The 57,223-nt window shown below is 65.7% G+C and carries 53 protein-coding genes and 1 riboswitch (1 of these 54 cut by a window edge); of the genes, 31 read left to right on the forward strand and 22 right to left on the reverse strand.

Going from position 1 to position 57,223, the window contains the following annotated elements:
* The coding region (locus GM672_RS09370; protein ID WP_155470266.1) for a PEP-CTERM sorting domain-containing protein at positions 1–1,777 on the forward strand (1,777 nt) is incomplete at its 5' end.
* 91 nt (positions 1,778–1,868) lie between these two features.
* The gene (locus GM672_RS09375; RefSeq protein ID WP_155470267.1) at positions 1,869–2,198 is read left to right on the forward strand and encodes a cupin domain-containing protein; all 330 of its coding nucleotides are present in this window, start codon (positions 1,869–1,871) and stop codon (positions 2,196–2,198) included.
* 62 nt (positions 2,199–2,260) lie between these two features.
* Here GM672_RS09375 and GM672_RS09380 read toward each other — a convergent pair whose 3' ends face one another.
* The 5 genes from GM672_RS09380 to GM672_RS09400 all read right to left on the reverse strand — a co-directional run bounded on the left by GM672_RS09380 (position 2,261) and on the right by GM672_RS09400 (position 5,182).
* A complete protein-coding gene (locus tag GM672_RS09380) occupies positions 2,261–3,313 on the reverse strand; it encodes an NAD(P)H-dependent glycerol-3-phosphate dehydrogenase (protein ID WP_155470268.1) in 1,053 nt (350 codons plus the stop codon).
* Position 3,314: 1 nt separating this feature from the next.
* Complete coding sequence (locus tag GM672_RS09385) at positions 3,315–3,728, reverse strand: SH3 domain-containing protein (protein WP_308807493.1); 414 nt, start codon at positions 3,726–3,728, stop codon at positions 3,315–3,317.
* A gap of 125 nt (positions 3,729–3,853) precedes the next feature.
* The gene (gene secB / locus GM672_RS09390; RefSeq protein ID WP_155470270.1) at positions 3,854–4,345 is read right to left on the reverse strand and encodes a protein-export chaperone SecB; all 492 of its coding nucleotides are present in this window, start codon (positions 4,343–4,345) and stop codon (positions 3,854–3,856) included.
* 156 nt (positions 4,346–4,501) lie between these two features.
* Positions 4,502–4,762, reverse strand: coding sequence for a glutaredoxin 3 (gene grxC / locus GM672_RS09395; RefSeq protein ID WP_155470271.1), 261 nt, complete (start codon positions 4,760–4,762; stop codon positions 4,502–4,504).
* An 18-nt stretch (positions 4,763–4,780) separates the two neighbouring features.
* A complete protein-coding gene (locus GM672_RS09400; RefSeq protein WP_170299998.1) occupies positions 4,781–5,182 on the reverse strand; it encodes a rhodanese-like domain-containing protein in 402 nt (133 codons plus the stop codon).
* 136 nt (positions 5,183–5,318) lie between these two features.
* Here GM672_RS09400 and gpmA point away from each other — a divergent pair, with 136 nt between their 5' ends.
* From gpmA to GM672_RS09480, 16 genes are all read left to right on the forward strand, one after another.
* Complete coding sequence (gpmA, locus tag GM672_RS09405; protein ID WP_155470272.1) at positions 5,319–6,065, forward strand: 2,3-diphosphoglycerate-dependent phosphoglycerate mutase; 747 nt, start codon at positions 5,319–5,321, stop codon at positions 6,063–6,065.
* 7 nt (positions 6,066–6,072) lie between these two features.
* The gene (locus GM672_RS09410; protein ID WP_155470273.1) at positions 6,073–7,593 is read left to right on the forward strand and encodes a murein hydrolase activator EnvC family protein; all 1,521 of its coding nucleotides are present in this window, start codon (positions 6,073–6,075) and stop codon (positions 7,591–7,593) included.
* Positions 7,594–7,641: 48 nt separating this feature from the next.
* Positions 7,642–9,129 (forward strand): S41 family peptidase, encoded by a 1,488-nt coding sequence (locus GM672_RS09415; RefSeq protein ID WP_155470274.1) that lies wholly within the window; start codon positions 7,642–7,644, stop codon positions 9,127–9,129.
* 23 nt (positions 9,130–9,152) lie between these two features.
* Positions 9,153–9,905: a HesA/MoeB/ThiF family protein gene (locus GM672_RS09420; RefSeq protein WP_155470323.1), complete on the forward strand. Its 753-nt coding sequence runs from the start codon at positions 9,153–9,155 to the stop codon at positions 9,903–9,905.
* A 97-nt stretch (positions 9,906–10,002) separates the two neighbouring features.
* The gene (gene gspG, locus GM672_RS09425; RefSeq protein WP_155470275.1) at positions 10,003–10,446 is read left to right on the forward strand and encodes a type II secretion system major pseudopilin GspG; all 444 of its coding nucleotides are present in this window, start codon (positions 10,003–10,005) and stop codon (positions 10,444–10,446) included.
* Between the two features lie 5 nt (positions 10,447–10,451).
* Entirely contained in the window at positions 10,452–10,919 is a 468-nt protein-coding gene (gene gspH, locus GM672_RS09430; RefSeq protein WP_155470276.1) for a type II secretion system minor pseudopilin GspH, read from the forward strand.
* A 2-nt stretch (positions 10,920–10,921) separates the two neighbouring features.
* On the forward strand, positions 10,922–11,335 hold the full coding sequence (gene gspI, locus GM672_RS09435) for a type II secretion system minor pseudopilin GspI (RefSeq protein ID WP_155470277.1): 414 nt from the start codon (positions 10,922–10,924) through the stop codon (positions 11,333–11,335).
* A complete protein-coding gene (locus GM672_RS09440) occupies positions 11,332–11,985 on the forward strand; it encodes a type II secretion system protein GspJ (protein WP_155470278.1) in 654 nt (217 codons plus the stop codon). Before gspI ends, GM672_RS09440 begins: the two co-directional genes overlap by 4 nt.
* The gene (gene gspK, locus GM672_RS09445) at positions 11,982–13,055 is read left to right on the forward strand and encodes a type II secretion system minor pseudopilin GspK (RefSeq protein WP_170299999.1); all 1,074 of its coding nucleotides are present in this window, start codon (positions 11,982–11,984) and stop codon (positions 13,053–13,055) included. The genes GM672_RS09440 and gspK overlap by 4 nt, the downstream gene beginning before the upstream one ends.
* Positions 13,056–13,074: 19 nt before the next feature.
* A complete protein-coding gene (gene gspL / locus GM672_RS09450; RefSeq protein WP_155470279.1) occupies positions 13,075–14,307 on the forward strand; it encodes a type II secretion system protein GspL in 1,233 nt (410 codons plus the stop codon).
* Positions 14,304–14,822 carry a type II secretion system protein M gene (locus GM672_RS09455; protein ID WP_155470280.1) on the forward strand — a complete coding sequence of 173 codons (519 nt, stop codon included), beginning with the start codon at positions 14,304–14,306 and terminating at the stop codon, positions 14,820–14,822. The genes gspL and GM672_RS09455 overlap by 4 nt, the downstream gene beginning before the upstream one ends.
* Complete coding sequence (gene gspN / locus GM672_RS09460) at positions 14,819–15,592, forward strand: type II secretion system protein N (RefSeq protein WP_155470281.1); 774 nt, start codon at positions 14,819–14,821, stop codon at positions 15,590–15,592. Before GM672_RS09455 ends, gspN begins: the two co-directional genes overlap by 4 nt.
* Positions 15,592–17,778 carry a type II secretion system secretin GspD gene (gene gspD / locus GM672_RS09465; RefSeq protein WP_155470282.1) on the forward strand — a complete coding sequence of 729 codons (2,187 nt, stop codon included), beginning with the start codon at positions 15,592–15,594 and terminating at the stop codon, positions 17,776–17,778. The genes gspN and gspD overlap by 1 nt, the downstream gene beginning before the upstream one ends.
* On the forward strand, positions 17,779–19,197 hold the full coding sequence (gene gspE / locus GM672_RS09470; protein WP_155470283.1) for a type II secretion system ATPase GspE: 1,419 nt from the start codon (positions 17,779–17,781) through the stop codon (positions 19,195–19,197).
* Positions 19,198–19,213: 16 nt separating this feature from the next.
* Positions 19,214–20,434 (forward strand): type II secretion system inner membrane protein GspF, encoded by a 1,221-nt coding sequence (gspF, locus tag GM672_RS09475; RefSeq protein WP_155470284.1) that lies wholly within the window; start codon positions 19,214–19,216, stop codon positions 20,432–20,434.
* 22 nt (positions 20,435–20,456) lie between these two features.
* Positions 20,457–21,074, forward strand: a complete 618-nt coding sequence (locus GM672_RS09480; RefSeq protein WP_155470285.1) for a type II secretion system protein N — start codon at positions 20,457–20,459, stop codon at positions 21,072–21,074.
* A gap of 78 nt (positions 21,075–21,152) precedes the next feature.
* On the opposite strand, the gene GM672_RS09485 is transcribed toward GM672_RS09480, so the two are convergent.
* The 9 genes from GM672_RS09485 to GM672_RS09525 all read right to left on the reverse strand — a co-directional run bounded on the left by GM672_RS09485 (position 21,153) and on the right by GM672_RS09525 (position 29,274).
* Positions 21,153–21,341, reverse strand: a complete 189-nt coding sequence (locus GM672_RS09485) for a hypothetical protein (protein WP_155470286.1) — start codon at positions 21,339–21,341, stop codon at positions 21,153–21,155.
* 11 nt (positions 21,342–21,352) lie between these two features.
* A complete protein-coding gene (hslU, locus tag GM672_RS09490) occupies positions 21,353–22,687 on the reverse strand; it encodes an ATP-dependent protease ATPase subunit HslU (RefSeq protein WP_155470325.1) in 1,335 nt (444 codons plus the stop codon).
* A 13-nt stretch (positions 22,688–22,700) separates the two neighbouring features.
* Positions 22,701–23,237 carry an ATP-dependent protease subunit HslV gene (gene hslV / locus GM672_RS09495; protein ID WP_155470287.1) on the reverse strand — a complete coding sequence of 179 codons (537 nt, stop codon included), beginning with the start codon at positions 23,235–23,237 and terminating at the stop codon, positions 22,701–22,703.
* Between the two features lie 85 nt (positions 23,238–23,322).
* A complete protein-coding gene (locus GM672_RS09500; RefSeq protein WP_155470288.1) occupies positions 23,323–24,639 on the reverse strand; it encodes an STAS domain-containing protein in 1,317 nt (438 codons plus the stop codon).
* A 98-nt stretch (positions 24,640–24,737) separates the two neighbouring features.
* A complete protein-coding gene (gene dksA, locus GM672_RS09505; RefSeq protein WP_155470289.1) occupies positions 24,738–25,187 on the reverse strand; it encodes an RNA polymerase-binding protein DksA in 450 nt (149 codons plus the stop codon).
* 95 nt (positions 25,188–25,282) lie between these two features.
* Positions 25,283–26,335, reverse strand: coding sequence for a CobW family GTP-binding protein (locus GM672_RS09510; RefSeq protein WP_155470290.1), 1,053 nt, complete (start codon positions 26,333–26,335; stop codon positions 25,283–25,285).
* Positions 26,336–26,498: 163 nt separating this feature from the next.
* The gene (locus GM672_RS09515; RefSeq protein WP_155470291.1) at positions 26,499–27,452 is read right to left on the reverse strand and encodes a tyrosine recombinase XerC; all 954 of its coding nucleotides are present in this window, start codon (positions 27,450–27,452) and stop codon (positions 26,499–26,501) included.
* 1 nt (position 27,453) lies between these two features.
* Entirely contained in the window at positions 27,454–28,122 is a 669-nt protein-coding gene (locus tag GM672_RS09520) for a DUF484 family protein (protein ID WP_155470292.1), read from the reverse strand.
* Positions 28,123–28,218: 96 nt separating this feature from the next.
* On the reverse strand, positions 28,219–29,274 hold the full coding sequence (locus GM672_RS09525) for a porin (RefSeq protein WP_155470293.1): 1,056 nt from the start codon (positions 29,272–29,274) through the stop codon (positions 28,219–28,221).
* Positions 29,275–29,792: 518 nt separating this feature from the next.
* On the opposite strand from GM672_RS09525, the gene GM672_RS09530 reads away from it, so the two are divergent.
* The gene (locus GM672_RS09530) at positions 29,793–31,100 is read left to right on the forward strand and encodes a tetratricopeptide repeat protein (RefSeq protein WP_155470294.1); all 1,308 of its coding nucleotides are present in this window, start codon (positions 29,793–29,795) and stop codon (positions 31,098–31,100) included.
* 39 nt (positions 31,101–31,139) lie between these two features.
* Here GM672_RS09530 and dapF read toward each other — a convergent pair whose 3' ends face one another.
* Genes dapF through GM672_RS09545 form a run of 3 tightly spaced genes read right to left on the reverse strand, consistent with a single transcriptional unit; the run spans position 31,140 to position 33,747 of the window.
* Positions 31,140–32,003 carry a diaminopimelate epimerase gene (gene dapF, locus GM672_RS09535; protein WP_155470295.1) on the reverse strand — a complete coding sequence of 288 codons (864 nt, stop codon included), beginning with the start codon at positions 32,001–32,003 and terminating at the stop codon, positions 31,140–31,142.
* Positions 32,000–32,896, reverse strand: a complete 897-nt coding sequence (locus GM672_RS09540) for an LpxL/LpxP family acyltransferase (protein ID WP_155470296.1) — start codon at positions 32,894–32,896, stop codon at positions 32,000–32,002. Before GM672_RS09540 ends, dapF begins: the two co-directional genes overlap by 4 nt.
* Complete coding sequence (locus tag GM672_RS09545) at positions 32,893–33,747, reverse strand: lysophospholipid acyltransferase family protein (protein ID WP_155470297.1); 855 nt, start codon at positions 33,745–33,747, stop codon at positions 32,893–32,895. Before GM672_RS09545 ends, GM672_RS09540 begins: the two co-directional genes overlap by 4 nt.
* A gap of 190 nt (positions 33,748–33,937) precedes the next feature.
* On the opposite strand from GM672_RS09545, the gene metK reads away from it, so the two are divergent.
* Complete coding sequence (metK, locus tag GM672_RS09550) at positions 33,938–35,107, forward strand: methionine adenosyltransferase (protein WP_155470298.1); 1,170 nt, start codon at positions 33,938–33,940, stop codon at positions 35,105–35,107.
* A 53-nt stretch (positions 35,108–35,160) separates the two neighbouring features.
* Here metK and GM672_RS09555 read toward each other — a convergent pair whose 3' ends face one another.
* The gene (locus GM672_RS09555) at positions 35,161–35,571 is read right to left on the reverse strand and encodes a hypothetical protein (RefSeq protein WP_155470299.1); all 411 of its coding nucleotides are present in this window, start codon (positions 35,569–35,571) and stop codon (positions 35,161–35,163) included.
* A gap of 161 nt (positions 35,572–35,732) precedes the next feature.
* Positions 35,733–35,827, forward strand: a riboswitch (S-adenosyl-L-homocysteine riboswitch).
* Between the two features lie 25 nt (positions 35,828–35,852).
* On the opposite strand from GM672_RS09555, the gene ahcY reads away from it, so the two are divergent.
* From ahcY to metF, 3 genes are read left to right on the forward strand one after another with little or no spacing between them, the layout of a single operon-like run.
* Positions 35,853–37,268 (forward strand): adenosylhomocysteinase, encoded by a 1,416-nt coding sequence (gene ahcY / locus GM672_RS09560; RefSeq protein ID WP_155470300.1) that lies wholly within the window; start codon positions 35,853–35,855, stop codon positions 37,266–37,268.
* Positions 37,269–37,325: 57 nt separating this feature from the next.
* Positions 37,326–37,676: a phage holin family protein gene (locus GM672_RS09565; protein WP_155470301.1), complete on the forward strand. Its 351-nt coding sequence runs from the start codon at positions 37,326–37,328 to the stop codon at positions 37,674–37,676.
* Positions 37,669–38,499 (forward strand): methylenetetrahydrofolate reductase [NAD(P)H], encoded by an 831-nt coding sequence (metF, locus tag GM672_RS09570; RefSeq protein WP_155470302.1) that lies wholly within the window; start codon positions 37,669–37,671, stop codon positions 38,497–38,499. Before GM672_RS09565 ends, metF begins: the two co-directional genes overlap by 8 nt.
* 78 nt (positions 38,500–38,577) lie before the next feature.
* Here metF and GM672_RS09575 read toward each other — a convergent pair whose 3' ends face one another.
* Positions 38,578–39,183 carry a 5-formyltetrahydrofolate cyclo-ligase gene (locus GM672_RS09575; RefSeq protein WP_155470303.1) on the reverse strand — a complete coding sequence of 202 codons (606 nt, stop codon included), beginning with the start codon at positions 39,181–39,183 and terminating at the stop codon, positions 38,578–38,580.
* 60 nt (positions 39,184–39,243) lie between these two features.
* On the opposite strand from GM672_RS09575, the gene GM672_RS09580 reads away from it, so the two are divergent.
* From GM672_RS09580 to GM672_RS09595, 4 genes are read left to right on the forward strand one after another with little or no spacing between them, the layout of a single operon-like run.
* Entirely contained in the window at positions 39,244–41,223 is a 1,980-nt protein-coding gene (locus tag GM672_RS09580; protein ID WP_229417650.1) for a lytic transglycosylase domain-containing protein, read from the forward strand.
* A gap of 34 nt (positions 41,224–41,257) precedes the next feature.
* The gene (locus GM672_RS09585; protein WP_155470305.1) at positions 41,258–41,980 is read left to right on the forward strand and encodes a glutathione S-transferase family protein; all 723 of its coding nucleotides are present in this window, start codon (positions 41,258–41,260) and stop codon (positions 41,978–41,980) included.
* A 21-nt stretch (positions 41,981–42,001) separates the two neighbouring features.
* Positions 42,002–43,288 (forward strand): multifunctional CCA addition/repair protein, encoded by a 1,287-nt coding sequence (locus tag GM672_RS09590; RefSeq protein ID WP_155470306.1) that lies wholly within the window; start codon positions 42,002–42,004, stop codon positions 43,286–43,288.
* Positions 43,285–43,962 carry a GNAT family N-acetyltransferase gene (locus GM672_RS09595; RefSeq protein WP_155470307.1) on the forward strand — a complete coding sequence of 226 codons (678 nt, stop codon included), beginning with the start codon at positions 43,285–43,287 and terminating at the stop codon, positions 43,960–43,962. The genes GM672_RS09590 and GM672_RS09595 overlap by 4 nt, the downstream gene beginning before the upstream one ends.
* A 94-nt stretch (positions 43,963–44,056) precedes the next feature.
* Here GM672_RS09595 and GM672_RS09600 read toward each other — a convergent pair whose 3' ends face one another.
* Positions 44,057–44,578 (reverse strand): Lrp/AsnC family transcriptional regulator, encoded by a 522-nt coding sequence (locus GM672_RS09600; protein WP_107144178.1) that lies wholly within the window; start codon positions 44,576–44,578, stop codon positions 44,057–44,059.
* 126 nt (positions 44,579–44,704) lie between these two features.
* Between GM672_RS09600 and hppD the strand changes: the two genes are divergently transcribed.
* The 4 genes from hppD (at position 44,705) to GM672_RS09620 (ending at position 54,240) form a co-directional block, all read left to right on the forward strand.
* Positions 44,705–45,835 carry a 4-hydroxyphenylpyruvate dioxygenase gene (gene hppD / locus GM672_RS09605; RefSeq protein ID WP_155470308.1) on the forward strand — a complete coding sequence of 377 codons (1,131 nt, stop codon included), beginning with the start codon at positions 44,705–44,707 and terminating at the stop codon, positions 45,833–45,835.
* Between the two features lie 104 nt (positions 45,836–45,939).
* Complete coding sequence (locus tag GM672_RS09610) at positions 45,940–49,539, forward strand: indolepyruvate ferredoxin oxidoreductase family protein (protein ID WP_155470309.1); 3,600 nt, start codon at positions 45,940–45,942, stop codon at positions 49,537–49,539.
* A gap of 154 nt (positions 49,540–49,693) precedes the next feature.
* Positions 49,694–52,378 (forward strand): TonB-dependent receptor plug domain-containing protein, encoded by a 2,685-nt coding sequence (locus GM672_RS09615; protein WP_155470326.1) that lies wholly within the window; start codon positions 49,694–49,696, stop codon positions 52,376–52,378.
* A gap of 104 nt (positions 52,379–52,482) precedes the next feature.
* Positions 52,483–54,240, forward strand: a complete 1,758-nt coding sequence (locus tag GM672_RS09620) for a M14 family metallopeptidase (RefSeq protein WP_155470310.1) — start codon at positions 52,483–52,485, stop codon at positions 54,238–54,240.
* Positions 54,241–54,304: 64 nt separating this feature from the next.
* On the opposite strand, the gene GM672_RS09625 is transcribed toward GM672_RS09620, so the two are convergent.
* Together GM672_RS09625 and GM672_RS09630 are read right to left on the reverse strand one after the other, a co-directional pair.
* On the reverse strand, positions 54,305–57,049 hold the full coding sequence (locus GM672_RS09625) for a cation-transporting P-type ATPase (protein WP_155470327.1): 2,745 nt from the start codon (positions 57,047–57,049) through the stop codon (positions 54,305–54,307).
* Positions 57,050–57,068: 19 nt separating this feature from the next.
* Positions 57,069–57,223, reverse strand: partial view of a universal stress protein gene (locus tag GM672_RS09630; protein WP_155470311.1) — the end only. The gene runs 784 nt beyond the window's last position; only the last 155 of its 939 coding nucleotides appear in the window; its start codon lies off the right edge, out of view — the gene reads right to left on this strand; it ends in the stop codon at positions 57,069–57,071.

Below are 57,223 nucleotides of genomic sequence, written 5' to 3' on the forward strand. Positions count from 1 at the left end.
GGCCGGCACGGGCACGGCGGCGGCGGGCGCGCTGGGCAAGGCCACGGTCGATGTCACGGCAGCGCAGAACCTGAACGCCACGGCGCAGGCTTCCGGCGGCAATGGCGGCAGCCACCTGTCCGGCAACGGCGCCAAGGGGGGGCAGGGCCAGGCCATCGCCACGGGCACGGGACAGGACTACGTGACCGTCACCGCGACGGGGTCCGGTGGCGGCGGCGGCAGCGGCAGCGGCAGCGGATACCAGGGCGGCGCCGGCGGCGCCGGCACTGCGCTGGCCCGGGGTGTCGGCGGCAGCGAGTCGGTCTCGGTGTCGGCCAACGCCACTGGCGGCACGGGCGGCTATGGGCAGCAAGGCGCCGCCGGCGGCATCGGCGGGCTGGCGGTGCTGGTCGATGCCGTCAGCGGCAGCACCAGCGGCACGCTGTCGTTGACGCAGCAGGCCTTCGGCGGCATCGGCGGCGGCAGTGAAGATGGGGCCGCCGCCACGGGCGGTACCGGCAGCTCGCGCCTGAGCCTGACGGATGGGCAAGCATCCAGCCTGTCCGCCACGGTGGTCGGGCATGGCGGCTCCGGTGGCCAGGGCACCGGTGGCAGCTCGGCCGGTTGGGGCGGCGCCGGCGATGCGGTGCTGAACTTGCGCTCGACGGTGGCGTCCGCGCCCGTGACCGGCAGTACCCATGCCCAGGGCGGCGCCGGCGGCGACAGCGCGGCCGGCGGACACGGCAATGGCGGCGATGCCCGCGCAACGGGCACGGTCGAGGCACTGGGCAGTGCCTACGGCACCGCGTACGCACGCGGCGGCGCCGGCTACCTGGGCCTGGCCGAGGGAGGCCGCGCCGATGCGGTGAGCCGGGCCACGTCCGCCGGCGCCGCCCAGGCCAATGGCGACGCCTATGGCGGCAGCGGCTCGCAACTGGGCGCCGCCTCGGCGCTGGCCGAGGCGCGGGCCGGCAGCGGCAGCAGTCATGCCACCGCCAATGCCGTCGGCCTGCAGGCCGACGCCGTGGCACGGTCCTGGGCCCAGGGGGCTTCCAGCAATTACGCCTACGCCACGGCCACGGGCGACTCCGGTGCGGCGGCCTCGTTCAGCACCTCCACCGGTCCCGCCGACGTGTCGGTGGAAACCCGGGCCGGCGCGCCTACCGGCAGCACGGCCCGTACGGTGACGTCGGCCAATGTGGCAGGCAACAGCTATGGGCTGGCCGGCCCCGGATCAGGCTACCAGGCGCTGTCGTATGCGACCGGCGCGCCCACGGCGGCCACGGTCGACCAGGCCTTGTCCGGCGCGCCAGCGGTGGCTGCCGCGTTCGGCGCCGGGCAGGTGATCGGCATCGGTACCATGGCCAGCGAGTACGGGGCCGATGCCGTCGAGGGCACGGGGTATTCCTATATCTCGGCGGCCAATTTCGTCTTCACGACGGCAGCGAGCGGCAATCTGACGCTCGGGCTGCTCGGCTCGCTGTCCGAAGGGGCAGGCTTCACGGAGCTGGAACTGATCGTGCGCAGCCATGGCGCCGAAGTGTTCTCGGAAACCTTTACCAGCGTGACCGACGCCCAGCTGTTCTTCGACAACCGGGCCCTGGATTTGGGGCTGCTGGCAGCGGGCAGCCAGGACCTGCTGATCTCGGCCGGTTTCACGATGGCCGCGCCGGGCGGTTTCGGCTTCCAGTACGCCATCGGTGTTGCCGCCGTACCGGAGCCGGGTACGTGGCTGCTGCTGCTGGCGGGCCTGACGGTGGTGCTGGTGCGCTGGCAGGGTCGCAAGGCCGTACCCTGAGCGCGCCCGCTTGCGGCGCGGTGCAGCGGCGCGTCATCCCTGGCGCCGTGCTGCTACCATTGCTTATCAATCCACCAACAGGGAGCGTCAGATGGCTTTACAACACGCCACGTCCGGGCAAGTGGTCGCGCTGCGGCCGGCCAATGAAGATGTGTCGCAGTTTTCGTCGATTGCGATTGCCAAGACGGAGGAGCTGGAACTGATCCGGCTCGTGCTGCCGGCTGGCAAGAGCATGCCGGAGCATTCCGTACGGGGGCAGGTTACCCTGGTGTGCCTGTCCGGCGCGATTGCCGTCGAGGCCCACGGCCACACGGCGCTGCTGCGCGATGGCGACATGCTGTACCTGGAAGGTGGCGCGGCCCATTCGCTGCGGGCCGAGCACGATTCGATCGCCCTGCTGACGATCGTGCTGAAGGACTGAAGCAGCAGCGCGGCGCGGCCTGTTTTGCCGCCGATTTTGCCGCGGACCTGGCCGGTGTTTCCTTATTTTGCCGCCATCGCCGACATCGATTCGTCGCGCGGATCGCGCGCCAGTATGCGCGCCACCATGGCCTGCGGCTGGGCGCCGTCGAACAGCACGGCCGCCACGGCATTGCTGATCGGCATCTCGACCCCCAGGCGTGCGGCCAGTTCACGCACGGCCTTGGCGCACGGCACGCCTTCGGCCACATGGCCCAGCTCACCCACGATGGTATCGAGCGCCTTGCCTTGCGCCAAGCCGAGCCCGACACGGCGGTTGCGCGACAGATCGCCCGTGCACGTGAGGATCAGGTCGCCCATGCCCGTCAGGCCCATGAAGGTTTCGACATTGCCGCCCAGGGTCGTGCCCAGGCGTGTCACTTCGGCCAGGCCGCGCGTGATCAGCGCGGCGCGGGCGTTCAGGCCCAGGCCCAGGCCGTCGGCTACGCCGGTGGCAATGGCCATCACGTTCTTTACCGCGCCGCCCACTTCCACGCCCACCACGTCGTCGCTGGAATACACGCGCATATTGCCGCCGTGGACAGTGGACACGACGCAGTCGCGCAGGCTGGCCGACGTGGATGCGATCGTCAGCGCGCACGGCAGGCCGCGCGCCACTTCCTGGGCGAACGACGGGCCGGACAGGGCGCCGCACGCAATCGAGGTGCCCAGCACTTCCTGGAAGATCTGGTGCGGCAGCAGGCCCGTATCGTACTCGAAGCCTTTGCACAGCCAGACCAGGTTGGGAATGGGCCGGCCCTTCAGGCTTTCCAGCAGGGGGCGCAGGCCGGCGACGGGGCAGGCGGCGATCAAGAGGCCCGCTTCGCCTTCGCCGTCGGCATAGGTGTGCTCGACGGCACCATCGAAGCCGGTGCAGACCTGCAGGCCGTCGGGGAAGGGGTAGCCGGGCAGGTAATGGGTGTTCTCGCGCGCGGCAGCCATCTCGTCCATCGCGGCCGTATTGCGGCCCCACAGCAGCACGTCATGGCGGGCCGCCACGGCGATGGCAACGGCCGTGCCCCAGGCGCCGGCGCCCAGCACGCCGATGCGGCGGCGGGTGGTGGTCGTTTCGGCCATGTCAGATACCCCAGATATCGGTGGAACGCACGTAGCCCGTCAGGCCATCGCGGTGACGCACCCGGGTCCAGCCGTTCGCGCCCGGTTCGAGCAGTTCCAGCAGCACGCCCTTGTCGGCCGTGAACACGACGGTGGCGGTGTCTTCCTCGCTGCTGCGTACTTTGACGTTATTGCTGCGCGCGACGACGTTACGCTTGGCCGACAGGCCCCGCAGCGGGGTCCAGGCCGTTTCGCCGCTGGCGTCGCGCACCTTGACCCAGTCGCCATAGGCCAGCACGATTTCCAGCGGGGCGCCGCGGGGCACGATGAACAGCTTGGTGCCCTTGGTCGAGGGCGCGTCATACAGCACGGCGGGCGCCGTGCCGACCGTCTTGAAATCCGCCGCGTGGCCGGCGACAGCGGCCAGCGACAACACGGCTCCGATTATCAAACGGGTAACAGTCATTGCAAAAAACTTTCTCTCAAAATGATCAAAGGCCACGAGGGCCTTTGATTGCGGGACCTGTGCCGATGGCACGGTCCCCGACGCGTCCGGTAAGATTACTGGACGGTATTGGTGCCTTCGGCTGGCGTCGAACCGCCGGCGGCAGCTTGCTGCTCGGCGATGGCCTGCAGGCGCTGCTGGTAGAACACTTCGAAGTTGATCTCGGCCAGGTGCACGGGCGGGAAGCCGGCGCGGGTGATCAGGTCGGCGATGTTGGCGCGCAGGTAGGGGTAGACGATGTTCGGGCAACCGATGCCCAGCAGTGGATCGAGCTGGTCGTTCGGGATGTTGCGCGCTTCAAAGATACCGGCTTGCTTGCCTTCGACCAGGAAAGCGACCTTGTCCTTGACCTTGGCGGTCACGGTGATCGTCACGGTCGATTCGAAGATGCCGTCAGCCAGCGGCGCGGCGCCCACGTCCAGGGCCACTTCGATGGTCGGTGCTTCCTGCTCCAGGAAGATCGCCGGGGAGTTCGGCTGTTCCAGCGACATGTCTTTCAGGTAGACGCGTTGGATTTGGAATACGGGTTGCAGGTTTTCGTCGGACATGGAACGCTTTCAATGAATTTTGGACAAATTATTATCGGGTGCTTGGCCAAGGCTGGACTCCAGCCCAAATCAAACGCGAGGCAATTGTAGCAAAAGAAATATGATTGCGACCCTTTTTGTTCCCCACGCCTGCCTGGGCCGAAGCGGCCGCCTTCGTCAGCCCTTCAGCAAGGGGTCCAGGCCGCCGGCCTGGTCCAGCGCGTACAGGTCATCGAAACCACCGACGTGGGTTTCGCCCACGTAAATCTGCGGCACGGTTCGGCGGCCCGTCTTCTGCATCATCAGCTGGCGCTGGGTGGGATCGAGGTCGACGCGGATCTTGTCGATATTCTTGATGCCCTTGCTTTCCAGCAGGCGTTCGGCGCGAATGCAGTACGGGCAGACGGCGGTGGTGTACATCGTGACGTTGGCGCTCATGGCGATTCCTTCCTTGCGTTATTTGGTGGTCGGCAGCCCTTGGGTCTGCCACGCGTCGATGCCACCGTCGAGGACGACGACATCCGTGAAGCCAGCCTGTTCCAGAATTTTCGCGGCGCCAAAGGCACGGGTCCCCTTTTGGCAGACGACCACGGCCGTCCTGCTCTTGAATTTTTCCAGCTCGCCGGTGCGGCCCTTCAGGTCCTTCAGCGGCATGTTGCGGGCGTCGCGCAGGTGACCGGCGGCGAACGCATCGGCGTCACGAATATCTACAATGGTGGCCTTGCCGCGATTTATCAACTGGGTCACTTGCAGAGGTGACGCTTTTTTACCGCGCTGGACCAGGACCGGCCACAGCAGTGCACCACCGGACAACACGGCGATGCCGACAAGAAAGATATGGTCAAGAATGAATTTCACTGTGCTTCCAATGGTTGAACTGAATCCGCGCATTATAAAATAGATGCTGATTCGTGGCCCCGGCGCTGTTTTGGCACAGTTTTGGCCTTGTGCGCCGCCCTGCATTCCCGCTCCTTAACCCTACTTCGATAGCTCTATGTACAAAATCGTATTCATGCGTCACGGCGAGTCCACCTGGAATCTCGAAAATCGTTTCACCGGCTGGACCGATGTGGACCTGACGGAAAAAGGCGTCAAGGAAGCCAAGAGCGCCGGCGCGGTGCTGAAACAGGAGGGCTATACCTTCGACCTGGCCTACACGTCCGTGCTGAAGCGGGCCATCCGCACCCTGTGGCTGACCCTGGATGAGATGGACCTGATGTACCTGCCGATCAAGCACGACTGGCGCCTGAACGAACGCCACTACGGCGCGCTGCAGGGCCTGGACAAGGGCGAAACGGCCGCCAAGTACGGCGACGCCCAGGTACTGGTCTGGCGCCGCAGCTACGACACGCCGCCGCCGGCGCTGGAAGAAGGCGACGACCGCACCTCGTTCAACGACCCCCGTTATGCCGGCCTGCCGAAGGCGCAGATTCCCCTGACCGAATGCCTGAAGGACACCGTGGCCCGCGTGATGCCGGCCTGGGACGAGGAAATCGCCCCCGCCATCAAGGCCGGCAAGAAAATCCTCATCTCGGCCCACGGCAACAGCCTGCGGGCCCTGATCAAGATGCTGGACGGCATCAGCGACGAGGAAATCGTCGGCCTGAACATCCCGAACGGCCAGCCGCTCGTGTATGAACTGGACGCCGACCTGAAGCCGATCCGCCACTACTACCTGGGCGATGCCGACGCGATCGCCGCTGCCCAGGCCGCGGTCGCCAACCAGGGCAAGGCCAAGTAAGCACTCGATGGCAGTAGACACCACTCGCCGCGGCGCCCGGCTCGCCGCGGCGTTCGCGGCCCTGGCGCTGGCGCTTTGCGTCGGCGCCCAGGCCAAGCCCACCGAACGCAGCAAGCAGAAGGCCAGCGCCGAAGCCCAGCGCGCGGCCCTGCAGCAGAAACTCAATGCCCTGAAGCGCGATATCGGCCAGACCGAAAGCGCCAAGGAAGACGCGGCCGACACGCTGGCCGAGTCGGAAGACGCCATCTCGAAGGCCAACCGGCAATTGCGCGAACTGGCCGAGGAACAGGCCCAGACCAACGACAAGATCGGCCAGCTGTCCGGCCAGCGCGAACGGCTGGCCGCCACCATCGCCACCCAGAAGGCGCAGCTGGCCAAGCTGCTGCGCGAGCAATACGTGGCCGGCAATGAAGACCGCATCAAGCTCCTGCTGTCGGGCGACAACCCGAACCGCATCAACCGCGACCTGCAACTGATGTCGTATGTGTCGCAGGCCCAGGCGCGCCTGATCGAATCGCTGCGCGGCAACCTGGCGGCCGTCGAGGCCAACCAGGCCGAAGCCCAGAACGCGCGCGACGAACTGGAAGAAATCGCCGAGGAAGAGCGCCAGCAGAAGCTGGTGCTGGAACGGGAAAAGGCCAAGCACGCCGCCCTGGTGGCGAACCTGTCGAAAAAACTGGAAGACCAGCGCAAGGAAGTGGGCAAGGTCGAACGCGACGAACAACGCATGGGCGCCCTGGTCGACCGCCTGAACAAACTGATCGAAGAGCAGGCCCGGGCCGCCGCCGCCGAGGCGCGCCGCAAGGAACTGCTGGCTGCCGCGCGCGCCAAGGCCAAGGCCGAAGCGGAGGCACTGGCCAAGGCGAAGGCCGCCAAGGCCGAGCAGGAAAGGCTGGCCCAGGCCCGTGCCAGGGCCGAACGGGAGCGGCTGGCGCGCGAGAACCGCGCCAAGCCGGGGACCGGACCGAAGGAGGCGCAGAAGCCCGAACCGCAGCTGGCGCAGAAGCCCGAGCCGAAGCCCGAGGTCAAGCCGCCGCCGCAAATCGCCCAGCGCGAGCCGGTCAAGCCGGAGCCGCGCGACGAAGGCGCCGCCAAGCCGGCCGACGTGGCGCTGGCTCCGGCCGCGCCCGATGGCGCGTTCGCCAGCCTGAAAGGGCAGATGCGCGCGCCCGTATCGGGCCGCATCGGCGCCAAGTTCGGCAGCAAGCGCGGCGATGGCCCCAGCTGGAAGGGTGTCTTCATCCTGGCCGGCGAAGGCACCGAGGTGCATGCCGTGGCGGGCGGGCGGGTGGTGTTCGCCGACTGGCTGCGCGGCTTCGGCAACCTGATCATCGTCGACCACGGCGGGCAGTACATGAGCATCTACGGCAACAACCAGTCGCTGCTCAGGCGCGCCGGCGAAATCGTCAAGGGTGGCGACGTCATTGCCGCGGCCGGAAACAGCGGCGGCAACGAACAATCGGGTTTATACTTTGAGTTGCGCCACAAGGGCCGGGCCTTCGATCCGGCCGGATGGGTGAAGTTCTAGGAACCTCGGGAACAGCGGGTTCCCGCCGTTCCCTTAAGCGGGAAGAAAATGGGCATTACAGTCAAGAGTATGGGCCTGGTGGGCCTGGGCATGGTGGCCGGCGTGGCCGCCTCCTTCCAGTTTTCGGCCCTGGCGCAGCGCGCCGACGGGCCGCTGCCGCTGGAAGAACTGCGCCAGCTGTCCGATGTATTTGGCCTGATCAAGACCGATTACGTTGAAAGCGTGGACGACAAGAAGCTGGTGCAGGATGCCATCGCCGGCATGGTGTCGTCGCTCGACCCGCATTCCGTCTACCTGGACAAGAAGGCCTTCCGCGAGATGCGCGAGTCCGTGCAGGGCAAGTTCGTCGGCATCGGCATCGAAGTCTCGATGGAGGACGGCTACGTCAAGGTGGTCTCGCCCATCGAGGATTCGCCCGCCTACAAGGCCGGCATCAAGGCCGGCGACCTGATTACCCGCCTCGATGGCGTGCCCCTGAAGGGCCTGTCGCTGGACGATTCGATCAAGAAGATGCGCGGCGAGCCGCGCACGAAGGTGGTGCTGACCCTGTCGCGCAAGGGCGAGGACAAGCCCATCATCGTGCCCATCGTGCGCGAGGAAATCCGCGTGCAGAGCGTCAAGGCCAAGCTGGTCGAGCCGGGCTACGTGTGGCTGCGCATCGCCCAGTTCCAGGAACCGACGGTGGACGACATGGTCAAGAAGCTGACGGCCCTGTATGCCCAGAACCCCGCCATCAAGGGCATCGTGCTGGACCTGCGCAACGACCCGGGCGGCCTGGTGCCAGGCGCCATCGGCGTGTCGGCGGCCTTCCTGCCGAAGGATTCCGTGGTGGTCTCCACCAACGGCCAGCTGGCCGACTCGAAGCAGACCTTCTACGCCCAGCCGGCGTTCTACGCCAGCCGCAACGGCGGCGATCCGCTGGCCAGGCTGCCGGCCGCCGTCAAGACGGTGCCGATGGTGGTGCTGGTCAATGCCGGTTCCGCCTCCGCGTCCGAAATCGTCGCCGGCGCCCTGCAGGACTACAAGCGCGCCATCGTCATGGGCAGCCAGACCTTCGGCAAAGGCTCGGTGCAGACCCTGCGCCAGCTGACGCCGGACACGGCCGTGAAGCTGACCACGGCGCGCTACTACACGCCGAAAGGCCGCGAAATCCAGGCCAAGGGCATCGTGCCGGACGTGGCGGTGGACGAAACGGCCGAAGGCGATGGCCTGAACAGCCTGCGCCTGCGCGAGGCGGACCTGGTCAAGCACCTGGCCAACGGCGACGAGAAGGATGCCAGGCCGGTGCGCCACGACGAGCTGGAAGAAGAGCAGCGCATCCTGGCGCTGGCGAAGAAGCAGAAGCCCGTCGAATTCGGCAGCAAGGACGACTTCCAGCTGGCCCAGGCCCTGAACCACTTCAAGGGCGTGCCCGTGAAGATGGCGCGGGTCGACACGCTTGATGAAAAGCGTGCCGAAGACATCCTGGTCAAGCCTGAAACGAAGAGCGACATCAAGCCCGAGGACAAGAAGGCGCCCGTGTCGAAAGTCAAATGACGGATGGCGCCGTGACCTCGGAGCTGAACGACGAGCGCCTGCTGCGCTACTCGCGCCATATCCTGCTCGATGAAATCGGCATCGAAGGCCAGCAGAAGGTGCTGGCCGCGCGCGTGCTCGTCATCGGTGCGGGCGGCCTGGGTTCGCCCGCCGCGCTGTACCTGGCGGCCGCCGGCGTCGGCCGCCTGACGCTGGTCGATCACGACACCGTCGACCTGACCAACCTGCAGCGCCAGATCGCCCATACGGTGGCGCGGGTGGGGCAGCGCAAGGTCGAATCGGCGCGCACGGCCATTGCCGCCATCAATCCCGACGTGGAAGTGGTCGCGCTGGCCGAACGGGCCGACGCGGCGCGCCTGGCCGAACTGGTGGCCCAGGCCGACGTGGTGCTCGACTGCACGGACAACTTCGCCACGCGCCACGCCGTCAACCGCGCCTGCGTCGCCCACAAGGTGCCGCTGGTGTCGGGCGCTGTGATCCGCTTCGACGGCCAGGTCAGCGTGTTCGACCCGCGCGCGGGCGAGCCCTGTTATTCCTGCCTGTTCCCCGAGGACCAGGCCTTCGAGGACGTGGCCTGTTCCACCATGGGCGTGTTCGCGCCGCTGGTAGGCATTGTCGGCGCCACCCAGGCAGCCGAGGCGCTCAAGCTGGTGATGGGCATCGGTACTTCGCTGGCCGGGCGGCTGCTGCTGCTCGATGGCCTGCGCATGGAGTGGACCAGCATCCGCATCGGCCGCAACGACGCCTGCCCCGTTTGCACCGGTAACAATTCATGACAGGGCGCGGCGCAAATTCACCGTGCTGTTATATTTCCGGCTTATACTGCTGCACTCGCTTTTTGCCCCATAACCTTCCGTCCAACAGTCCCGAACTATGCAAAACGTCTCATACCGGATGCGCCGCGCGCGCGGCTTCACGCTGATCGAAATCATGGTCGTGGTGGTCATCATGGGCGTGCTGGCGGCACTGGTCGTGCCCAAGCTGCTGTCGCGCACCGGCGAGTCGAAAGTGGCCGCCGCCCGCGTCGACATCGCCACCATCATGCAGTCGTTGAAGCTCTACAAGCTCGATAACACGCGCTACCCCACCACGGAACAGGGCCTGCAGGCCTTGCTGACGCGGCCCACGTCCGGCCCCGCCGCGACGGGCTGGAAAGAGGGCGGCTACCTGGAAAAGATGCCGAAGGACCCCTGGGGCGCGCCCTACCAGTTCCTCTCGCCCGGCGTGAAGGGTGAAGTCGACGTATTCTCGCTGGGCGCGGACGGCCAGCCCGGCGGCACCGGCGAGGATGCCGACATCGGTTCCTGGGAAAACTGACCCGGTTGCCGGCCATGCGCCAGCGCGGCTTTACCCTGATCGAGCTGCTGGTGGTGCTGGTCATCATCGGCCTGACCCTCGGCCTCGTGACGATGAACGCGGCGCCCAGCGGACGCCAGGCCATGCAGCAGGAAGCGCAGCGCATCGCGCTGCTGCTGCAGCTGGCGCGCGATGAAGCCATCGTGCGCAACCGGCCCGTCGCCTTCGAGGCCAGCACCGAGAGCTACCGCTTCCTGGTCCGCAATGGCCGCGTATGGGAAGCCTTGCCGGAAGACGACATGCTGCGCGAACGCGAATTCAAGCGCAGCCCCGTGACCCTGCTGCTCGATCCCCCCACGAATATCCCCGGCGCCAACCTGCGCATCGTGTTCGGCCGCGAACCGGTCGACAAGCCCTTCGTGCTGACCCTGGCCAGCGGCGACGTCAGCGCGGCCATCCGCGCCGACGGCATCGGCCACTTCACGGTGGAATAGCGATGCGCCTGTCCACGCCGAACCGTCGCGCCGCGCGCGGTTTTACCTTGCACGAAGCCGCACGCGGCTTCACCTTGCTGGAAGTGCTGGTGGCCCTCGTCATCGTCGGCACGGCGCTGGGCGCCTCGCTGCGCGCCATCGGCAGCCTGACGCAGAACAGCGACGGCCTGAAAAGCACGATGATGGCGACCTGGTCGGCCGAGAACCGTCTCGTGCAGATCCGCCTGGCGAAGATCTTCCCCGCCGTCGGCAAGACCTCGTTCGCCTGCCCCCAGGGCGAGATGGAGCTGATCTGCGAGGAGAACGTCGTCATCTCGCCCAACCCGCGCCTGCGCCGCGTCGAGGTCAGCGTGTTCGAGGCAAGCCGTCCGGAGCGGCGCATCATCAAGCTGGTGCAACTGGTGCTGCGCGAATGAGGCGCCGGCAACCCGGGCAATTTGGGCAAAGCCGGCACCTCGGACGCGGTGCCGGCTTTACCCTGGTCGAGCTGCTGGTGGCCATCACGGTGCTGGCCATCGTCGCCGTGCTGGGGTGGCGCGGCCTGGACAGCATCGTCCGCTCGCGTGCCGCGCTGACGCAGCAGATGGAGCACACGCGCGGCATCCAGCTGGCCTTCGCGCAGATGCAGAGCGACCTGGAACAGCTGGCCGGCCTCGACGTGCTGGGCACGCGCCAGTTCCTCGTGGCCGACAACGCCCGCCTGATCTTCGTGCGCCTGGTCTTCCCCGAGAACGCCGCCACGCAGCTGCAGGTGGTCAGCTACCGCGTGCGCGAAGGCGTGCTGTCGCGGCGCGAATCGGTCAACACGCGCGACCTGACCCAGCTCGACGCGCTGTGGCAGGTGGCCATGGGCGATACCGATACCGAGGAGGGCGTGCCGCTGGTGTCCGGCGTGACGGGCATGGACGTGCGCCTGTGGACCAACGGCGCCTGGGCCGCGCCGAACAACGCCGTCCAGCCGACGGCGCAGACGCCGCAACTGGCGCCCACCGGCCTGGAAATGTCGCTACAACTGCAGGGCCAGCCCAATCCGCTGGTGAAGATCCTGCTGCTGGGGGCCGTGTGAGACCGCCCCGCTTTCGCTTCCACTTCGACGGACGCCAGCGCGGTGTGGCTGTCGTCACGGCCCTGCTGCTGACGACCCTGGCCGTGACGATCGTGGCCAGCCTGTTCTGGCAGCAGCAGGTGCAGGTACGCTCGATGGAGAACCAGCGCCTGCACCTGCAGACGCGCTGGATCCTGCGCGGCGCGCTGGACTGGGCCCGGCTGATCCTGCAGCAGGATGGCCGCGACAACCAGCAGATCACGCGGGCCGACGGCGTCTGGGCCACGCCGCTGGCCGATACGCGGCTGGACGATTACCTGGAACGGGAGCGCCAGAACAATGAAACCTATGACGCCACCATCTCCGGCCAGATTTTCGATGCCCAGGCACGCTACAATCTGGGCAACCTGGCCGATGCCGGCGGCACGGTGGACCCGAAGCAGCTAGAAGTATTCAAGCGCCTGCTGACGTTGCTGCAACTGGACACGGCACCGGCGCAGCGCGTGGCCGATTTGATGGCGCAGGCGCGCAAGGCCAAGGGCAATGTGCCAGGGCAAACCGGCCAGCAGGGGCAAACCGGCCAAGGGCAAGCCGGCCTGCAAGGGCAAGGACAGCAGGGGCAGGGCAGCCAGCAGGGATCTGTTTCGGGCGGGACGGCCCGGCAGGGAACCACATCGTCGGGCAGGGTCGAGCTCGAGCCGCTGCGGGTGGAGGATTTGCTGGCAGTGGCCGGGGTGACCCAGCAGAGCATCGAGCGGCTGCGTGATTTCGTCATCGTGCTGCCCCCCGGCGTGCAGGTCAACGCGAACACGGCCAGCGCCGAAGTGCTGGCATCGCTGGCGCCGAACGTCTCGCTGGCCGACGCGCAGACCTTGATCGCGCAGCGCAAGCGGACGCCCTGGGGACAGGGAAACTCGCTGGCGTACCCGGCCAGCCAGCCTACCGTGGCGACCGTGTACCACAGCGACTACTTCCTGGTACAGAGCCAGGTGCGGCTGGAGCGGGCCGCGCTGGTGACGTGGTCGCTGATCAGGCGCGAAGGGGGCAACACCAATTTTGTCGCAAAGCCGTTATGGATACGGGAACTCTAGTGAAAGAAAGCGAACAGTCTTGACCACTCTTTACATAAGCTATCCGGCACGCGCGGCCAGCGTCGACGGCGCCGCGCAAGGCTGCGGCTACGCGCTGGTGGGCGACGGCGGCAATGTCATGCAGCAGGGCGCGGGCGCCCTGGCGCGGATGGCCGATCTGGTGGCGTCCGCGCGCAAGGTCGTGCTGCTGCTGTCGGCGGCCGACGTGACCTTGCTGCGCGTGGCCGTGCCGCCCCTGTCGGGCGCGCGGCTGAAGGCGGCCTTGCCGAACCTGGTGGAAGAGCAGGTGCTGGGCGACCCGTCCGAGTGCGTCATGGCCATCGGTCCGGTCCAGGCGGGCACGCCCGAGCGTACCGTGGCCGTCGTCCAGCGCGCGTGGCTGGAAGTGCTGGTGCGGGCCCTGGTGGCGCAAGGCGCCCGTTCCGTGTCCGTGCTGCCCGGCCAACTGTGCCTGCCGCTCGCCCCCGGCGGCGTGTCGGCCGCGCTGGTGCACGACGAAGCGGGGCTGGAACTGACCTTGCGCGCCGGCCAGTACGAAGGCATGGGCCTGAGCCTGCCGGCGCAGGCCGACAGCGCGCTGCACACCTTGCGCGCGCTGGCCGGTGAGGCGCCTGTCACTCTGTACCTGCCGCCCGCGCAGCGCGCGCAGTACGAGCCGCTGGTGGCGGACCTGCCCGGCATCGTACTGGAAGAAGACAACTGGGTGCACCGCGTCGCCGCTGCCCGCGCCGTGCAGCTGGACCTGGCTGCCGGCCTGGGTGCCGCCAGCGGTGCCCAGGCGCGCGAATGGCGCCGTTGGCGCTGGCCGCTGCGCATCGCCCTGCTGGCGGTGCTGGTCAATATCGCGGGCCTCAATATCGAGTGGCTGCGCATGAAGCGCGAAGCGGACGCCGTGCGCCAGTCGATGGTGCAGATCTTCCGCGCCGCCTACCCGAACGAGAAGGTGATCCTCGACCCGGCCGCGCAGATGCGCCGCAATATCGCTGCCGCCAAGGTGGCCGGCGGCGACCAGGCCGGCGACGAATTCACCGCGCTGGCCGCGGCGCTGGGCGAAGCCCTGCAAACGCTGCCGCGCCGCGACGTGGTGGCAGGCCTGGCATACCGCGATGGCGTGCTGACCGTGAAGCTCAAGGCCGGTGGCGTCGAGGCGGCTGGGCTGGCCCAGGTGCAGGCGCAACTGGCGCCGCGCAAGCTGACCTTGAAGGAAACCGGCGCCGGCACCTGGGAACTGCGCGCGGGAGGCGCCTCATGAGCAAATTGAACGATATCTTCAAGGACGGCCGCGCCACCGCGGCGGCCTTCTGGGGCGAGCGCACCGAGCAGGAAAGGCGCTTCCTCGCCGTGGGCGGCATCGTCGTCGCGCTGGGCCTCGTATACGGCCTGCTGGTCGATCCGGCCCTGACGGGACGTGACAAGCTGCGCAAGGAGCTGCCGGTGCTGCGCCAGGAAGCGGCCGAGCTGCAGGCACTGGCCAGCCAGGTCGCGCAACTGTCGGCGCAGCCGCCGGCCCCCAGCGCACCGCTGTCGCGCGACGCCCTCAATGCGGCCCTGACCGCCCAGGGCCTGGTGCCGCAGAATCTCGTCATGACGGGCGAATACATCAAGGTCGAATTCAAGGGGGTGCCGTTTGCGGCGCTGGTGACGTGGCTCGACGCCGCCCGGCGCGAGAACCGCGTCGTCGTGCAGGACGGCACCATCAGCGGGCAGGATACGGCCGGCATGGTGGACGCGGCGCTGACCCTGCGCCAGGCGGCGGGCAGCCGATGAGGCGCGCATTCGCCTGGCTGCTCGCCATCGTCGTCACAGCCGTGCTGACGGTACTGGTATTTTTCCCGGCGGCCTGGGTGGCCGCGCTGGTGGAACGGCAGACGGCTGGCCGCATCACCCTGGGCGACCCGCAAGGCACGCTGTGGCGCGGTTCGGCCTTCGTCGGTGGCGCCGCGGGACGCAACGATGCCGTCACGCCGCTGCTGCCGGGGCGCTTCACGTGGAAGCTGTCGCCGCTGTCGCTGCTGGGCAGCGTACGGATGGAATTGTCCAATCCGCAGGCGCTGACGCAGCCCGTGCAGTTCACGGGTTCCTGGCGCCAGTGGCAACTGAGCCCCGCCGCGCTGATGCTGCCGGCCGACGGCCTGTCCGGCCTGGGCGCGCCCTTGAATACCCTGGGCCTGGCAGGCCGCCTGCAACTGTCGTGGACGTCGCTGCAGCTGGCGCTGGTCGAGCGCAATGTCGCCATCGAAGGCGTGACGACCCTGCAGATGCAGGATGTGTCGTCGCGCCTGACGCCGATCCGCCCGCTGGGCAGCTACCAGCTGGCGCTGGACTGGCGCGGCCAGCAGGCCGGCGTCAATTTGAGCACGACGAAAGGGCCCCTGCTGTTGTCCGGCACGGGCCAGCTGCAAGGGGGCCGCCTGCAATTTTCCGGGCAGGCCGAAGCGGCAACGGGATACCAGGATACGCTGGGCAATCTGCTCAACCTGCTGGGCCAGCGCCGCATGGTCGGCGGTAAAAACATCATCGCTTTAGAGTTCAGATAATGAAAAAACAGTTTGCAAGCAAGACCCACCTTCCGGCGCACAAGCGCTTCAGTGCTGCCGCGCTGCTGTGCTGCATGCTGTCCTCCGCCGTGGCCCCGGCCTGGTCCGCGCCCCGCACGGAAGGCGACGTGGCGGCGCTGAACTTCGTCGGCGCCGATATCGAAGCGGTCATCAAGGCGGTCGGCCACTACACCAACATCACCTTCCTGATCGACCCGCGCGTGAAGGGCACGATCACCCTCGTGTCGGAGCAGTCGATCAGCAAGTCGCAGGCTTTTGCGCTGTTGACGTCGGCCCTGCGGCTGCAGGGCTATGCCATCGTCAGCGGCGACGGCTTCGCCAAGGTGGTGCCGGAAGCGGAAGCGAAGCTGCAGGCCACGCCCACCGTGATCGGCAAGCAGGTCGCGCCGAAGGGCGACCAGGTCGCCACGCAGGTATTCCACCTGGCGCACGAATCGGCCGCCAACCTGGTGACGGTGCTGCGCCCGCTGATCTCGACCAACAACACCATCAACGCCAACCCGGGCAACAACACGCTCGTCATCACGGACTATGCGGACAACCTGAAGCGGCTGGCCAAGATCGTCGCCGCGCTCGACGCGCCGGCCGCCACCGACATGGACGTGATCCCCGTGCGCCACGCCATTGCCAGCGACCTGGCGTCGATGATCAACAAGCTGATGGAGCCGGGCAGCGGCGGCGACGGCGGCGGCAAGGTCAGCGTGCTGGCCGATCCCCGCACCAACGCGCTGGTACTGCGCGCGCCATCGCTGGCGCGCGCCAACCTGGCCAAGTCGCTGATCGCCAAGCTGGACCAGCCGACCAAGGAGCTGGGCAATGTCCACGTGGTCTACCTGAAGAACGCCGAGGCCACCAAGCTGGCCGAGACCTTGCGCGCCGTGATGTCCGGCGAGGCGCCGCCCAGCCAGGGTGCCAACAGCGGCAATGCGCTGGGCAACAACCAGGCAACGATGCAGACGGGTGCCAACAACACCATCGGCCAGAGCGGCATGTCGGGCAATACCGGCCCGACCAACCCGGCCCTGAGCGCCAACCGCACCGGCACGCAGACGGGCACCAGCGGCGGCGGCTACATCCAGGCCGATGCCTCCACCAACACCCTGATCATCACGGCGCCGGAAGCGATCTACCGCAACCTGCGCGCCGTCATCGACCAGCTCGACGTGCGCCGCGCCCAGGTGTACATCGAGGCGCTGATCGTCGAGATCAGTGCCGACAAGGCGGCCGAATTCGGCGTGCAGTGGGTCGGCGCCTCGGGCGACGGCAACAGCACCTACCGCGTCGGCGGCCTGCAGTCCTTCTCCAACGGCGGTAATAACCTGGTCAATATCTACAACGGCACGGCGCCCAGCAACGGCCTGTCGATCGGCATCTTCAAGCAGCTGGCCGGCGGCAAGCTGGGCCTGGGCGCACTGGCCCACGTGCTGGAAACGAATGCCAACGGCAACGTGCTGTCGACGCCGAACATGATCACGCTGGACAACGAGGTGGCGACGATTCGGGTCGGCCAGAACGTGCCGATCCTGACGGGCCAGTTCACCACCACGTCCGGCACCAACACCAACCCGTTCCAGACCATCGACCGCAAGGACGTGGGCCTGACCCTGAAGGTCAAGCCGCAGATTTCCGAAGGCGGCACCATCAAGCTGGCGATCTACAACGAATCCTCCAGCGTGGCTGCGGCATCGGTCGACGCCACCGCGGGCATTACGCTCAATACGCGCGTCATCGAGAACAACGTGATCGCCGACGACGGCCAGATCATCGTGCTCGGCGGCCTGATCGAGGACAAGGCCAGCGACAGCGTCGAGCGCGTGCCAGGCCTGGCCTCGTTGCCGGTGCTGGGCAACCTGTTCAAGTACAACAAGCGCAGCCGCACCAAAACCAACCTGATGGTGTTCCTGCGCCCCGTCGTCATCCGCAACATGGAACAGAGCATCAGCCTGGCCACGGACCGCTACGATTACATGCGCTCGGCCGGCGCGACCCTGACGCCGAACGAGGCCGTCCTCGTCAAGCAGCTGGGCAATCCGATGCTGCCGCCGCTGGTGAACGGCACGCCGGCCAGCGAGGATGGCACCCTGGCCCGGCCCGTGCCGCCGGCACCCGTACCGGCACGTTCGCCCGGCGCGGCAGAGCCGGTGCCACGGGATGGGAAGCAGTAAATGAACAACCTGTTGCCTTACGCCTTTGCACGCGACCACCTGGTGCTGGCCGGTACCGGCGAGCGTGACGACACCGTACGCGTGCTCGTATCGAACGCCACCACGCCGGCCGCCATCGCCGAGGTGTCGCGCCGCTTCGGGCGCATCGAGCTGACGGCCATGCCGCGCGCGGAACTGGAAGCGGCCATCGCGTCGGCCTATGCCGGCAGCGGCGGCGACGCTTCGCAGGTGGCCGACGAATTCGATGCGGACCTGGACCTGACCAAGCTGCTGCAGGACGTGCCGGCCATCGAGGACCTGCTGGAGTCGTCCGACGATGCGCCCGTGATCCGCATGATCAACGCGCTCCTGACGCAGGCGTTGCGCGACGGCGCGTCCGACATCCACATCGAGCCGTTCGAGCAGATTTCCGTCGTGCGCTTTCGCATCGACGGCGCGCTGCGCGACATCGTCAGGCCGAGGAAAGCCATCCACGGCTCGCTGATCTCGCGCATCAAGATCATGGCGCAGCTCGACATCGCCGAGAAGCGCCTGCCGCAGGATGGCCGCATCACGCTGCGCGTGGGTGGCAAGCCGGTCGACGTGCGCGTGTCGACCCTGCCGACGGGCCATGGCGAGCGTGCCGTGCTGCGCTTGCTGGACAAGGAAGCGGGCCGCCTCGATTTGCAGCACCTGGGTATGAGCGGGCCGATGCTGGCATCCATGAACGGCCTGCTGGCCCAGCCCCACGGCATCGTCCTGGTGACGGGGCCGACCGGCTCGGGCAAGACCACCACGCTGTATGCCGCACTGTCGCTGCTGAACTCCACCACCACCAATATCCTGACGGTGGAAGACCCGATCGAGTACGACCTGGCCGGCGTCGGCCAGACCCAGGTCAACGCGCGCATCGACATGACGTTCGCCAAGGCGCTGCGGGCCATCCTGCGGCAGGACCCGGACGTCATCATGATCGGCGAGATCCGCGACCTGGAGACGGCGCAGATCGCCGTGCAGGCTTCGCTGACGGGCCACCTGGTGCTGGCGACCCTGCATACCAACGATTCCGCCTCCGCCGTCACGCGCCTGCTCGACATGGGCATCGAGCCCTTCCTGCTGTCGTCGTCGCTGTTGGGCGTGCTGGCGCAGCGCCTGGTGCGCAAGCTGTGCCCCGTTTGCAAGACGCATGACGGCAAGGCCTGGCAGGCTGTGGGCTGCGAGCAGTGCGGCCACACGGGCTACCAGGGCCGGGTCGGCATCTACGAGCTGCTGCAGACGACGGACCGCATCCGCGCCCAGATCCACGAGCGCGCCTCCGAAGCGGAAATCCGCAACACGGCGCTGGGCGACGGCATGCTGACCATGCGCGACGACGGCGAACGGTGGCTGGCCGACGGCACCACCACGCTGGCCGAGCTGTTGCGCGTGGCGAAGGACTGATATGGGAGTCGTTTAAATGCCGGCGTTTCGTTATGAGGCGGTCGACGCGGGCGGCGCCACGAAGAAGGGCGTCGTCAATGCCGACAGCGCCCGTTCGGCCCGGGCCGACCTGCGCGGCAAGGGCCTGGTGCCGCTGAAGGTCGATGCCATCTCGGCCCAGGTGGATGCCAGCGGCAAGAGCACGCGGCGCGGCTTCGGCGAGCGCCTGTCGACGACGGAGCTGGCGCTGTTCACGCGCCAGCTGGCCAGCCTGCTGGAAGCGGGGCTGCCGCTGGAACAGGCCTTCACGGCATTGCTGGAACAGGCCGAGCGCCCGTATGTTCGCGACCTGATCGCGTCGATCCGTTCCGAAGTGATCGGCGGCGCGGCGCTATCCGACGTGCTGGGGCGCCATCCGCGCGACTTCGCCGAGATCTACCGGGCACTGGTGGCCTCGGGCGAGCAGATCGGCCAGCTCTCGCGCGTGCTGTCGCGCCTGGCTGACTATATCGAGCGGCGCAATGCCCTGGTACAGAAGGTCAAGCTGGCCTTCACCTACCCGGCCATCGTCACGGTGGTGGCATTCTCCATCGTCATTTTCCTGCTGACGTACGTGGTGCCGCAGATCGTCTCCGTGTTCGCCAATACGAAGCAGAAGCTGCCGGCGCTGACCGTCATCATGCTGGCCGTGTCGGACTTCGTGCGCCACTACGGCATCGTCGTGCTGGTGCTGCTGATCGGCGCCTGGGTCATGTGGCGCAAGGCGCTGCAGAACATCGCCCTGAAGACGCGCTGGCATACGTGGCTGCTGACGGCGCCCCTGTACGGCAAGTTCGAGCGCAGCCTGAACACGTCGCGCTTTGCCAGCACGCTGGCCATCACGACCGGCTCGGGCGTGCCAATCCTGCGTGCGCTGGAGACGAGCAGGGATACGCTGTCGAACGTGGCCATGCGCCAGCTGGTGGAGGAAGCCAGCGACGCCGTGCGCGAAGGCGTCAGCCTGGCGCGGGCGCTGTCGGCGCAGAAGCACTTCCCGCCGATGCTGATCCATATGATCCGTGCCGGCGAGATCACGGGCGAGCTGCCGGCCATGCTGGAACGGGCCGCTAGCGCGCAGGAAGCGGACCTGGAGCGCCGCACCCTGACCATCGCCGGTCTGCTGGAACCGGCGCTGATCCTGGCGATGGGCGTGGTGGTGCTGCTGATCGTGCTGGCCGTGCTGATGCCGATTATCGAAATTAATCAGCTGGTGCGCTGAGCGCCGTTGAACTGGAACCGAGATGAACCGCTTGCCATTCATGAGTACCGTCGCCGCCGTCGTGGCGCTGACGGCATCGACGGCCTACTGGGCCCTGCAGCTGTATAAGCCGGAGCAGCGCCCCATTGCCGCCGTGGCCGTGCAGGACACGCCGCCGGCGCTGGTCGATGCGGCGCGCGGCCTGTTCGGCGGCGAAACGGCCGCCGCCGCCGTCAGTTCCTACAAGCTGGTGGGTGTCGTCGCCTCCCGCAATGGCCGCGACAGCGTGGCCATCGTCGCCGCCAACGGCGATGCGCCGAAGGCCTATCCGGTGGGCGCCGAGGTGGCCGCCGGCGTGACGGTGAAGGAAGTGCATGCCCGCCATGTGATCCTGCTGGAAAGCGGCGTGTCGAAGCGGCTCGACCTGCCGTCCGACGCGGGTGCATCGACGACGACGGCCGCCGCGCTGCCGGATGTCAACCGGGGCGCGGCACCGCCGCAGATGCCGCAGCCGATGCCACAACAACAAGCGCCGCAGTCACCGGCCCCGCCGCCATCGGCCACGCCGCTGGTGACGCCGCCACCAGGCACGCCCATCGGCCAGCCCGGCCAGCCGGCACCCGTACAAACCGCCCCGGCACAGCGCACCACCACGCAATAATTGCCAAAAAAATGGGGACAGACCCCATTTTCCAAGCAATAGTTGCTCGAAAAATGGGGTCTGTCCCCATTTAATCCGTCAGTCTTCCGGTTTCAGCTTGGCTTTGGCGATGGTGCGCCGGGCGGCTTGCCGCTCGGCCGACTTGCTCTTTTCGTGCGGGCCGGCGGCGCGGGCCTTGGCCAGCGCCGCGAAAGGATTGCGCGGCTTGGCCGACGGCTCGACGCGCAGGCGCATCTTCTGCCGTGTGGCCAGGGCCTTGTTCGCCATGCCCGCCTCCCTTACAGCACGTAGCGCGACAGGTCTTCGTTGACCGCCAGCGCATCGAGACGTTGATTGACGTAGGCCGCATCGAGCACGATGGTTTTCTCGGTGCGGTCGGCCGCGTCGAAGGAGATTTCCTCCAACAGCTTTTCCATCACCGTGTACAAGCGCCGCGCGCCGATGTTCTCGGTGCGTTCGTTGACCTGGTGCGCGATCTCGGCCAGGCGCGTGATGCCGCTCGGGTCGAACTGCAGGGTCAGGCCTTCCGTCGCCAGCAGCGCTTCGTACTGGCGCGTCAGGCAGGCGTCCGTGCTCGTCAGGATGCGCTCGAAGTCGGCGATCGACAGCGATTCGAGTTCCACGCGGATGGGGAAGCGGCCCTGCAGCTCGGGAATCAGGTCGGACGGCTTGGCCAGGTGGAAGGCGCCGGAGGCGATGAACAGGATGTGGTCCGTCTTGATCATGCCGTACTTGGTGTTGACGGTGGTGCCTTCCACCAGCGGCAGCAGGTCGCGCTGCACGCCGGCGCGCGACACGTCGGCATTGCCCGCTTCCTGGCGCGAGGCGATCTTGTCGATCTCGTCGAGGAACACGATGCCGTTCTGCTCCACGTTCTGGATGGCCTTCTGCTTCATCTCGTCTTCGTTGACCAATTTCGCCGCTTCCTCGTCGACGAGGAACTTCATCGCTTCGCGGATCTTGACCTTGCGCGCCTTCTTGCGCCCACCGCCGACGCCGGAGAACATGGACTTGATCTGCTCTGTCATTTCCTCCATGCCCGGTGGCGCCATGATTTCCATCTGCGGGCTGGGCTCGGCCAGTTCGATCTCGATTTCCTTGTCGTCCAGCTCGCCCATGCGCAGGCGCTTGCGGAAGGTCTGGCGGGTGCCGTCCGATGCCGCCGGCTCGGACTGGGCGTCGCGGAAGCCGAAGTCGCGCGGCGGCGGCACCAGGATGTCGAGCACGCGGTCTTCGGCCGCATCCTCGGCGCGGGTGCGCACCTTGGCCATCTCGGCCTGGCGGGTCTGCTTGACGCCGATGTCGATCAGGTCGCGGATGATGGTGTCGACGTCGCGGCCGACATAGCCCACCTCGGTGAACTTGGTCGCCTCGATCTTGATGAAGGGTGCATCGGCCAGCTTGGCCAGGCGGCGCGCGATTTCCGTCTTGCCCACGCCCGTCGGCCCGATCATCAGGATGTTCTTCGGCGTGATTTCGTGGCGCAGCGGTTCTTCTACCTGCTGGCGGCGCCAGCGGTTGCGCAAGGCGATGGCGACGGCGCGCTTGGCCTTGCCCTGGCCGACCACGTGCTTGTCGAGTTCACCGACGATTTCCTGCGGCGTCATGTTCATATGGTTCATGGGATCAGTCCAGGGTTTCGATGATGTGGGAGAGGTTGGTGTAGATGCACAGCTCGCCGGCGATCGTCAGCGATTTCTTGACGATGTCGGCTGGTGCCAGTTCCGTGTTCTCGAACAGGGCCTTGGCGGCCGATTGGGCATACACGCCGCCCGAGCCGATGGCGCCGATGCCGTCTTCCGGTTCCAGCACGTCGCCATTGCCCGTGATGATCAGGGTCGTTTCGGCGTCAGCCACCAGCAGCATCGCTTCCAGGCGGCGCAGCACGCGGTCGGTGCGCCAGTCCTTGGCCATCTCGACGGACGCGCGCAGCAGGTTGCCCTGGTGCTTTTCCAGCTTGCCTTCGAAGCGGTCGAGCAGGGTGAACGCATCGGCGGTGCCGCCGGCAAAACCGCACAGGACCTTGCCCTGGTACAGCTTGCGCACCTTGCGTGCGGAGCCCTTCATGACGATATTGCCCAGCGTAACCTGACCATCGCCGCCCAGCGCGACTTGCTTGCCGCGCCGCACGCTCAGGATGGTCGTGCCGTGAAATTGTTCCATAGTTGCCTCAAGTAAATGATGTGCTGACGAACACACCACATTGGGGCCGGCTGCAAAGTTTGCAAGCCTGCCGGCGTGGCTGGAATCAGTAGCGGTGCGGCAGCAGGCGAACCGCGTCGCCCGCGCCCAGCAGGCGCAGCAACGCCGCCACCAGGTGGTTCAGTTCGCGCAATTCGATATGCCGGCGCTTGCCTTCCTCCAGCGGCGGCAGCGCCCGCAGGGCGGCCAGCAACTGGCCGGCCGCCGTCATGTCGCTGCGCGCCAGGTGCGAACAGTCCAGCACCAGTACGCCGGCCTCCTCCGCATGGGCGCGCACGGCCTCAAGCAGGGGAGCAATGTCGCCCTCGATGCTGTGCGGCAGCATGAAGCGGTCGGCCGCCGGTGCGCTGGCCTGGCGTGGCGTACTGACGACATTGCCGGGCGCGACGAAGGAAGGCGGCGACAGTTCGAAGGTCACGCAGTAATCCATGCTGCTTTCCTCGAATTCCTTCTCGCGGTTCAGCAATCGCAGCAGTTCGAGCAGCAGCAGCCACGGCGCCTCGCCTTCGTCGCGCCGGCCGACGTCGACGGTGGCGCGGATCTGACCCAGCAGTTCATCCGCGCCAGCGAGGATCAGTTCGCGCCCGGGCGGCACGGCCCGCAGTGCCTCCAGCAGCAGCGCGCACCCTTCCGGCGCGACGGCGTGGACGCGGCTGAAGTCGATGCGCAGCGCGGCGGCCGTGGCACTGCGCAACTGGGCCACCGGCAAGGCCGCCGAAGCGTCGAGCACACCCGTGAACTGGACCGTGGGCGTGACGCCGCTACGCTCCCCCGCCGGCGGCGGGTTCCACGGCGGCGGCGATGTTTCGAAGGTGCTGGCGTAGTCGATCGACAGGTCGTCGAAGGCTTCCTGCCGGCCCAGCACCTGGTACAGGTCGAACAGCATCCACCACACGGTGCGGTCGCGTGCACCAGCCGGCAGCGCGGCATCGGCCACGGCGGCGCTCAGCAGTTCGCCGGCCGCATCGACATCGCCATTGGCGTACAGCAGCGCCACTTCCTCGACGACAGGGGCGTTCTCGGCGGCCGCGGCTTCGGCCGGCAACTCGTCCTCGTCCATCAGTTCCGTGGCGGGGTCGTTCGCCAGCGGCATGGTGGGTGGGGCATTGCTCGGCGTAGAGGCCGGCGGCACGGGGCGGGGCGGGCGGCGGAAGGCCGGCTCGGGTTCGTTGAAGATGTCGGCCGCCATGGCGGCCTCGATGGCATCGATCTTCAGCACGGTGGCGCGGGCAATATCGCGCTGCTGGTCGGTCTGGGCGCGCTGGCGTTGCAGTTCGCTGTTGGCGGACAGGCGGGCCAGCACCTCGTCTTCGTCGACGATGTCGGTTGGCCTGGCTTTCTTGAAACGCGAGAACAGTCCCATTGCGCTAGTGTAGCGTAAGGCCTCCGGGCAGACGCCGTCCGGCAGGCGGCCACAAAAAAAGCATGCCGTGGCATGCTTTTCCTGTGAGGCCGGTGCGCTTAGTCGCCGTACAGCTTCTGCTTCAGCTCGCGGCGCTGTTGCGCCTCCAGCGACAGGGTGGCGGTCGGGCGCGCGATCAGGCGTGGAATGCCGATCGGCTCGCCCGTTTCCTCGCACCAGCCGTAGTCGTTGTTGTCGATGGCGGCAATCGATTGCTGCACTTTTTTCAGCAGCTTGCGTTCGCGGTCGCGCGTGCGCAGTTCCAGCGCGTGCTCTTCCTCGATGGTGGCGCGGTCGGCGGGGTCGGGGACCAGCACGGTTTCGCGCAGGTGTTCCGTGGTTTCGCCGGCGTTTTTCAGCAGTTCTTTTTCCAGGGCCTGCAACTTGGCCTTGAAGAATGCCATCTGAGCGGGGTTCATGTAGTCCTTTTCGCTCATCGCCAGAATTTCTTCTTCGGTGAGCAATGGAGCTTCTGCAGCCGCGGGGGACGATTTATTTGTTTTGGTCATGACTTCGCTTACCTTCGATACGACAGAGTTTTCAAATCCAGCCAGTTGGCCGCGCAGGCCGGGACCTGGCTCGGCCCCACAAAAACCGGGTTAGTTTATACCAAACATTGTTCCAGACCGCGAACAAAGATGTCTTTTGGCAGATTTTTACCAATAAACACCATTTTGCTGCCGCGGACGTCGTCTTCGGCCCATTTTGCACCCAGATCGCTGCCCATCAACTGGTGCACACCCTGGAAGACGACCTTGCGCTCGGCGCCCTGCATCCACAATACCCCTTTGTAGCGCAACATGCGAGGACCGTACACATTCACCAGGCCCCCCAGGAATTCATCGAGCTTGGCCGAGTCGAACGGCCGCTCGCTCTTGAACACGAACGCGGCGATCTCATCGGTGTGGTGGCCGTGATGGTGGTCATGGCTGTGGTCGTGGGCATGGCTGGGGTGATCGCAGTGTTCGCCGTGCTCATGATCGTGGTGCTCATGCTCGTCCGCGGCCAGGAAGTCCGGGTCGATTTCCAGCTTCTCGTTCAGGTTGAAGCCTTTCAGGTCCAGCACTTCCGTGATGGCCGCGTTACCGAAGTCCGAACGGCCGATGGGCGCGCGGGGATTGATGCGTTTCAGCCGCGCCGTCAGCGTGGCGACGGCTTCGGCGTCGACCAGGTCCGTCTTCGACAGCAGGATCTTGTCGGCGAACCCGACCTGGCGCTGCGCTTCCTCGTTGTCGTCCAGCTGGGCCATGGCGTGGCGGGCGTCCACCACGGTAACGATGGCGTCGAGCAGATAGTGACTGCCCACTTCGTCATCGACGAAGAAGGTCTGCGCCACCGGGCCCGGATTGGCCAGGCCCGTCGTTTCGATGACGACGCGATCGAACGCGATCTCGCCGGCCGCCCGCTTCTTCGCCAGGTCCGTCAGGCCGATGATCAGGTCACCGCGCACGGTGCAGCAGATACAGCCGTTGTTCATCTCGACGATCTGCTCGCGGCTTTCCTGGACGAGGATTTCGTTGTCGATGTTTTCCTGGCCGAATTCGTTCTCGATGACGGCAATCCGCATGCCGTGCTGTTCGCGCAGGATGCGGTTCAGCAGGGTGGTTTTGCCGGCGCCCAGGAAGCCGGTCAGGATGGTGGTGGGAATCAGTGCCATGTATGGTTTCAGCGAGTGGTCAGCGAGTGGTGTCAACGAGTGGTGTCAGCGCGTGATGTCAGCGCGCTTGCCGGTAAAACAATCGAACGATTATGCCGGAATTTCAACAACGCTGTCCAATGGGGACGATTGATCTGGATCAGGCCAGCCCTGGCGATCTGGCCTAGTCGATCTTGGCGCGCGGGTGGGCGCGGTCGTAGACCTGGGCCAGGTGCTGGAAGTCCAGCGCCGTGTATACCTGGGTCGACGTGATGCTGGCATGGCCCAGCATTTCCTGCACGGCCCGCAGGTCGCCGGACGACTGCAGCACGTGCGAGGCGAACGAGTGGCGCAGCATATGCGGATGCACGTGCATGGGCGCGCCCGTTGCCAGCGCGTGGGCCTTCAGCCGCAACTGCACGACGCGGGGCGACACGCGGTTGCCCCGTTCGGACAGGAACAGGGCCAGGCTGCCGTCCGTGGCGGCGGGGCGCACCGCCAGCCAGCCTTTGATGGCGGCCAGCGCGGCCTTCCCGACCGGCACCCGGCGCATCTTGCTGCCCTTGCCCGTGACGACCACTTCGCCGTTGTCCTGCTCCAGCCAGCCGGTGGAGGCGGCCGTGCTGCCGTCGGCCTTCCGGTAGTGCACGTCCAGGCCGCACAGTTCGGACACGCGCAAGCCGCTGGAATACAGCAGCTCGAACATGGCGGTATTGCACAATTCGGCGGGGGTGGGGGCGGCCGCGGCCCGGCGCGCCGGCGTGGCGACCAGCTGCACGGCGTCGTCGACGGACAGGGCCTTCGGCAAGGCCTTGGTGCGGCGCGGGGCGCGCACGCCGGCGACCGGGTTGACGGCCAGCGCTGCATGGTCGGCCAGCCAGTCGAAAAAGCCGCGCCAGGCGGACAGCTTGCGGGCAATCGTGCGGCCGTCCTGGCCAGCCGCGTGCAGGCGGGCGGCATGGCGGCGGATGTCGTCCGTGCCGACCTGCGTCCAGTCGCGGTTGCCCGTCAGGCGCGCCAGCTCGGCGATGTCGCGGCCGTAGGCGGCCACCGTGTTGGCCGACAGCTTGCGCTGCGTAGCCAGGTGCACCAGCCAGGCCCCGGCGGGATGGTCGGGCGTGCTGTCCGCGCCCGCCATGTCAGTCCAGCAGGGGCGCCAGCGCCACGCTGGCCGTCTCGCCGATATGCACGAGGAAATCCGTGGCCATCAGCGATGTGAAGCGTTCCGGATCGGGCGAGCCCATGATCAACAGGCCGAAGGCGGGGCCGGTGCCGCCCTGGCGCAGCGCGGCGATGACGACGGACTTGATGGCGCCCGCGTCGTCCAGCCAGCGCACGGCCTCGAAGTCGTTGTTGCTGCCGCAGTAAGGCGCCACCAGGCTGTTGGCGAACAGGCGGGCATCGTCGGACACACCGGCGGCGAACCACTCGTCCGCGTATTCGGGCGCGACATTGAACAGGCGCACGGTGGCGGCCGGCACCTGGAAGCTCGTCTTCAGCCCTTCCGTCAGGGCGCGCGGCATGCCAGCCGGCGTGCGCTCGCGCAACAGGGCCTGGGTCCAGCCGTGGAAGCGGTTGGCGATGGCCTGGTTTTCCTGGGCCAGGCGGTTCAGGTCGGACAGGCGCAGCTCCAGCGCCTTGTACTTTTCCCGCATCACTTCCATCTGGCGTTCCTGCAGCGAGACGGCACGGCCCATCAGCGGGCTGGACAGCCGAACGTCGCCCAGCAGGCCGGCGTGCTCTTCGAAGAAATGGGGGTGGTCGGCCAGGTATTGGGCGACGGCGGCGGAATCCAGGGAAGCGGTCATTGTTGTCACATCAAATAAAGCCAATCCCCATTTTACCCGACAGGCAACAAAAAAGACGCCCGAAGGCGTCTCGATGTGCAGCAGTGAGTCCGCCACTCAGAAGTTGTGGTGGATACCCAGCGCGTAGTGGTTCTGGTCCACGGTGTTGCGGGCCGTGACGGTGAACGGCGTCTTCTTCTGCGCCAGGTCCACATACAGGTAGGTACGGGGCGACAGGCTGTATTCATAGCCGACGGACACCTGTTTCGTCTTCAGCACGCCGTCCGGGCTTTTCTGGCCGTAGCCGAACAGCCACTTGCCCGGGCCGACCGTGTAGTTGGCACCGATCACCCACGCATCCGTTTCCGGATTGACGAAGACGGTATGGCCCTGGTCCTGCTCCTGGTACGACGCCATCAGTTTCAGGGCCGTGGTGGGCTTGAACGAGGCGGCGACGGACCACAGCTTCGTTTCCACCCCATTGCGCTCGACGGCCGCCATCGCGGCGAACTTGCCCAGCGTGTAGGTGGCGCTGACGGAGTACGGGTTGGCGGACGCCTCCGAGTTGGCCGGATATTGCGGCGCCGTTGCCGTGCCACGACCGATGATGGCGGGGTTGCCGTTGGCTTCCTTGGTGGCGACGGTGGCGTTGACCTGGAAGCCGTTCCAGACGGGCGAGTTGTAGAACAGCGCGTTCGAGAAGCGGTTGGCCGAGTTGCCTGCCGCGCTCAGCGGATCGCTGGTATAGCCGGCCACTTGCAGGTTGGTCTGATAGCCGGCGACGGCAGGCAGGCCGTTCCATGGCTCGAAGGCAATGATGGATTCCTGGAACGCCGACAGGCCACGACCCAGCCGCACGGTACCGAAGCCGCCTTGCAGGCCGATCCGGCTCTGGCCCTGGAACAGGGGACGGCTGACGTTTTCCAATGTGCCCGTGTCCGGCTCGTAGCGGATTTCCAGCTGGAACAGGGCCTTCAGGCCGTTGCCCAGGTCTTCCACGCCGCGAAAGCCCAGCTTGTTGTTGTCGCGCTTGCCGATCTGGGTCGAATCGTTGGCCGTATGGGTGGTGCGGGACACACCGGCATCGATCGTGCCGTAAATCGTCACGGAAGATTGTGCAACTGCGCTGCCGAATGCACCCATCAGGGCCATCGCCACCAAGGATTTCTTCATTTGATTGTCCTTATTAAATAATTGGTCCAGGTATCCAGGGTCGGGGAGTGTGTCTCGAACACTCGACTTGCCTTGAACCTTAATGCGTAGTCACGTCGATTCCATTGCTTTGGTCGAGTATGAGCACGAATATTGGCCGAAAGAGAAGAAAACACAACAGGTTGTTGTATTTATGAAACGGTAGTAATACTGTTCATTCGCCGGTGTGGCTGTATGCATTTCCTTTCATTGGTAAGGTAGCCATGTACTTCGTGCCCAGGTGAGCCATGAGTTAGCGTAATCGCTTCACTCGACAGGTGGGTTTGCGCAAAATCAAATGCCGGGCATGCCCTGTACAGCTTGTCTTAGTAAAGCAACACAGCGATAGAAACAAGCGGATTGCAAGTAAATGTCGGCCCGTTGCGCGCAATTTGATCGGTATTGATTGCCGGTTGAGCGCTTCGACTTCAAGACAGATAAAAACAGAGACACTGCCCAACTCAGGACGGGTGGAAGCCTCGCCAACGACGAGGACCAATATGGCCAATCGTGAAGAGCTGGCGATTATTCGCAAGGCGCGGTCGGGAGACGCCGCGTGCCAGCTGGCATTGGGTAAACTTTATTTGGCAGGCGGCGCCGGTTTGCCGCAAAGCCTGCCCACGGCGCTGCACTGGTTGTCGCGCGCGGCGGGGCAGGGCCAAGCCGAGGCATGGCTGGCGATCGGGCACGCGATTCCCCACGCGGTGGCGGCGCCGTGCCGCGGCAGCGTACTGGCCGCCTATGTGAAGGCCAGCCAGGCCGGTGACGCCCGGGCGGCTGTGACCCTGGCCCAGCTGGTGCTGCAGGACCCGCCGTTGACGGAGCCCGCCTTGCGCGAGCAGGCGCTGCGTGCGGTCGAGGCGGTTGCGGCCACGGGCGATGCGCAGGCCGCCTTGCTGGTGGACCGGCTGGTGCCGGCGCTGCCCGCGGCGCCGGTAGCCGTTCCCATCCAGCCGCCGAGGGAACGCTGCAGCAAACCGGTGCCAGGCGAAGCGGCCCACCCCCTGCACGAGCTGGCGGCTGCCGGCGACCGGGATGCCCAGCTGGCGCTGGGCCTGCAACTGGCACGGATGGACCGGCTGGGCCGCCGCGTCGCGCCCGGGACGGGCATCGTCAGTTTCAAGCATGCCGTGCGCTGGCTGACCCAGGCGGGCGAGCAGGGCCTGGCCGAGGCGTGGTTCGCGCTGGCGCGGCTGTACCTGAAAGCAGAATTCTCCTTGCGGTGTGCCGCCACGGCCCAGGCCTGCCTGGAACGGGCCGCCGAGCTGGGCCATGGCGCTGCCCAGCTGGAGTGCGGCACCCAGGCCTGGCGCCAGCGCCGCGACGATGCGGATAACGACGTGCGCGCTGCTTACTGGCTGCAAAAAGCGGCGGCCGGGGATTGCCGGCAGGCCCAGGCACTGCTGGACAAGGTGGCGCCGCCGGCCCGCGAGGCGGGTTGGGCCACGTCACTGTTGTCCATGCTGACGCGCGAACAAGTGGCCAGCCAGCCCTTGCTGGCAGTCCGGCTGGAACTGGCGCACCTGTTTCACCTGACCCGGGCGGAGGCATTGCTGCTGGATGTGAAGGCGGCCGATCGCGGCCATTGCCTGGTGGTGGATATCCGGGCGGCCTATGGCCGCAGCCGGCGCCGGCTGGTGCTGGTACGCACGGCCCGGCAGCGCCAGGCCCTGGACCGGGCCGCCCGCGTGTTCGAGCCCTTCGATTCCGGTCCTGCCGGCGCCGAAGGCAATTACCGGCGTCGGCTGTACCGTTTCAAGACGTGGTTGCAGCCGCTGGCGGAAGCGGCCGAGCTGCTGGCCGCCTGACGCCGGCGAGGATGCTTCTACTATCTTGTAAGCTGCGCCTTATAAGCTGATCTCGCCCTCGAACACCGTGACGGCGGGGCCCGTCAGGTAGACGGGCTGGCCTTCGCCGGCCCAGGCGATCGACAGCTGGCCGCCGCGCGCATCGACCCGCACGGGCGAATCGAGCAGGCCACGGCGGATGCCGGCCACGGCCGCGGCGCAGGCGCCCGTGCCGCAGGCCAGGGTTTCGCCCGCACCCCGCTCGAACACGCGCAGCCGGATATGGCGGCGGTCGACAATCTGCATGAAGCCGGCATTGACCCGGTTCGGGAAGTGGGCATGCTGCTCGATCAGCGGGCCCGTCAACTCCACGGGCGCCGTGTCGGCATCCGGTACCACCTGCACCGCATGGGGGTTGCCCATCGACAGTACCGACACGAGCACCGTTTCCTTCTCGCCTGCCAGTTCCAGCATCAAGGGCCACAGCGTGTCGCGGCCCTCCGGCTGGCCTTGCAGGCCTTCCGTGTCGAACGGCACCAGGGCGGGTTCCAGCACGGGCGCGCCCATGTCCACCGTCACGCTGCCATCGTCTTCCAGACGGGGGGAAATGATGCCGGCCATCGTTTCGACGGCGATGCTGCGCCGGTCCGTCAGGCCTTTTTCCGCGACGAACTTGGCAAAGGCGCGGGCGCCATTGCCGCATTGTTCCACCTCGCCGCCATCGTTATTGAAGATGCGGTAGCGGAAGTCGCAGCCGGGCATCGTCGATTTCTCCACGACCAGCATCTGGTCGGCACCCACGCCGAAGCGACGATCCGCCAGCGCCTGCCATTGGGCGGCGCTGAAGTCGATCTGCTGGTTGATGGCGTCGATCACAACGAAATCGTTGCCGGCGCCGTGCATCTTGGTGAATTTCAGTTTCATCGTTTGTTTGAGTAGAAAGACGGCTCGCCGTTCGGCCGCGTCTTGAAGCGCTTATGGGTCCAGAAATATTGCTCCGGAGCTTCGCGCACGCGCTCCTCGATAAAGGCGTTCATCCTGCGCGTGGCGGCAACCATGTCGTCGCCAGGGTAATTGTCCCACACCGGATAGAACTTGACGCGCCAACCGCGATAGCCGGGCAGGAAGGTGGCGATAACGGGCATCACCTGAGCCCCCGTGGTGGCCGCGATGCGCGCCGTAGCCGTCAAGGTCGCGGCCGGAACGCCGAAGAAGGGCACGAATTCGGCATCCTTCTCGCCGAAGTCCATGTCCGGCAGCATGAAGTAGGGCAGGCGGTCGCGCAGGGCCCGCAGGATCGGCTTGATACCGTCCTGGCGGGTAAACAGCTTTACGGGCTTGAAGCGGGCCCGGCCCGCGCGCAGCACGGCGTCGAAGTGGGTATTCTTCTGCTGCACATACATCGACGAGGCGGACGCTTCCATGGCAATCGACGCGCCGGCCACGTCCAGGCACACGAAGTGCGGGCACAGCAGGATGGTGGGCTTGTCCGTCATCGTGGCCACGGGAATCTGCCCGGGCGGCATGTCCGCGCTCGTCTCGATGACGATCAGCCGCCGCAGCCGCGCTTCCGAGGCCCACCACAGCACGGCGCGGTCGAACACGCTGCGCGAGTAGGCCTGGAAGTGACGCCGGGCCAGGGCGCGCCGTTCCGGCTCCGTCAGCTCTGGCAGGCACAGGCGCAGGTTGGTCAGCGCGATCTCTCGGCGCGGGCCCATGATAATGAAGAGCAGGCTGCCGACGGCGTCGCCGAAGCGTCCCAACACCGGCAGCGGCAGCCAATGCAGCAGCCACATGAATCCCAGCAGCACTTTCATGCGGCCTCCGTCGTGCCGGCAGGGGCAGCAACGCCCTTCGGCACCTTGTAGCGGTTGTAGCTCCAGTAATACTGGCTGGGATTGCGGGCAATCAGCCGTTCCATGGCCTCGTTGATGATGCGGGCCTGGGCGGCGTTGTCACCGACGAGGGGCTGGTCCAGCGGGAAAAAATGCAGCCGGTAGCCGCGTCCGCCGGGCAGGCGTTCGGCATAGGTGACGATGACGACGGCGTCGCCCAGCTGGGCCAGCTTGGCCGGCAAGGTCATCGTATAGGCCGGCCGGCCGAAGAATTCGGCCCAGACCCCTTCGCCTTCCTGCGGCACCTGGTCCGGCAGGATGCCGATCGGCTTGCCTTGACGCAAGAATTTTGCCAGCATGCGCACGCCGCCCATATTGGCCGGTGCCAGCAGCAGGTTCTTGCGCGCGCGGGCCCCTTCGATCAGGGGTTTCATGGCCGCCTGCTTGGGCGGCCGGTACATCACCATCAGTTCCGTCAGCAGGGCAACCGTCTGCGCCACGATCTCGAAGCAGCCCAGGTGCGGCGTCAGGAACATTACCCCGCGGCCCGCGTCGAGTGCCTGCTGGACGGGGCTGTAGTCGGCGATCACGGCGCAGCGCGCCACCCGCTCCGGCCGGGCACACCAGATGAAGGGCAGTTCCGCGATGGCCTTGCCCGCTTCCGCCACGGCTTGCGACAGATGGGCCCTGTATCCGGCGCGCGTCATGTTCTCGCGCATACGGCGGCGGTACGAGGGCGACAGCAGATAGACCAGCCAGCCCAGTGCGGAACCCAGCGCATGCAGCACGGGCAGGGGGAAAATGGAAAAAAAGCGGAAAATTCTCAACAACATCAAGCTCTCGAGGAGCAACACTCGCGTTGCTCCACCCAAAAATTTTTGAAGAAGCGTAAAATACCACGTAGTAGTAACCGCTGAGTTAACAGACAACTTGCGAAGCGGGATAAAAATATCGCTAAAGCGTCGCAAGCCATTCTGGTTGTTGCGACAGTGTTTAAACTTCAACCACACCCAGGAGCTTGCGATGTCCTCGAACGATTACCTTTTCACCTCCGAGTCCGTGTCGGAAGGTCACCCCGACAAAGTCGCGGACCAGATTTCCGACGCCATCCTCGATGCGATCCTGGCACAGGACCCGAAAGCCCGCGTTGCCGCCGAAACCCTGTGCAACACGGGCCTGGTTGTGCTGGCCGGTGAAATCACCACCCACGCCAACGTCGACTATATCCAGGTCGCGCGCGAGACCATCAAGCGCATCGGCTACGACAACACGGAATATGGCATCGACTACAAGGGCTGCGCCGTGCTCGTCGCCTACGACAAGCAGTCGCCCGATATCGCCCAGGGCGTCGACGAAGGTGCCGGCCTGGACCTGGACCAGGGTGCCGGCGACCAGGGCCTGATGTTCGGCTACGCCTGCGATGAGACGCCGGAACTGATGCCTGCCGCCATTTATTACGCGCACCGCCTTGTCGAGCGCCAGTCGCAGCTGCGCAAGGACGGCCGCCTGCCATGGCTGCGTCCGGATGCGAAGTCGCAGGTCACCCTGCGCTACGTCAACGGCAAGCCTGTTGCCGTCGACACCGTCGTGCTGTCCACCCAGCACGCGCCCGAGATGCTGCACAAGCAGATCGAGGAAGCCGTCATCGAGGAAATCATCCGTCCCGTGCTGCCGAAGGAATGGCTGAACGGCACCAAGTACCTCGTCAACCCGACCGGCCGCTTCGTCATCGGCGGTCCGCAGGGCGACTGCGGCCTGACGGGTCGCAAGATCATCGTCGACACCTACGGCGGCGCGGCCCCCCACGGTGGCGGTGCCTTCTCCGGCAAGGACCCGAGCAAGGTCGACCGTTCGGCGGCCTATGCGGCCCGCTACGTCGCCAAGAACATCGTCGCCGCCGGTCTGGCCCGCCAGTGCCAGGTGCAGGTGTCGTACGCCATCGGCGTGGCACGCCCGATCAATATCACCGTCTACACGGAAGGCACGGGCGTCATTTCGGACGAGAAGATCGCCGAGCTGGTGCATGAGTACTTCGACCTGCGTCCGAAAGGCATCGTGCTGATGCTGGACCTGCTGCGTCCGATCTACCAGAAGACGGCAGCTTACGGCCACTTCGGCCGCGAAGAGCCCGAGTTCTCGTGGGAACGCACGGACAAGGCAGCCGCCCTGCGCGCCGCCGCCGGCCTCTCCTAAGCCGCTGCAACATTGCTTGAAAATGGGGACAGACCCCATTTTTCAAGCAACATTCAATTGCCAGGATCCGGGGACTTGCCGCATCCTGGCAATTTTCGTTTGATCGCCGGCAGGCTCTGTATGATCGCCCCCTTGTCGTCCAGGAAGTTCAGCTGCGGCTTACCCTCAGGCGTGACGAGCATCATGATTTTCGGCCTGCCCTTGGCGTCCGCCAGGATCACGGCCGACGACTGACCCCGCGTGCGGCCAACGAACAGCCGCTGGACCTGCTCGCCGCCGGCCTGCTGCCATTTCAACTTCAGCGCTTCCTTTTCCGGCCCGGGCGCGGCCGCCTGGTAGGCGTCCCACACGGCCCCGTAATCCTTGTACAGGCCCCGGTCGAAGACGTTCAGGCCGGTTTCCATGGCGCCGCCACCCTCATAGTGGCTCAGCGCCACCTGCTGGTCGCCACCGAAGCGGTCCATCGAGAAATGCATGCCCGCCTTCGGGCGGCCTTTGTCGTCCAGCTTGCCGTCAAAGATCAGGCCACCAACCTCGTCGCCCAGTGAACGAAGTTAGTGAAAATGCAATGCACGCGCCAATCAGCTGGCTGCGCTTTTGCCGTCACATCGTGCTAGAATGCCCGTTCTCCGAGGAGCGTTGCGACGGGTTTCACCAACCCGCCAGGCTCGGGGTGGTTCCGCGAATTTCGGCGAACTTCTGCAACCGCGCTCACGTCACTTTTTTCTCACTGAAAGGAGGCGTGATGAACGCCGTATTGAAAAACTCCCAAGATTACATCATTGCCGACATTGGCCTGGCCGCCTGGGGCGAAAAAGAAATCAAGATCGCCGAAACGGAAATGCCCGGCCTGATGGCCATCCAGGAAGAGTTCGCCGCCGCGCAACCCCTGAAGGGCGCCCGCATCACCGGCTCGCTGCACATGACGATCCAGACCGCCGTGCTGATCCGCACGCTGGAAGCCCTGGGCGCACAAGTGCGCTGGGCATCGTGCAATATCTACTCGACGCAGGACCACGCCGCCGCCGCCATCGCCGCAGCCGGCACGCCCGTGTTCGCCATCAAGGGCGAAACCCTGGACGAGTACTGGGACTACACCCACCGCATCTTCGAATGGCCCGGCGAAGGCGTCTACTCGAACATGATCCTGGATGACGGCGGCGATGCCACCCTGCTGCTGCACCTGGGCGCCCGCGCCGAGAAGGATATTTCCGTGCTGGACAACCCAGGCTCGGAAGAAGAAATCTGCCTGTTCAACGCCATCAAGGCCCGCCTGGCCAAGGATGCCACGTGGTATTCGAAGCGCCTGCCGGAAATCCTGGGCGTGACGGAAGAAACCACCACCGGCGTGCATCGCCTGTACCAGATGCACAAGGAAGGCAAGCTGGCCTTCCCGGCGATTAACGTCAACGATTCCGTCACGAAGTCGAAGTTCGACAACCTGTACGGCTGCCGCGAATCGCTGGTCGACGGCATCAAGCGCGCCACCGACGTCATGATCGCCGGCAAGATCGCCGTTATCGCCGGTTATGGTGACGTGGGCAAGGGCTCGGCCCAGGCCATGCGTGCCCTGTCGGCCCAGGTGTGGGTCACGGAAATCGACCCGATCTGCGCCCTGCAGGCCGCGATGGAAGGCTACCGCGTCGTCACGATGGACTACGCCGCCGAACACGGCGACATCTTCGTCACCTGCACCGGCAACTACCATATCCTCACCGAAGCGCATATGCTGAAGATGAAGGACCAGGCCATCGTCTGCAATATCGGTCACTTCGACAACGAGATCGACGTCGCGTCGTTGAAGAAATACCAGTGGGACAATATCAAGCCGCAGGTCGACCACGTCATCTTCCCTGATGGCAAGCGCATCATCCTGCTGGCCGAAGGCCGCCTGGTCAACCTGGGCTGCGGCACGGGTCACCCGTCGTACGTGATGAGCTCGTCGTTCGCCAACCAGACCATCGCCCAGATCGAGCTGTTCGTGAACACGAAGCAGTACCCGGTCGGCGTCTACACGCTGCCGAAGCACCTGGACGAGAAAGTGGCGCGCCTGCAGCTGAAAAAGCTGAACGCACAGCTGACGGAATTGACGGCCGAGCAGGCCGCCTACATCAACGTCAAGGTCGAAGGCCCGTACAAGCCCGAACACTACCGCTATTAATCACTCCGAAGGCCGGCGCGAGCCGGCCTTTTTTTGCTCCCGTCCGAGGTTTTCGTTATGCGTTTGGTTCTGACCTGGTTCATCAATGCCGCGGCCCTGTTCGCAGTGCCTTACCTGATGCATTCCGTCGATGTCACGAACATCGGCGCAGCCCTGATTGCGGCGCTCGTCCTGGGCCTGGTAAATACGCTGATCCGCCCGCTGCTGCTGCTGCTGACCTTGCCCGTCACCGTGCTGTCGCTGGGCTTGTTCATCTTCATCGTCAACGGCTTCATGTTCTGGATGGTGGCACAGTTCGTCGATGGCTTCAGTGTCGACAGTTTCTGGGCGGCCGTCGGTGGCGCCTTGCTGTACAGCGTGATTTCCTGGGCCCTTTCTGCATTACTGTTGAAAGACGCCGATGACTGATCATAATTTTAGTATCGAATTTTTCCCGCCGAAGACGGCGGAAGGCGCGGAAAAGCTGCGCGTGACGCGCGCCAAGCTGTCCGAACTGCACCCGAAGTATTTCTCCGTGACGTTCGGCGCCGGCGGCACCACGCAGCAGGGTACCCTGGACACGGTGCTGGAAATCCTGGCCGCCGGCGAGGAAGCGGCGCCCCACCTGTCCTGCGTGGGCGGCACGCGCGACTCGATCCGCGCCATCTTGCAGCAATACAAGTCGCACGGCATCAAGCGGCTGGTGGCATTGCGGGGCGACCTGCCCAGCGGCTACGGCGCGGCGGGCGAATTCCGCTACGCCAACGAGCTGGTGGAATTCATCCGCGCCGAGACGGGCGACTGGTTCCACATCGAAGTGGCGGCCTACCCGGAAGTGCACCCGCAGGCCAAATCGCCCCAGTCGGACCTGGATGCCTTCGTGCGCAAGGTCAATGCCGGCGCCGATGCCGCCATCACGCAGTATTTCTACAACGCGGACGCGTACTTCCAGTTCGTCGAGCATGCCCACAAGGCCGGCGTGACGGTGCCCATCGTGGCCGGCATCATGCCGATCACCAACACCACGCAACTGATGCGCTTCTCCGACATGTGCGGCGCCGAAATCCCCCGCTGGGTGCGCCTGAAGCTGTCCAGCTTCGGCGACGACACGGCGTCGATCAAGGCCTTCGGCCTGGATGTCGTCACCGCCCTGTGCGAACGCCTGCTGGCGGGCGGCGCCCCCGGCCTGCACTTCTACAGCATGAACCAGGCCGCCGCCACGACGGCCCTGTGGCAGCGGCTGGTGAAGTAGGGCCAGCTCCAAAGCGAACACTTGCCTGTAAAACCGGTCGGTCCGCAGCAGCGGTCCGACCGGTTTTTCAGCAACTTCTCACCCCGCCTCGGTAATGATCCGGTCCAGCGCGACGTCATGGCTGTCGCTGCCGAAATCGGCGGCGAGGCAGGTGTAGGCGATGCCGATGGTGGCCGGGCGCGGCGGGTGTTCCAGGGTGCGGTCGTAGAAGCCGCCGCCGTAGCCCAGGCGGTAGCCTTGGGCGTTGTAACCGAGGCAAGGCACCAGCAGGGCCGGTGGCGCCGGTTCCGTCCGGCCGTGCGCCGGCACGGCAATTCCCATTGCATCCTTGACCAGTGTGTCGCCAATTTCCCACGCCGCGAAGGCCAGCGGCGCATGCTTTTCCAGCACCACCGGCAGCAGCAGCCGCACGCCCTGGCGGGCCAGTTCGGCGTAGGCCGCATGCAGGTCCGGTTCGTCGCGCAGGGGCCAGTACACGCCCAGCGCCGGCACCTGCGCATCGCGCCACCACTGAACGATATGCCGGCAGATCGCCCCGTCCCAGTCGGCCCGCGTCGCGGCGGGAATATTGCGGCGCGCGGCCAGCAACTGCTTGCGTAATGCGAGCTTGAAATCGGCCGCCGTCTGTGCGTTGGAGGGTGGTAGCCCGGCGGACGGGCATGCTATTCTAAGGTCGTTGGTCATATGGATTTTTACAGGAACATCCGGCAGCCTGGCCGATGTCGAAACATTGAGAGTCGTAGATTGATTTCCCCGTCGAAATGGATTGCCGGCGCCCTGATTGCGATCGGCTGTGCCACCGCCCCGTTGGCATGGACCCAGGACCAGAACGGCGACAGCCGCAAGGAAGACGACGCGTTCCTGCTGCTGCGCGACTCCGTGCGGCGCGACGATGTCGCCAAGACGGACTTCTACGCCACGCGCCTGGCCAACTACGCGATCCCGTCGTACGTCGACTATTATCGTCTCAAATCGCGCTTCCGTGACGCCAGCACGGCCGAGATCCTCGGCTTCCTGCAGCGCTACGAAGGCCAGGCCATCGCCGACCGCCTGCGCAACGACTGGTTGCTGGAGCTGGGCCGCAAGCGCGAGTGGGCCCTGTTCGACCAGCAGCTGCCCCTGTTCGTGCTGAACGACGACACCCAGGTCAAGTGCTATGCGCTGATGTCGCGCCTCGTGAAAGGGCAGAACGTGGCGGCCGAGGCGCGCGCGCTGCTGGTCTATCCCCCTTACTACGGCGAAGCGTGCAATTCGCTGGTGGCGTCGCTGGCGCAGACGGGCCAGTTCAGTGCCGACGATCTGTGGACCCAGGTGCGCCTGGCCGGTGAAACCAATGCCACCGGGCCGGCGCGGCGCTTCATCATGCTGCTCAACGGTTCCGACACGAAGGTGGCGCAAGCCATCGACCTGCCGGCCATCGCCCTGGCCAAGGGCGCCGGCGACACCCGCGCCGACCATGAAATTTTCCTGATCGCCGTGGGCCGCGCCGCCCGCACCAGCGTCAAGCTGTCCGTGCTGGCGCTGCAGAAGGCGCTGCCCAAGCTGACACCCCAGGAGCAGGCCATCGGCTGGGCCAATATCGCGCTGCCCGCGTCGTATGCGGTGGCGCCCGAGACATCGGAATACTGGCGCCGCGCCAACGGTGCGCCGCTGTCGATCGACCAGCACCAGTGGCGTACCCGCTACGCCCTGCGTGACGGTAACTGGGCCCTCGTGCGCGACTATATCGCCGCCATGCCGGCGCCCCTGCGCGCCGATCCCACGTGGGTGTACTGGCAGGCGCGCACGACCCAGGCCTTGTCCGGCAGCCCGACCTTGACGGCCGAAGCGCAGTTCCTGTACCAGAGCATCGCCGACCGCCAGGATTACTATGGCCTGCTGGCGGCGGAAGAACTGGGCCGCACCGTGTCGATTCCGCCGCCGGGCGCGCCCGTCACACAAGCCGAAGTGGCGGCGATCTCGGCCAACCCGGGCCTGCGGCGCGCGCTGAAGTTCTTCGAGATGCGGCTGCGTTTCGAAGGCACGCGCGAATGGAACTGGGAGACGCGCCGCCTGAGCGAGCGCGAACTGCTCGCCGCCGCGGAGTTTGCGCGCCAGAACCATATCCTGGACCGCATGGTGTACACCTCCGAGCGCACCCGCGTGCAGGCCGACTACACCCACCGCTATCCGGCCCCGCATGACGACATCATGCAGGCCTCGACCCGCACCCTGGGCCTGGACCGCGCCTGGGTGTATGGCCTGATCCGCCAGGAGTCGCGCTTCATCATGACGGCGCAATCGAGCGCCGGCGCCTCCGGCCTGATGCAGGTGATGCCGTCCACGGGACGCTGGGTGGCCAAGAAGATCGGCCTGACCGACTTCGTGCAGGAGATGCTGACGGACGTGCGCACCAATATCCTGCTGGGTACGAACTACATGAACATGGTCCTGGGCAGCATGGACGGCTCCCAGGTGCTGGCCACGGCCGCCTACAACGCGGGCCCGGGCCGGCTGCGTTCCTGGCGCTCGGCGCTGACGCGGCCGATGGACTCGACCATCTTCATCGAATCGATCCCGTATTCCGAGACGCGCACCTACGTCAAGAACGTGATGGCCAACGCCACCTGGTATGCCGCCCTGTTCGAAGGTCGCCCGCAGTCCTTGAAGGCGCGCCTGGGCGTGGTCACGCCGAAGGGCTATTCCGACCGGGAGCAGCAGCAGGCCACCTTCAGCAGCCGCTGACCGCGCGCACGATTTCAAACCCCCCGACGCCTCCATGCAGACTTTCGAACTCGACCCCACCCTGAGCCAGACCCTGGCCGCCGCGCGCGAGCCGGGCCTGACCCTCATCATCGGCAACAAGAATTACTCCTCCTGGTCGATGCGGCCGTGGGTTGCCATGACGGCCTTCGCCATTCCCTTCCACGAAGTGCGGGTACTGCTGGACCAGCCCGACACGGCCAACAATATCGCCCGCTACAGCGCGGGCGGGCGCGTGCCCGTGCTGCTGGCCGGCGACATGACGATCTGGGACAGCCTGGCCATCTGCGAATACCTGGCCGAGCAGTTCCCCGACAAGCACCTGTGGCCGCAGGACGTGGCCGCGCGCGCGATGGCCCGTTCCGTCTGCGCCGAGATGCACTCCGGTTTCGCCAGCCTGCGCACGACGATGTCGATGAATATCCGCGCCAGCTATCCCGGCAAGGGCCGCACGCCCGAGACGCAGGCCGACATCGGCCGCATCAGCGAGATCTGGGAAGAGTGCCTGTCCCGCTTCGGCCACAGCCAGTTCCTGTTCGGCGACTTCTCCATCGCGGACGCCTTCTTCGCGCCCGTCGTGTGCCGCTTCCACACCTATGGCGTCGTGCTGCCGCCGGCCCTGTCGGCCTACTGCGAACGGATGCGCAAGCATCCGGCCGTGGCGCGCTGGATCGAGGAAGCGCTGGCCGAAACGGAAATCGCCGGCAAGCATGAAGAAGAGATGCCGGATGCGGACTGAAGGCTGCACGGGAGCGCTCCGATGAAGACGTATATCGTCGGCGGCGCCGTGCGCGACGAGCTGCTGGGACTACCCGTCAAGGACCGCGACCACGTGGTGGTCGGCGCCACCCCGGAAGACATGGTCAGGAACGGCTACCGCCCCGTCGGCAAGGACTTCCCCGTATTCCTCCATCCGCACACGCAGGAGGAATACGCGCTGGCCCGCACCGAGCGCAAGACGGCGCCCGGCTACAAGGGCTTCGTGTTCCACACGTCGGCCGACGTCACCCTGGAAGAAGACCTGGTGCGGCGCGACCTCACCATCAACGCCATCGCCCGCGCCGAGGACGGCGCGCTGACCGACCCCTTCGACGGCCAGCGCGATATCCGCCAGCGCGTCTTCCGCCATGTGTCCGAAGCGTTCGCCGAAGACCCGGTGCGCATCCTGCGCCTGGCCCGCTTCGCCGCGCGCTTCGCCGATTTCACGGTGGCGCCGGAGACGAATGCGCTGATGCGCCAGATGGTGGAAGCGGGCGAGGTCGATGCGCTGGTGCCGGAACGGGTGTGGCAGGAACTGTCGCGCGGCCTGATGGAGCAGAAACCCTCGCGCATGCTGCAGGTGCTGCGCGGCTGCGGCGCGCTGGCGCGGATCGTGCCGGAACTGGACCGCCTGTGGGGCGTGCCGCAGCCGGCGCAGTGGCATCCCGAGGTCGATACGGGCATCCACATGGAGCAGGTGGTCGACTATGCCGCGTCCCAGGGCTATGAGCTGCCGGTGCGCTTTGCCGCGCTGCTGCACGACCTGGGCAAGGGCGCCACGCCATCGGAAACGTGGCCGGCCCACCATGGCCACGAAGGCCTGGGCGTCAAGCTGGTGCAGCAGGTGTGCGCGCGGCTGAAGGTGCCGACCGAATGCCGCGACCTGGCCGTGATGACGGCGCGTGAACACGGCAACGTGGCACGCGCGATGGAACTGCGCTGCCGCACGCTCGTGACCCTGTTCGAACGGTGCGACGCCTTCCGCAAGCCGGCCCGTTTCAGCCAGCTGCTGCTGGCCGCCGAATGCGACGCGCGCGGCCGCGAAGGCGGCGGCGTCAGTTTCCGCGAACGGCCGTTCCCGCAGCGCGAGTACCTGGAAGGGGCGCTGGCGGCGGCCCGCGCCGTCAACGCCGGCGAGATCGCGCAAGGGCTGGCCGAGCGCCCGGAGCGCATCCCGGAGATGATCAAGAAGGCACGCGTGCGCGCCGTGCGCGATGCGCTGCGCAGGCCCGACGACAGCGACGAGGCCGAAGACGAAGAAGACGGCAGCAAGGAAGCACGGGCATGACGCGGCTGAACCTGTTCCGCAATCCCCTGCAGCGCTGGTTCAACAAGGGCGCGCGGCCCACCGTGCCCGTCAAGGCCCTGCACGAACGCGACCGGCGCCGCATGGTGCGCCACTTCCTGTCGCTGGAGCGCTCCGACCGCATCCTGCGCTTCGGCTCCTTCATGTCGGACGAGCAGGTGACGAAGTACGTCAACGGCATCGACTTCAACCGCGACATGGTATTCGGCGTCTACAACCGCGTATTCCGCCTGGCCGCCGTCGGCCACCTGGCCTTCGCGCCGCGCCAGCCGGCCAGCGAAGGCGTCACGGAAAAGGACCGCGTGGCCGAATTCGGCGTGTCCGTGCTCAAATCCGCGCGCGGCCTGGGCATCGGCTCGAAGCTGTTCGAGCGCGCCAATATCGTCTGCCGCAACAACGATGTCGACACCCTGTACATGCACTGCCTGTCGTCGAACCAGACCATGATGCACATCGCAAAAAAGGCGGGCATGGAAATCCACCGCGACTACGGCGAGGCGGACGCCTACCTGAAACTGGGCCCGGCCGACCCGGCCAGCGTGCTGCAGGAAGCCATGCAGGAGCAACTCGCCACCATCGACTACGCGCTGAAAGCCAACGTACGCCGCGCCACCAAGCTGCTCGACAGGCTGCCCGGCCGCCAACCCAAGGAATAGTTGCCGCAAAAATGGGGACAGACCCCATTTTTCGGGAAACATTGCTCGAAAAATGGGGTACGTCCCCATTTTCCAGGCAACGAAATGGCGGGGATTACACCAGCGGCAGCGCCGTGGTGTCCTTGATGCGCTGCAGGGCGAAGCTGGATTTGACGTCCAGCACGGCCGGGTGGCGCAGCAGGGTGGCCATCATGAAGCGGGAGAAGTGGTCCATGTCTTCCACGTGTACGCGCAGCAGGTAGTCCATTTCGCCCGTCATCGCGTAGCAGGCCACCACTTCCGGCCACTGCTCGACGGCGACGGCGAAATCCTCGCGCGGCGAGGCCGTGCCGGGCAGGGCGCCCAGCGCGCGGGCATTGCTGTGGGCCGCGGCGTCGCTGTGCTTTTCCAGGCGCACGTTGACATAGGCCAGGAGGCCCAGGCCGATCTTGTCCGGGTCCAGCAGCGCCACGTACTGGCGGATCACGCCTTCCTCTTCCAGCCGCTTGATGCGGCGCAGGCAGGGCGACGGCGACAGGCTGACCTGCTCGGCCACGTCCTGGTTGGACAGGCGGCCGTCGGCCTGCAGGATGCCGAGAATTTTGCGGTCCGTCTTGTCCAGCGCGATCTTGGTCATAAATTCCTCGATGAGTCCATGTTATGGCAATATTATTGCTCAAAATCCTTGGTCAGGGGAATTGTTTGCAATTTAATTCTTCGAATCGGGGTCTATACTGTGCGCTATTCTGATAAGGAGAGACGCATGCAATTCACGCCCTGGGACAACCCGATGGGAACCGATGGCTTCGAGTTCGTCGAGTTCGCCGCGCCCGATCCGAAGGCTCTCGGCGCGCTGTTCGAGAACATGGGGTTCACCGCCATCGCCCGTCACCGCACCAAGGATGTCACCCTGTATCGCCAGGGCGAGATCAACTTCATCATCAATGCCGAGCAGGATTCGTTCGCGCAGCGCTTCGCGCGCCAGCACGGCCCGTCCGTGTGCGCCATCGCCATCCGTGTCGACGATGCAGCCTACGTCTACAACAAGGCGCTGGAAATGGGTGCCTGGGGCTTCGACAACAAGACCGGTCCGATGGAACTGAACATCCCCGCCATCAAGGGCGTGGGCGACTCGCTGCTGTACCTGGTCGACCGCTGGCGCGGCAAGAACGCCGACAAGGGCGTGGTCCCGGGCAGCATCGGCGACATCAGCATCTATGACGCCGACTTCGTCGCCATTCCCGGCGTCGATCCGAATCCGGTCGGCCAGGGCCTGACCTATATCGACCACCTGACGCACAACGTCTACCGTGGCCGCATGGGCGAATGGGCCGGCTTCTACGAGCGCCTGTTCAACTTCCGCGAAGTGCGCTACTTCGATATCGAAGGCAAGCTGACGGGCCTGAAGTCGAAGGCGATGACTTCCCCGTGCGGCAAGATCCGCATCCCCATCAACGAATCGTCAGACGACAAGTCGCAGATCGCCGAGTACCTGCACGAATACCATGGCGAAGGCATCCAGCACATCGCGCTGGGCACGGACAATATCTACGGTTCGATCCAGGGAATGCGCGACAAGGGCATCGCGTTCCAGGATACCATCGAGACCTACTACGAGCTGGTGAACCGCCGCCTGCCGAACCACGGCGAGAACCTGGATGAGCTGCGCCGCCTGCGCATCCTGATCGACGGCCACGCCAGCAGCGACCAGCAGCGCGAGCTGCTGCTGCAGATCTTCACGCAGAACGTGATCGGCCCGATCTTCTTCGAGATCATCCAGCGCAAGGGCGACCAGGGCTTCGGCGAGGGTAATTTCCGCGCGCTGTTCGAGTCGATCGAGCTCGATCAGATCCGCCGCGGCGTACTGGAGGACCCAGCGAAGACCACCGCATGAGCGTGACGTAAAGCCAGGGCGACCTGGCAGCGAAAACAAGCCGGCAGCCCTCCGCTAGAGAGGGCGCCGGCTTTGGCACTTTGAAGAATATTGGAGACAAACCCATGAACGCACCTCAAAAGGGTACGGAGCTAGGCACGCCGGACAACCACCCGGACATCACCCTCGACGACAAATGGACGCTCGAACGCGGCCGTGCCTTCATGACGGGCACCCAGGCGCTGATCCGCCTGCCGATGCTGCAGCGCGAACGCGACGTCAAGGCCGGCCTGAACACGGCCGGCTACATCACCGGCTACCGCGGTTCGCCCGTCACCAGCGTCGACATGACGGCGATGAAGGCGAAGAAGCACCTGGAAGCGCACCACGTCAAGTTCCATCCCGGGATGAACGAAGACCTCGCGGCCACGGCCGTCTGGGGCACGCAGCAGACCAACCTGTTCCAGGACGCCAAATACGACGGCGTCTTCGCCATGTGGTACGGCAAGGGCCCCGGCGTCGACCGCTGCGGCGACGTCTTCAAGCACGGTAACAACGCCGGCTCGGCCAAGCACGGCGGCGTGCTGGTGCTGGCCGGCGACGACCATGCGGCCAAGTCCTCTTCCACGGCGCACCAGTCCGACCACATCCTGGCCGCCTGCGGCATCCCCGTGCTGTATCCGTCCTCGGTGCAGGAATACATCGACTACGGCCTGCATGCGTGGGCCATGAGCCGCTACACGGGCCTGTGGGTGTCGATGAAGTGCGTCACCGACATCATCGAGTCCGGCGCCGTCGTCGACTTCGACCCGGACCGCGTCCAGATCGCCATGCCGGACGACTTCGAGCTGCCGCCCGGCGGCCTGAATATCCGCTGGCCGGACGCCGTGCTGGACCAGGAAGTGCGGATGAACAGCTACAAGTGGTACGCCGCGCTGGCCTACGTGCGCGCCAATAAGCTCAACCGCATCATCTGGGACAGCCCGAAGCCGAAGATCGGCATCATCACGGCCGGCAAATCCTACCTCGACACGCGCCAGGCGCTGGCCGACCTGGGCATCGACGAGCAGGCCGCGGCCGACATCGGCATCCGCCTGTACAAGATCGGCATGACGTGGCCGCTGGAAGCGGACGGCGTGCACGAATTCGCGCGCGGCCTGGACGAGATCATCGTCGTCGAGGAAAAGCGCCAGATCCTCGAGTACGCGCTGAAGGAAGAGCTGTACAACCTGCCGGACAGCGAACGCCCGCGCGTGGTCGGCAAGTTCGACGACACGGGCGAATGGTCGAACAAGCACCGCATGGGCCACGGCGACTGGCTGCTGCCGGCCACCTATGAACTGAACCCGGCGCAGATTGCCCGGGCCATTGCCAGCCGCATCACGCACTACTGCGACGGCCACCCGGTGGCGGCCCGCGTCAAGGAGCGCATCGCCTTCCTGGAGGCGAAGGAGCTGGTGCTGAAGGACGTGCCTGCCAAGCCGAACCCGCTGACGGACCGCACGCCGTTCTTCTGCTCCGGCTGCCCGCACAACACGTCGACCAAGGTACCGGAAGGCTCGCGCGCGCTGGCCGGCATCGGCTGCCACTACATGGTGCTGTGGATGGACCGCGAGACCTCCACCTTCACCCACATGGGCGCCGAAGGCGTCACGTGGGTGGGCCAGGCGCCGTTCACGAACGAGAAGCACGTCTTCACGAACCTGGGCGACGGCACCTATTTCCACTCCGGTATCCTGGCTATCCGCGCCGCCGTCGCGGCCAAGGTCAACATCACCTACAAGATCCTGTACAACGACGCCGTCGCCATGACGGGCGGCCAGGTGGTGGACGGCCCGCTGGACCCCGGCATGATCTCGCGCCAGATCGCCGCCGAAGGCGTCACGCCCATCATCGTCGTCACCGACGATCCGGACAAATACCCCGACGACTACGCCTGGGCTCCTGGCGTCACGGTGCGCCACCGCGCCGACCTGATGGACGTGCAGAAGGAGTTGCGCGAGATGCCGGGTGTATCGGCCATGATCTACGACCAGACCTGCGCCTCCGAGAAGCGCCGCCGCCGCAAACGCAACGAGTTCCCGGACCCGGCCAAGCGCGCCGTCATCAACGAAGCCGTCTGCGAAGGCTGCGGCGACTGCTCGGTGCAGTCGAACTGCCTGTCCGTCGAGCCGCTGGAAACGGAACTGGGGCGCAAGCGCCAGATCAACCAGTCCAGCTGCAACAAGGACTACTCCTGCGTCAACGGCTTCTGCCCCAGCTTCGTCACCGTCGAAGGCGGCGCGCTCAAGAAGCCGAAGAAGGCCGCCGGCGGCGCCGGTGCCGAGATTCCGGCCCTGCCGGCACCGGCGCTGCCTTCGACCGCCACGCCGTATGGCATCCTCGTCACCGGCATCGGCGGCACCGGTGTCGTCACCGTCGGCCAGATCCTGGCGATGGCGGCGCACGTGGAAGGCAAGGGCGCCGTCGTGCTGGACATGAGCGGCCTGGCGCAGAAGGGCGGCCCCGTGATGTCGCACGTGCGGCTGGCAGACAGGCAGGCCGACCTGCATTCGACCCGTGTCGGCACCGGCAGCGCCGACCTGGTGATCGGCTGCGACCAGATCGTCACCAGCAGCCGCGATGCGCTGTCGCGCATGGGCGAAGGCCGTACCTGGGCCGCCATCAACTCGACCGGCGCCACCACGGCGGCATTCGTGAAGAACCCGGACTGGCAGTTCCCGGGCGAGTCCTCGCGCGGCGAGATCGTGCGTGCCTGCGGCGCCGGCAATGTGGAATTCGTCGATGCCGGCCAGATCGCCACGGCCCTGATGGGCGACTCGATCGCGACGAACATGTTCATGCTGGGCTACTCCTTCCAGAAGGGGCATGTGCCGCTGTCGGAAGCGTCGCTGATGAAAGCCATCGAACTGAACGGCGTGTCGGTGGGCTTCAACAAATCGGCCTTCAACTGGGGCCGCTACGCCGCCGTCGACCTGGCCGCCGTGACGAAGATGACGGCGCCCGCGCAGGTCATCGAATTCAAGTGCGCGCAGACCCTGGACGAAGTGGTGACGCGCCGCGTCGAGCTGCTGACGGCCTACCAGAACGCCGCCTATGCGCAGCAGTACAGCGCCTTTGTCGACACCGTGCGTGCGGCGGAAAGCAAGTTGGGCAACAAGCAGCTGCGCCTGACGGAAGCCGTGGCCCGCTACCTGTACAAGCTGATGGCGTACAAGGACGAATACGAGGTGGCACGCCTGCATACCGACCCGGCCTTCCGCCAGAAGATCGAAGGCATGTTCGAAGGCGACTACAAGGTGAAATTCCACCTGGCCCCGCCGCTGCTGGCGAAGAAGGACAAGGACGGCCACCTCGTCAAGCAGGAGTTCGGCCCGTGGATGATGGGGGCCTTCGGCCTGCTGGCCAAGTTCAAGGGCCTGCGCGGCACGGCGCTCGACGTGTTCGGCTACACGGCCGAACGCAGGATGGAGCGGGCCCTGATCGGCGAATACCGCGATACGGTGGCGGCGCTGCTGCCGAAGCTGACGGCCGAGAACCTGGCCACGGCCGTGGCCATCGCCCGCATTCCCGAGGATATCCGCGGCTACGGTCACGTCAAGGAACGTCACCTGAAGGCGGCCAAGCAGAAGGAAGCGTCGCTGCTGACGGCGTATCACGCGCCGGTCGTTTCGGCAGCATCCACGGCGGCACCTGCGGCAGCAGCGGCGCCGCACGCGGCCTAGGAGAGGGCAGCCAGCGGCGGCTCGCGCGTTCCGGCGAGCCGCCGCATAAGCAAGCGCAAACTTGTTCGTTCCATTGCTGAAGTAAAGTTGGTAAGGTTCGGTTCCCGCAGCACCATGCGGGGAACAATAAAAAACCGGGAAAACCATGCCAACCATGAAGACCACGAATCTTTTAGCAGCACTTATCGGCGCACAGTGCGTACCCCTGCTGGCGCAGGCACAGGTCACGCCGCCGCCTACCGAAGCGGCCGCCCCCACCGCAGTCGTCGTTACCGGCTCGCGCATCGCGCGAACCAGCCTGGAAGGACCGTCCGCCGTGACGGTCCTGACGGGTGAAGACATTACCCGCCAGGGTTACAAGAACGTGTTCGATGCCCTGAACAACCAGGTGCAGAACAGCGGCTTCGTGCAGGGCGCCGACTACGGCAATACCTTCACGCCATCGGCCAACACCATCAGCCTGCGCGGCCTGGGTCCGAACCACACGCTGATCCTGTTGAATGGCCGCCGCCTGGCCGACTTCCCGATCGCCTACGAAGGCACGGTGAACTTTACCAACCTGGCCAATATCCCGTCGAACATCGTCGAACGCATCGAGATCCTGTCCGGCGGCGCCTCGGCCATCTACGGTTCCGACGCCATCGCCGGCGTCGTCAACATCATCCTGAAGAACAAGGCCGAAGGCTTCGACGTCAACGTGAAGGCCGGCACCACGTCGCGCGGCGGCGCTGGCGACCGGCGCGTGCAGTTCACGGGCGGCCAGCAGTTCGGCAAGCTGAACACGGTATTCAGCCTGGAACTGTCCGAGCGCGATCCCCTGTCCTCGCTGCAGCGCGATTTCATGTCGGCCCGCTCGGGCACGCCGACCAATATCCTGTCGCGCAAGAACCTCGACACGGGCAAGTTCATCGACCCGGGCCAGGCCTGTGCCGACGTGGCCGACTTCTACGGCGGCAGCACCATCCGCTACACGGCCAAGGCGGGCAGCTATTGCGCCAGCCCGAAGGTGGGCACGCACCACTGGACCGTGCAGACCAGGAACCGCAGCAAGAACGGCTTCGCCAGCGCCACATACCAGTTTGATGAAGACACCACCTTCTTCGCCGACCTGCTGGTGGGCCGCAACGACACGGCGAACAATACGCGCGGCCCGTCGTGGACTTCCGCGTCGACATCGAACAGCTATTTCCTGAACCGGAACACGGGCAACTACGAAGTGTGGACGCGCTATGTCGCGCCGGAAGAAATGGGTGGCGTGGGGCGCTACGACCGCACGTGGAAGGACGAGGCGGTGGCCGCCTCGCTGGGCGTGCGCGGCTACCTGGGCAACGGCTGGAAGTACGAAGCCGGCTACAGCGCCTCGTGGTACGAATCGAAAGCCAAGGTGCCGCGGGCGCTGGCCAATATCGACAGCTTCTTCCTGGGCCCGCGCCTGGGCACGGACCCCGATGGCGTGGCGATCTTCGCGCCCGACCCGGCCCGCCTGACACGCCGCATCACGCCTGGCGAATTCGATACCATCACTGGCCAGGCCGAAAGCGACGACGAATCGTGGACGCATACCCTGTCGGCCAGCGCCAACGGCAAGCTGTATGATCTTCCGGCCGGCCCGCTGCAACTGGCGGCGGTGGTCGAAGCAGGGCGCCAGGGCTTCACGAACACGCCCGATGCCCGCATCAATGCCGGCTATTTCAACCTGGCTTCGCGCAGCGACGTCACCGAAGGCACCCGCAGCCGCTACGCCGCCGGCGCCGAACTGAATATCCCGCTGTTGACGACCCTGACGGCCACCCTGGCCGGCCGCTACGACCGCTACGAGTTCGCCGAACGCAGCAACGGCAAGTTCACGTACAACGGCGGGCTCGAATTCAGGCCACGCAAGGACCTGCTGGTGCGCGCCAACTACGCGACGAGCTTCCGCGCGCCGGACATGAACTACATCTACAAGGCGCGCGGCACCGGCTACTACTCGTCCACCACGGACTATTATCGCTGCGCCGTGGCCGGTCAGCCGATCGCCGATTGCGAGTTCGCCGACAAGTCGCCTGGTTCGGACTACGTGCAGTACGGTAGCCGGGACCTGAAACCCGAGCAGGGCAAGTCGTATGGCGCCGGCGTGGTCTGGTCGCCCAGCAGCAGCTTCGATATCTCGGCGGACTACTGGAACATCAAGATCGACGACCTGGTGCGCAACCTGGACCCGGACCAGCTGCTGCGCGACGAATCGGCCTGCCGCCTGGGCCAGCTCGATATCGGCTCATTCCTGTGCGCCGACACCATCAGCCGCATCACGCGCTACGCCGACAATGCGCCGGACAAGGCGGGCGAGATCAAGGAGATCCGCGTCAATCCGATCAACGCGGCCAAGGAAAGCGTCAGCGGTTTCGACATCAGCGCCAAGTACGCGCTGCGCACGGCCAGCTACGGCACCTTCACGGTGCGGGGCAACTACACGAAGACGCTGACGCGCCGTTCGCAGCAGTTCGCCGGCGACGAAGTGGCCGACCAGTTGCACGCGCTGGACAGCTCGGACTGGCCGGACAAGCTGGGCACGAGCGTTAACTGGAACGTGGGCAAACTGTCGACGACCCTGTTCGCCACCCGTTACGGCAAGATCCCGAACTCGGCGCAGACCGGCTACATCACGCCGACCACGCTCGTCAACGCCAGCGCCGTGTACCGCTTCACGGACCGCCTGACCGTGTCGCTGATCGTCAATAACCTGTTCAACAAGGTCAAATCCGATCCGTCCGGCGGCTGGCCGTACTACCCGATCGGTAACTACAACCCGCTGGGACGGGTGGGCTGGGTCGAGCTGAATTACCACTTCGGTTCTTGAGGTCTCGACGTCCTGTAAGAAGAATATAATTCACCGGCCCGGCGGGACGGGCACGCATCGTGCCCGTCCCGCTTTTTTTCGACCGTATCTTCGGAGAGCCGTGAATGATTCGTACCGCCCTGGCGCTTGCCCTGCTGACCGCCGTTCCCCTGTCCCACGCCGCCCCCGACCTCAGCACCGTGGCCGAGCGCTCCGGCTTCGAGGCCACCGGCCGTTACGATGAAGTGGTCAAGCTGTGCGCGGCCTTCCAGAAGGCTTACCCGAAGGCGGTGCGCTGCTTCGAATTCGGGCGCACGCCGGAAGGGCGGCCCATGCTGGCGCTGGCCGTGTCGAAAACGGGCGCGCTGACGGCGGCGCAGGCGAAGAAGAAGAACGTGCCGGTGCTGCTGGTGCAGGGCGGCATCCATGCCGGCGAGATCGACGGCAAGGATGCCGGCTTCCTGGCGCTGCGCGATGCGCTGGAAGGCAAGGCCGGCGCCGGCACGCTGGATAAACAGGTGCTGCTGTTCGTCCCTGTCTTCAACGTCGACGGCCATGAACGATTCGGCAAATGGAACCGCCCGAACCAGCGCGGCCCGGTGGAGATGGGCTGGCGCGTGACGGCGCAGAACTACAACCTCAATCGCGACTACGTGAAGGCGGACGCGCCGGAGATGCAGGCCATGCTGGCGCTGGTGAACGAATGGGACCCGCTGGCCTATATCGACCTGCACGTGACGAACGGCGCCAAGTTCCAGCCGGACGTGTCGATCCAGGTCGAACCCGTGCACGGCGGCGACGAAGCGCTCAAGGTGGCCGGCACGGCGCTGCGCGACAACGTCATGGCCGACCTGCGCAAGCAGGGCTCCGACCCGAAGCACTTCTATATTTCCTTCGCCAAGACGGACGAGCCGCAATCCGGTTTCGTCGACGAGATGTCGACGGCGCGCTTCTCGACCGGCTACTTCCAGCTGCGTAACCGCTTCGCCATGCTGGTCGAGACGCATGCGTGGAAGGACTACCCGACGCGCGTGAAGATCACCTACAACACCATCGTCTCGCTGCTGGACCAGGTGGCCGCGCACGGTGCCGACTGGCGCAAGCTGGCGCTGGCGGCGGACGCCCGCTCGGCCGCGCTGGCGGGGCAAAGCTTCCCGCTCAGCTACCGCACCACCGACAAGACGACGATGATCGACTTTGCCGGCTACGAATACACGCGCACGCCGTCGGACGTGTCGGGTGGCGTGTGGACGAAGTACGACGAAACCAGGCCGCAGATGTGGAAGGTGCCGCTGCGCGAAGAGATCGTTCCGGACCGGCAGGTCACGGCCCCGGGCGGCGGCTACCTCGTGCCGGCCGCGCAGGCGTCGCTGGTGGCGCCGAAGCTCAGGCAGCACGGTGTCGCCTTCAAGGTGCTGGCCGCCGCGCCAGGCAAGGTCGATGTCGAGACCTTCCGCGCCGACGGCACGAAGCTGTCGCCGGCATCGGTCGAAGGCCACCAGGGCATCGCGCTGGAAGGCAAGTGGCAGGCCGAGTCGCGCGACGTGGGCAAGGGCGCCCTGTTCGTGCCCATCGCCCAGCCCAAGGCGCGGCTGGTCATGACGATGCTCGAACCGCAAAGCGCCGACTCGCTGGGCGCCTGGGGCATGTTCAACGTGTCGTTCGAGCGCAAGGAATATATGGAGGACTACGTCGCCGAGGAAGTGGCGCGCGAGCAGCTGAAGGACCCGCAGGTGGCAGCCGCCTTCAAGGTTCGGCTGGACAGCGACCCCGCGTTTGCCAAGAGCCCGCGCGCCCGCCTGGAGTTCTTCGCCCGGCGCCATTCGTCGTGGGATGAGCGGTTCAACCTGTATCCCGTATACCGGACGGCGCGGGTGTTTTGAATGTTGCTCGAAAAATGGGGTCTGTCCCCATTTTTCGTCTTACGCTGACTGGGGCGGACTTGTCCTAACTTGTCTCCATGAGTTCGCTTTGTGCTTCCGGCGCCCGATTAATCGCCTGCAAGCGCAATCGGATCTGTTTTTCTACTTCGATGATGGCGAACAGGGCCACGCCGGTCCCCACTACCCAAACGCCATCCAGGAACGGGATGGACACCGTATCGAATACGGATTGCAAAGGCGGAACATACGTGATGCACAATTGCGCTGCCGTAACAATGGCCACCACGATCCAGACGACCTTTGTTCCGCGAACCGCCTTCCACGTCAGTGACGTGCCATAGATATTGCGAATGAAGAAGAGGTGAAAGATCTCCATGACCACAAGCGTGTTGACCGCCATGGTTCGTGCCAGCTCCACCGAATAGCCGCGATTGATGGCATAGGAATAAATCCCATAGACACCGCATAGAAACAGCACGGAGACCAACACCATATGCCACACCAGGGCTGCGCTCAGTAGCGGTTCATTGCGCGCACGCGGTGGCCGACGCATCGTGTTTTCCTCGGTCGGCTCGAAGGCCAGGGCGATGCCCAACGTAATGGCCGTGATAAGGTTTATCCACAATATCTGTACGGGCGTAACCGGCAGCGTCATGCCGAACAAGAGTGCCACGATGATGGTCATGGCTTCGCCGGCATTGGTCGGCAAGGTCCAGCTGATCACTTTCTTGATGTTATCGTACACCGTCCGCCCTTCGCGCACGGCGGCGACGATGGACGCGAAATTGTCATCGGCAAGCACGAGCTCAGCCGCTTCCTTCGCCGCTTCGCTGCCCTTTTTTCCCATCGCAATTCCTGCGTCGGCGCGCTTGAGGGCCGGTGCATCGTTGACGCCATCCCCCGTCATGGCAACAGTCATCCCCTTGGCTTGCAGGGCCATTACCAGGCGCAGCTTATGTTCCGGACTGGTCCGCGCAAAAATATCGCATTTGAATGCTGCTGCTTGAAGCGCGGCGTCGTCCATGCCGTCCAGATCGGTACCGGTCAATACGATATCCGTATTCTGCAGACCAATTTGCCTGCCGATGGCTGCCGCAGTCATGGCATGGTCGCCCGTGATCATCTTGACGCGTATTCCCGCGCCATGGCATTCCGCGACGGCCGTGATCGCCTCCGCCCGCGGCGGGTCGATCATCCCCACCATGCCAAGCAGGACCAGCGAATCTTGCACAGCCCCATGCTCCAGTACCGTGTGTTGCGGCTCGGCCGGTTTTGCCGCGAACGCAAGCAGCCGCTGTCCCATGCATGCCAACATTTCCGCCTTTGCGGTCCAGTACGTTGCGTCGAGAGCCTCCAAATGGCCATCGGCCCCACGCTGCTGCCGGCACATCGACAGTATTTGCTCGGGGGCACCTTTGACGAATACAGTGGCATTGCCGTTGTGATCATGGTTCAGCGTTGCCATGAAACGGTGCCTGGCATCGAAGGGAATCACGTCTGTCCTTGCCCACGTAAGCGATTCCTGCCGGGTGTCCATGCCCAGTTTTCCCGCAAAGGCCAGCAGTGCGCCTTCCATCGGGTCGCCTTCCACCTGCCAGAAGGCGTCTTTCTCAACCAGTGCCGCATCATTGCAGAGTGCCGCTGCGCGGGCGAGCTCTTCCAGCACGACATGCTCGGCCGGTGCGATCCGTGCATCGCCCAGCTTGAGCGACCCATTCGGTTCATAACCCATTCCCTGGAGTGTGAACGTATCCCGGCTTGTCAGCACCGAAACGACCATCATTTCGTTGCGGGTCAATGTGCCCGTTTTGTCTGTACAGATGACGGAGACGGAACCCAGGGTTTCGATGGCGGGAAGGCGCCGTACAATCGCATTGCGCCTGGCCATGGACGAGACACCTGTTGCCAACGTAATGGTCATAACGGCCGGGAGCCCTTCGGGAATGGCCGCCACGGACAGTCCGACCACCGCCATGAAGAAGTCGGAGATATCCCGGTGCCCGGTCACATAACCATACACCAGCAGCAGCGCGGCGATCAGGAGTATCAGGACGGTAAGCCATTTGGCAAACACGCCCATTTGCGTGACCAGGGGTGTCGTCAGCGTCTCGACCTGTGAAAGCAGTCCGCTGATACGCCCGATTTCCGTCTGGCTTCCGGTAGCCACCACCACGCCTCTTCCCTGTCCGCTTGTGACGAGAGTTCCCGAGAATGCCATGCAGGAGCGCTCGCCCACCGGCGCTGCCGAGGCAACCGGCTGCGTATTTTTCTCGACCGGAACCGATTCGCCAGTCAGGATTGCTTCTTGTACCGTCATGCCATAAGCACTTATCAGCCGGAGGTCCGCGGGCACTTTATCGCCTGCCTCGAGCAACACGACGTCGCCAGGTACCAGATTCTCACCCGGGATACTGATGCGTTCACCGCTACGTATCACGTTGGCTTGCGGAGCAAGCATATGCCGGATCGCGTCCATGGCCTTTTCAGCCTTGCCTTCCTGAATGAAGCCAATCGTGGCGTTGGCAAGGACGACCAGCAGTATGACGCCCGTGTCGACCCAATGGCCGAGTGCGGCCGTGGCTACCGCGCAGCCCAGCAGGACATAAATCAGGATGTTATGGAATTGCAGTAGAAAACGAATTGCCGCACTGCGCTTGGCCGCCGCCGGTAGACGGTTGGCGCCATGTTTCTCGAACTGCGCCCTGGCTTGCGCATGGCTGAGCCCGGACATGGAGGTTTGCGCCTGTTCGAAGGTACTGTCGACACTCACCGTGTGCCAGGATGCGCCCCCCAACTGCTGGTTTGTCATGTCCACTGACGCTCCCTTCTCAATATGCTTTTACGGGGGAAACAAAACCATTGGGTTTTGATGCCAGAAGAGAGCATTCCAGCTTTTGTACGATGTCCTCAGCTGTGTTGCCAATCAGGAAGCCCGGGATACCGGTACGGGCCACCGTACCCATCACCAGCAGCGATATATCAT

It is taken from the genome of Pseudoduganella buxea, assembly GCF_009720835.1.
Classification (GTDB): domain Bacteria; phylum Pseudomonadota; class Gammaproteobacteria; order Burkholderiales; family Burkholderiaceae_D; genus Rugamonas; species Rugamonas buxea.

Coding starts and splice junctions, on each gene's coding strand:
- GM672_RS09375 (WP_155470267.1), top strand. CDS start 1,869: ATGGCTTTACAACACGCCACGTCCGGGCAAGTGGTCGCGCTGCGGCCG.
- GM672_RS09380 (WP_155470268.1), bottom strand. CDS start 3,313: ATGGCCGAAACGACCACCACCCGCCGCCGCATCGGCGTGCTGGGCGCC.
- secB (WP_155470270.1), bottom strand. CDS start 4,345: ATGTCCGACGAAAACCTGCAACCCGTATTCCAAATCCAACGCGTCTAC.
- grxC (WP_155470271.1), bottom strand. CDS start 4,762: ATGAGCGCCAACGTCACGATGTACACCACCGCCGTCTGCCCGTACTGC.
- gpmA (WP_155470272.1), top strand. CDS start 5,319: ATGTACAAAATCGTATTCATGCGTCACGGCGAGTCCACCTGGAATCTC.
- GM672_RS09410 (WP_155470273.1), top strand. CDS start 6,073: ATGGCAGTAGACACCACTCGCCGCGGCGCCCGGCTCGCCGCGGCGTTC.
- GM672_RS09415 (WP_155470274.1), top strand. CDS start 7,642: ATGGGCATTACAGTCAAGAGTATGGGCCTGGTGGGCCTGGGCATGGTG.
- gspG (WP_155470275.1), top strand. CDS start 10,003: ATGCAAAACGTCTCATACCGGATGCGCCGCGCGCGCGGCTTCACGCTG.
- gspI (WP_155470277.1), top strand. CDS start 10,922: ATGCGCCTGTCCACGCCGAACCGTCGCGCCGCGCGCGGTTTTACCTTG.
- GM672_RS09440 (WP_155470278.1), top strand. CDS start 11,332: ATGAGGCGCCGGCAACCCGGGCAATTTGGGCAAAGCCGGCACCTCGGA.
- GM672_RS09455 (WP_155470280.1), top strand. CDS start 14,304: ATGAGCAAATTGAACGATATCTTCAAGGACGGCCGCGCCACCGCGGCG.
- gspN (WP_155470281.1), top strand. CDS start 14,819: ATGAGGCGCGCATTCGCCTGGCTGCTCGCCATCGTCGTCACAGCCGTG.
- gspD (WP_155470282.1), top strand. CDS start 15,592: ATGAAAAAACAGTTTGCAAGCAAGACCCACCTTCCGGCGCACAAGCGC.
- gspE (WP_155470283.1), top strand. CDS start 17,779: ATGAACAACCTGTTGCCTTACGCCTTTGCACGCGACCACCTGGTGCTG.
- gspF (WP_155470284.1), top strand. CDS start 19,214: ATGCCGGCGTTTCGTTATGAGGCGGTCGACGCGGGCGGCGCCACGAAG.
- GM672_RS09480 (WP_155470285.1), top strand. CDS start 20,457: ATGAACCGCTTGCCATTCATGAGTACCGTCGCCGCCGTCGTGGCGCTG.
- GM672_RS09485 (WP_155470286.1), bottom strand. CDS start 21,341: ATGGCGAACAAGGCCCTGGCCACACGGCAGAAGATGCGCCTGCGCGTC.
- hslU (WP_155470325.1), bottom strand. CDS start 22,687: ATGAACATGACGCCGCAGGAAATCGTCGGTGAACTCGACAAGCACGTG.
- hslV (WP_155470287.1), bottom strand. CDS start 23,237: ATGGAACAATTTCACGGCACGACCATCCTGAGCGTGCGGCGCGGCAAG.
- GM672_RS09500 (WP_155470288.1), bottom strand. CDS start 24,639: ATGGGACTGTTCTCGCGTTTCAAGAAAGCCAGGCCAACCGACATCGTC.
- dksA (WP_155470289.1), bottom strand. CDS start 25,187: ATGACCAAAACAAATAAATCGTCCCCCGCGGCTGCAGAAGCTCCATTG.
- GM672_RS09510 (WP_155470290.1), bottom strand. CDS start 26,335: ATGGCACTGATTCCCACCACCATCCTGACCGGCTTCCTGGGCGCCGGC.
- GM672_RS09515 (WP_155470291.1), bottom strand. CDS start 27,452: ATGGCGGGCGCGGACAGCACGCCCGACCATCCCGCCGGGGCCTGGCTG.
- GM672_RS09520 (WP_155470292.1), bottom strand. CDS start 28,122: ATGACCGCTTCCCTGGATTCCGCCGCCGTCGCCCAATACCTGGCCGAC.
- GM672_RS09525 (WP_155470293.1), bottom strand. CDS start 29,274: ATGAAGAAATCCTTGGTGGCGATGGCCCTGATGGGTGCATTCGGCAGC.
- GM672_RS09530 (WP_155470294.1), top strand. CDS start 29,793: ATGGCCAATCGTGAAGAGCTGGCGATTATTCGCAAGGCGCGGTCGGGA.
- dapF (WP_155470295.1), bottom strand. CDS start 32,003: ATGAAACTGAAATTCACCAAGATGCACGGCGCCGGCAACGATTTCGTT.
- GM672_RS09540 (WP_155470296.1), bottom strand. CDS start 32,896: ATGAAAGTGCTGCTGGGATTCATGTGGCTGCTGCATTGGCTGCCGCTG.
- GM672_RS09545 (WP_155470297.1), bottom strand. CDS start 33,747: ATGTTGTTGAGAATTTTCCGCTTTTTTTCCATTTTCCCCCTGCCCGTG.
- metK (WP_155470298.1), top strand. CDS start 33,938: ATGTCCTCGAACGATTACCTTTTCACCTCCGAGTCCGTGTCGGAAGGT.
- GM672_RS09555 (WP_155470299.1), bottom strand. CDS start 35,571: ATGGACCGCTTCGGTGGCGACCAGCAGGTGGCGCTGAGCCACTATGAG.
- ahcY (WP_155470300.1), top strand. CDS start 35,853: ATGAACGCCGTATTGAAAAACTCCCAAGATTACATCATTGCCGACATT.
- GM672_RS09565 (WP_155470301.1), top strand. CDS start 37,326: ATGCGTTTGGTTCTGACCTGGTTCATCAATGCCGCGGCCCTGTTCGCA.
- metF (WP_155470302.1), top strand. CDS start 37,669: ATGACTGATCATAATTTTAGTATCGAATTTTTCCCGCCGAAGACGGCG.
- GM672_RS09575 (WP_155470303.1), bottom strand. CDS start 39,183: ATGACCAACGACCTTAGAATAGCATGCCCGTCCGCCGGGCTACCACCC.
- GM672_RS09585 (WP_155470305.1), top strand. CDS start 41,258: ATGCAGACTTTCGAACTCGACCCCACCCTGAGCCAGACCCTGGCCGCC.
- GM672_RS09590 (WP_155470306.1), top strand. CDS start 42,002: ATGAAGACGTATATCGTCGGCGGCGCCGTGCGCGACGAGCTGCTGGGA.
- GM672_RS09595 (WP_155470307.1), top strand. CDS start 43,285: ATGACGCGGCTGAACCTGTTCCGCAATCCCCTGCAGCGCTGGTTCAAC.
- GM672_RS09600 (WP_107144178.1), bottom strand. CDS start 44,578: ATGACCAAGATCGCGCTGGACAAGACGGACCGCAAAATTCTCGGCATC.
- hppD (WP_155470308.1), top strand. CDS start 44,705: ATGCAATTCACGCCCTGGGACAACCCGATGGGAACCGATGGCTTCGAG.
- GM672_RS09610 (WP_155470309.1), top strand. CDS start 45,940: ATGAACGCACCTCAAAAGGGTACGGAGCTAGGCACGCCGGACAACCAC.
- GM672_RS09615 (WP_155470326.1), top strand. CDS start 49,694: ATGAAGACCACGAATCTTTTAGCAGCACTTATCGGCGCACAGTGCGTA.
- GM672_RS09620 (WP_155470310.1), top strand. CDS start 52,483: ATGATTCGTACCGCCCTGGCGCTTGCCCTGCTGACCGCCGTTCCCCTG.
- GM672_RS09625 (WP_155470327.1), bottom strand. CDS start 57,049: ATGACAAACCAGCAGTTGGGGGGCGCATCCTGGCACACGGTGAGTGTC.